This is a genomic window from Methanofollis sp. UBA420 (assembly GCF_002498315.1).
Taxonomy (GTDB): domain Archaea; phylum Halobacteriota; class Methanomicrobia; order Methanomicrobiales; family Methanofollaceae; genus Methanofollis.
Window position 1 is genome coordinate 59030 of the sequence record NZ_DAGX01000002.1, and the last position, 57671, is coordinate 116700.

The window sequence follows — 57671 nt, forward strand, 5'->3', positions numbered from 1 at the left end:
GACCGGCAAGGCCGTCAAGAAATATGGCTATGACCGCCTGGAGATGATGCTCGATTCCTACGCCTCGATGGGCTATCTCTCCCATGAAGAGGTCTCCCAGGTCAAAGAGATCGCGCGGCTCATGCCCGCCTCTCTCGGCGAGGTCGACGAGATGAAGGCCGAAGAATTCGTCTCAGAGCTCTATGTCTTAAACCGTATCCTCGACCCGAACGACACCGCACTGGACAGGGATATGATCGAGGTGCTGATGGACCACAACCGCACAAAAATCGAAGGTTCAAAGACGGAAGAGACCGGGAAAGACTCCGGCGACGACTGGGTGAAATCGCTGGAAAGGATCTGAAAAGGATATGATGGATGTCGAGCGAAACCATTACGACTGCTATATTGCTCATCGGTGCTGTAATAGCAGCCGGAGTGCTCGTCAATGCAATCTTTCCCATAATTTATACCATCTCTGACACGGCAGGATCGACATCTCATGCCGTGGATCGACAGGTCCGCACAGACGTCAAGGTCATCAACACTTTTGCCTCGGTCGAAAACCAGAACGCAAAGATCTGGCTGAAAAATGTCGGCTCAGTCAGGATCGCGGCAAATGATCTGGACTCTGCAGATATTTTTCTCGGGAAGATCGGCGATTTCGACCGGATCTCCTATCCCGGTGACTGGACTTTCACCATCCTCGACGGCGGCCCCGACTACTGGCAACCCGGTGCGACGGTCCGGATCGACGCCACCACCAATCTTCTCCCTGATACCTCCGGAGATGTCGTCTACTTCCAGATCGTGCTGCCCGGCGGGACGGTGAGGTCCACAGAGTTCACGGCAGGTGCATGAAGCATGGGGGCGGGGTCACTGGTCACGGCGGCAATCTCCATCGTCCTTCTTGTGGTCGTCGCGTACGCGATCATCGGCGGCGTCCTCGTCACCGCGGACGTGGTCGCCACCGCCCACAAGGACCAGGTCCAGGTACAGGAGTCCCGTCTCCATACGTCAGTCGCGATCGTCGGCCACTCTGCCGATGCCGGGACCATCTATGTGCTCGTGGAAAACACGGGCAGCGAACCTGTCCTGACGTTTGACAGGATGGCAGTCTTCACCGCCGTGGACAACGCGACCCCGGTCTACTATCTCTACAACCCCTCAGGTGGCCCCGGAACCTGGTCATGGGTCTCGATCCAGCCCGACACCATCCATCCCCATGAACTCGACCCGGGCGAGACGATGAATATCTCCATCCTGTACGAGGGCAACCAGCCGGACTGGGCCCAGGTAACGACGCCGAACGGCATCTCGGACTCCGCATATCTCAGGTGAGAACATGGCAGAAGAATCAAAAGAATCCCTTGGCGACCTCCTTGGCGGCAGTGACAAGAAGATCCTCTCCACCGGGAACAAAGAACTCGACAAGAAGATCGCAGACGGACTCCCTCTCGAGTCCTTAACCCTCATCGAGGGGGAGAACGATACAGGCAAGAGTGTCCTGACTCAGCAGATTGTCTGGGGCGCCATGAAACAGGGGCTCAATGTCGACCTCTTCACCACCGAGAACACCACCAAGAGTTTCATCAGCCAGATGGAGTCGATGAGCCTCGACATCTCGGACTACTTTGCCTGGGGCTACATGCGGATCTACCCCCTCCATACCGTCGGTTTCGAGTGGAACAAGGAGGATATGCAGGGTGTTCTTCAGACGATCATCACCCATATCCAGAGGAGCACATCCCAGGTTGCGGTCATCGACTCCCTGACGCTCTTCACCGAGTACGCCTCGACCGACATGATCCTTACCTTCTTCACGAACTGCAAGAACCTCGTCGACCACGGCAAGACGATCCTGATCACCCTGCACACCTATGCCTTCGAGGCCGACACCCTGGTGCGCATCAGGTCAATCTGCGACGCCCACCTCTTCATGAAGAAGGCGCTCGTCGGCGACAAGTACGTGATGATGCTCGAAGTGGTGAAGGTGCGTGGGGCGCAGAAGACAACAGGGAACATCATCAGCTTCGAAGTCCACCCCGGCTACGGCATGAAGATCATCCCGATGACCTACGCAAAGGTCTGATATGAGCAGTCTGCCCTTCTCGATCCAGCTGCCCTTCAAGACGGAAGCCAACGAAGACCTGAGCGGATGCTATCATGACCTGGAATCGTCGGCCCTCTACCGGATGCTCCCGACAAATGCACGGGAATATGTCAAACAGTGCCCACACCTCCTCGAGTACCTCAACATCTTCCCGGTGAACACCTACGGCATCCCTCTCTTCTTCTCCGAACTGACGCGGGACGTCAGGAAGATCGAGACCCTCAACCTCATCTACCCGGTGGGGGAGGACACCTTCATCCATATCCTCACCGATCCCGAGGACGTCAGGAACTACTACATCCCGATCGAGCCTTCGTTCCTTCACAGCGTCAACACATTGATGCCGGTCGTCGAGAAGCGTCTCATCGACCTCCTGGACGCGCTGGAAAAGGACCCCGTGACCGAAGAGGAACGCGTCGCGGTCCTCAAAAATCTTATCAACGAGATCCTGTATGCCCGTGTTCCCGGCGAGGAGATCGGTCCCGCTGCCGCAGACACGGTCGCTGAAAAGTCCATCAAGGACCGGCTCGTCGAGTTCCTCAACACCGACTTTTCGGCAAAGAAAAAAGCCGATGAGGACGACGTCCTTGCCGGCTTGATGCAGACCGCCGATGGGCGGATCGTCGTCTCCCCCCCTGAATACCGTGCCCTGGAATACATGATGATCCGCGACAAGATCGAGATGGGCATCCTCAAACCCTTCCTTTCAGACCCCAATATCGAGGATATCACCTGTGACGGTGTCGGCCCGATCTTCATCGAGCACAAGATGCTCAAAGGCCTGAAATCGGTTATCGGGTTCACGGAATCCCGCGAACTCGACGCCTTCGTCATCAAGATGGCCGAACGGATCAAGAGGCCGATCACGTACAGAAACCCGGTGGTGGACGCCACTCTCCCGGACGGTTCCCGTATCAACATCGTCTACGGCACCGAGGTGAGCAAACACGGGAGCAACTTCACCATCCGTAAGGTGAACGAGATCCCTCTCTCCATCCTCCAGCTCATCGACTCCAACACCTGCGACTACACGGCCGCCGCCTATCTCTGGATCTGCCTGGAGTACGGCATGTCCATGTTCGTGAGCGGGGAGACGGCAAGCGGCAAGACGACAAGCCTCAACGCCCTCACCACCTTCCTCCCTCCGGAGAACAAGATCGTCACCATCGAGGATACTCCTGAACTGACCGTCCCGCACAGGAACTGGACCCGCGAGGTCGCCAAGGCAAAGGGCAAGGGCGAGGGCGATGGGGCCGATGTGACGATGTTCGACCTCCTGAAGGCCGCCCTCCGTCAGCGCCCCAACCAGATCCTGGTCGGTGAGATCCGTGGTGTCGAGGGGAGCGTCGCATTCTCCGCCATGCAGACCGGCCACCCTGTCATGAGCACCTTCCACGCTGCGTCTGTCGAGAAACTGATCCAGCGTCTCTGCGGCGACCCGATCCTCATCCCGAAGACACACGTGGACAACCTGAACATCGTCATCATCCAGAGTGCGGTCCGTCGTCCTGGCGGAGGGACGGTGCGGCGGATGCTCAGCATCAATGAACTCGTCGGCTACGACCCCCAGACTCAGGGCTTCTCCTTTGTCGAGATGTTCCACTGGGACCCTGTCACCGACGAGCACGTCTTCTGCGGGAAAGGGAGCAGTTACCTCCTTGAAAACAAGATTGCAACGCTGCTCGGCATCCCGGAGAGCAAGAGGAGCGAGATCTATTTCGAAGTCGAGAAGAGGGCCAATATCCTGCGCAGGCTGAATGCTGCCGGCTGTACGAAGTTCTGGGACCTCTTCCACATGATCTCGAAGATCAAGAAGCAGGGTCTCCTGAATATCGAGGTCTGAGATATGTTCGAGTCGCTCAAGGACAGGATTCAGGAAGTGAACGGGGGCGAGATCCCCTTTTCCGAGTCTGTCGAGTCGATACAACAGAAGTTCGCCGAGATCTCCGAGAACAAGATGATGGAAGGGGACCTCGTCTTCATGACCACCTATATGGCCTCGGCGATGACGGCCAATGTCTCCCGGCCGGAACTCTTTGAGTATACGGCGAAGAGGTACGAGTACATCTCGACAAAATATGTCCAGCGGGTGGTCTTTTTCGTAAACAGCTGGCATTACAGTTACTCGGAAGGCCTGAGGATAATTGCCGAACGGGTCAGCAACAACATGCTCAGGAGCATGTTCAACAGGTACGCCAACGCCATCGAGTCGGGCGTGCCTGACGGCGAGTTCCTGGACATGGAACTGAACACGGCGAGGAGCGTCTACCGGAACACCTTCGAGCAGGGTTTCGAGATGCTGAAGAAGTGGGGCGACGCGTATATCGCCCTCCTCTTCTCCTCGATGCTTGTGGCGATCATCATCATGATCTCGGTGGCGATCTACGCGCCAAGCGGCATTGACTCGGCCCTCAACACCTCCTATGCCCTGGTGCTCCTCACCTCCGGGTTCGGCGTCGCCCTGATGTACAAGGCTGTGCCTGTCGACGAGAAGACGCTCGACCGGTCGATGAACCGCTGGTGCTCGAAGGAGCAGGCGATGATCGACACGCTGCAAAAGCCGCTCCTTATCATTATGGCAGTAAGCGTGCTCGTCCTCGTCCTTGCCGGTGTGCAGGCCGGACTGATTTTCCTTCTTGTCGGTGTCATCCTCGCACCCCTCGGGATCATCGGCTACATCGACAACCACAATGTCATCCTGCGGGACGAGGACTTTCCTGCCTTTATCAGGGGCATCGGATCGATCATGGAGGGCAAGGGGACGACGGTCGTCGAGGCGATCCGCGAGATCGACAGGAAGTCCCTTGTCAATCTGGAACCTCTCATCAACTCGGTCTACACGAAGTTGAACCTCGGTCTCGACGAGGCTGTCACCTGGGAGAAGTTCATCGGTGAGTGCGGCACAAACCTCATCGCGAAGTACATGAACATCTACCGTGACTCGGTGGCCATGGGCGGCGCACCCGGTGTCGTCGGCAAGATCGTCGGATCGTCGATGCTCTCCCAGGTGCTGCTGCGCAGGAAGCGCGACATGGTGGCGACCGGTTTTATCGTCCTCCTGGTGCCGATGCATATGGCCATGGTTGCGATCTTCCTCGCCCTCTACGAGATCCTTGAGACGATGTCGGAGGCGATCGCCAGTGTCATGGAGAGTCTCGGGGACAGTGGTGCGGCCCTCAGTTCTCCCGACTCGGTTGCAGGGTCGATGACGGGGTCCCTGAACCTCTTCATCAACTTCCCTGCCGACAAGATGGTGCCCTATGTGACGACCATCCTCCTATTGATCACTCTCTCGAATATCCTGGCCGGCAAGATCGTGGTGGGCGGCGACCGGTATATGTACTACTTCCTCTCTGCCCTTCTCTTCACCCTGACAGGAATTCTGTTCCTTGTTGTGCCGCCGATGATCAGATTGTTCTTCCAGATCCCTACCTTCGGAACGGTGTGAAAATGAAGACCTTAAAATTTCCCGAGATAAACCCGAAGATCAGGCGTTTCCTGATCTTTTCCGCGACTGTGGGCGCCGGTTCGGTCCTCATCCTCTACGACCCCCCGATCGAACTGCTGATCGGGGCAACGGTCGCTGTAGGGTGCCTGATGCTCCTCCTCCTTGGCGCCGTCCACCTCTCCGACCTCCGCCCGGCCATGATCCGGGAGAATGTCCGGGCCTGGAGAGAAAAAAGGAAAGAGGTGGCCGAGGTTCAGGCCCCGCCCGTGCAAAAAAAAGAGTCGTCAGGCAGGATCGGTGCGGTCCTTGTTTCCCTGCCGGCTGCTGTCCATGACGGCATCGGTCGGCTGAAGGCCACCCTGCTCCACAGGGATAAGACGTTTCAGGAGATCGACGAGAAGCTTGACTCCACGGTGAAAGGGCAGGACGCGGTTCCTGATCCGGCCGGAGCCCTGCCCGTCGCACCGATCGCCGGGGCAGGGGTTGCCTCCTCGCCGGTCGCCGGCGGCGCCGCCGCACCCGCGGACCCCCTCCTCGACGTCAGCATGGAGGATCTTGAGAGTCTCAACCTCGACGATCCGGAGAATGGATCGGGTGTCTCTCCGTCACTGGATATCTCCCTTGACAGTGACCTCCCCATGGCTCCGACAGACGATGCGATTGTTTCCGGGATCCTTGAGGCGAATTCGGCTGAGCTGGAAGAATTTTCAGACCTCGGCGACATCGACGAACTTGACAGCGAACTTGCAGGGCTCGACGAGATCAGCCTCGACGAACTGGACCTTCCTGACGAGGCAGACCTTGTGGCAGAGGTGGACGGTCTCTCTCCCGAACCTGCGGCAGACGCGCTTGCGGCGGCGATCGCACCGGCCGCGCCCCCCCAGCCCCCGGCGCCTCCCGAACAGGTCGTCGAAGAAGAGCCGGAAGAAGAGAACATGCTGGCATTTGCCATGGGGGGAGGAGATTCCGACGCGCTCATGGACCTCCTCAAGACCGATTCCAAGAAGCAGAGGAAGGAGGACTATAACAGCCTGCTGCGTGACATGAAAGATGTGAAGGTCTCTGCCGACGACCTTGTTACCGGACTCCAGGATACCCTGGATATTTTGAAAAATCCAAAGAAAAAGAAGGTGAAGCATAATGACTGACGTTCCTGTTAAAATCGAGATTGATGGTAAATGGGCGGGTGCAAAGCTGACTCTCGGGCCTGACGAGATCCAGGTCGCCGGGCCGAAATCTTTTGCTATTTCCAACAAGTCGATCTTTGACCTTGACGCGAAGGGCAGTGTCCTCAGCATCACCACAAAAGGGCAGGAAAACCAGCCGGTAAAGATCGCGTCCGTCGAAAAAGTGTTGAATGTCCTGAAAAGACATATCCTTGCGACATGTAATGCCTACCGCCTTGCTGCCTATTTCATGTCCCCGGCTGTCAGGGGCGGGGTGTTTGTCAAGGATGCACGCTGGGAAAAAGGCGGTATTGATGTATTGAAGTCGGGCATCTGGTTTTTTTCGAATACAGAGCAGATATGCGTCCCTCTTGCCGACGTTGCATCCATCGAACTGACCAAGCGCGAGGTGCAGGGGAAGGACACAGATGTCGTGAAGATCGATCATATCGAGGGGACCGAGGTGGTCACCAGTTTTGTCCTCTGCCCGCTCACCACCCTGCAGATCCTCTATAATTTCCTGAAGGACGCCACAAAGAGCATGGATATGGAGGGGGACCTGGACCCGAAGTCCGCGCAGGTCGCTATGCTCGTCTATAGCGGGATGGATACGGCGTCGATTGAGAATATGCTCGGTGTATCACTGAAAGAAATCGACCAGATCTATGATGCCCTGATCCGTCTCGGCCTTGCAGAGGTTGTGATGGTCAGGAGAGAGGTTAAACTTACCACAAAAGGTGTCAGGTACATCACAGACGCCACAAAAGTTTAAATAATTAATTATTATACCCTTTTCTAAAAACGAAAGTTTTATATTTTTGATACCCCAAATACAATCTGAGAAGACCATGGGAAGAATCCTTATCGTCGATGACACGCTCTTCATGCGAACTCTCCTGAAGAATATCCTCTTCTCCGGAGGGCACACCATTGTTGGCGAAGCAGAAAACGGTGAAGAAGCCATTGCCAGATATCAGGAACTGAAGCCTGATCTCGTTACGATGGACGTGGTCATGCCGAAGATGAACGGCATCGACGCGTTGAAGAACATCCGCGCGGCCGATCCGAATGCGAAAATCGTGATGTGTACCGCGGTGGGTCAGGAGCAGATGGTAAAACTGGCAGTCAAGACCGGTGCGAAAGGCTATATCGTCAAGCCCTTCCAGGCGCCGAAAGTGCTTGAGGAGGTGAAAAACGTCCTTGGGGCTTGATCATGATTCGGGTGCTTATTGTCGATGATTCAATCTTTATCAGGACGATACTGAAGGATACTCTCAGTGCTTCCCCGGGAATAGAGATCGTCGGCTCCGCTTCAGATGGCGAGGAGGCTCTCAGGATGATCGACGAGCTCAGGCCAGATGCCATGACACTCGATATCGAGATGCCGAAGGTCAGCGGGATCGAGTTATTGAAGAGGCTGAAAGGTGCCGAGTACCGTCCCAAGATCCTGATGCTCAGTTCTCTCACCTCGAAGGACGCTGAACACACTCGCCTGGCCCTGAGCCTTGGCGCCGACGACTTCATGCTGAAACCGCAGGACATCTTCCGGGTACGTGGCCTGAAAGAAGAACTTGTGGCAAAGATCAGACATCTGATAGAGATCAGGCCGGCGCAAAAAGTCAGCTCCGTATCAGACGAGCTTGCCACCCATGTGGTCCTCTTTGGTTCGTCGGCCGGCGGACTCCAGCAACTGGACCGTGTCCTCTCAGACCTCTCCCCTGAAATGACGGCAGCTGTCGTCATCACGCAGCATATGCCCGAAGGGTTTACAGCCGCCCTTGCCGAGCGTTTCAACCGGATCTGTCCTCTTCCCGTACATGAATCCGAGAACGGGCATCTCATAAAAAAAGGCGAGGTCATCGTCTGTAAGGCGGGGTTCCACTCCGTGATCTCCGCATTACTCACCAGAGAGGGGAAAACCGGAGGGAAGATCGTCCACTCCACAGCGCCGCCGGTCCATGCCGTCCGCCCGGCGATTGACAAGACCTTCTCATCGGCGGCAAGGACCTATGGACGCAATACGCTCGCGGTTGTCCTGAGCGGGATGGGGAACGACTGTGGCGAAGGTGCGGTTGATGTCAAGGCTGCCGGGGGGACGGTATTCGTATGCAAAGAGGAAGACTGTCTCGTCTATGGGATGGCCCGCTCTGCATTGAAGAGAAACAGCGTCGATAAAGTCCTCCCTCTCTCGGATATACCTCGTGAGGTACTGAAGACGGTTCGAACAATGGAGATGGGAAATGTCTGATATGGAAGAGTACAGGGGACTGTTTGTAACAGAATCCCGGGAGAACCTTGACACAATTGCCCAGGCCCTCCTGACCCTTGAGGAGTGTGAAGACCGGGAAACGATCGATGAAATCTTCAGGTCGGCCCACACGATCAAGGGCGCCTCGGCCTCGATGGGCTATATGAAGCTCGAAAAGCTCTGTCATTCGATGGAGGACCTCTTCGACCTCATCAGGAACGGGAAGCTGAAGGCGTCTGCTCCTCTCATCGACCTTTTCCTCGCCTGTACCGACCAGATCGATGACATCCTCGAATCCATCGACGGTGGGGGCGATGACACCGGGAACTCCATTGACGACCTGGTCTCGTCTCTTGAGGCCTGGACAAATGGGGGAGATGGCGGCGCGCCGGCTAGCGACGAACCAGAAAACAACGGTGCCGACGAGGCCCACACTGAAGACGCACCCTCTCCCTCCGGGTCCGGCGATATGTATGTCGTCGGGGTCGACCTGGTCCCCGAATGTTCGATGAAGGATGTCAGGGCGATGATCGTCCTCTCCAACATCGAAGAGATCGGCCGGATCGTCTCCATGAAACCTGCCCGGGAGGAGGTCGAGAATGGAAACATCGAGGCCCACTTCGAGGTCGTCGTCCAGAGCGAGGCCGGTGCCGAGGCGCTCAGGGCAGCAGTCTCCGGGACCGACATCGCCGGCGTCACCGTTGAACTGGATGCTCCCCGCCCGGTGCAAAAACCTCAGAAAAAATCGGAAGAGGCGTCCCAGAAATCCGATCACCATGAACGGGGCCGGGAGATCAAGAACCTCAGGGTCGATCTTCACCTCCTTGACCAGATGATGAACCTGGTCGAGGACCTTGTCATCAACCGCGGGCGTCTCAAGCAGATTGCCCAGAAGAACCAGATCAAGGAGTTTGACGAGGCCCTGAATATGGTGGGCCGTTCTGTGGCCGACCTGCAGAACCTGATGATGCACATCAGGATGATCCCGTTGAACCACATCTTCAACCGCCTGCCGCGGGTTGTCAGGGACGTGGCGCAGCACGACCACAAGGAGGTCGAGTTCGTCATCGAGGGCGGCGACACCGAACTTGACCGGAGTGTCATGGACGGCCTCAACGACCCCCTCCTCCACCTGATCAGGAATGCCGTCGACCATGGTGTCGAACCCCCCGAGGAGAGGAAAGCGGCCGGAAAACCTGAAAAGGGTCTGGTGCGCCTCTCGGCCCGGCGTGACCGAGACAACGTCGTCATCAGGATCGAGGACGACGGTGCCGGGGTCAACTCTGAGAAGGTCCGCCAGAAGGCTGTTTCCCGGGGGCTGTACACCGCCGAAGAGGCGGCAACCCTGACAGACGACCAGATCATCGACGTCCTGTTCAACCCGGGATTCTCGACCGCCGATACGATCACCGATATCAGCGGGAGAGGCGTCGGTCTTGACGTGGTCAGGGCGGCGATCGAGTCCCTGAAGGGGTCTATCAAGGTCGAGTCTGTCCACGGGAAGGGCACCTGTTTCGAACTTGTCCTGCCGCCCACCATGGCCATCGTCGAGGTGATGATGGTCAGGATCAATGGAAAGAGGTGCGCAATCCCGATCTCGAATGTTGTCGAGGTGGCAATGCTCAAGAGCGAGGGGATTCACAGGGTCGGCAACAGCCGGGTGATCCTCCTCAGAGACGAGGTTCTCCCTCTCTACACGCTGGACGACATGTTCGGCAGTTTCCAATCGGGCGAAGTCCTTGTCGTCCTTCAGTATCGTTCAAAGAAATGCGGGATCCTGGCCAATGTCGTAGAAGGGCAGCAGGAAGTCGTCGTAAAGCCGCTCAGCGCCCTTGTCGGAAGTTGTCCCGGGGTCGGGGGTGTCACCATCCCCGGTGACGGCGAAGTGGTGCCGGTCCTTGATGTGAACACCATAGTATGAGGCACATAGTATGCAATTAACAGCGTTACAGACGGATGCACTGGGAGAACTCGGAAACATTGGCGCTGCCCATGCCGCGACCACCCTTTCCCAGATGCTCATGAGCCAGATCGAGATGGATGTACCGGCGGTCTCCATCATCGACATCTCAAAGTTCTACTCGGTTATCGATGACGAATGTGCTGCGCTTGTTGTCTTCCAGATTACCGGCGAAGCCCATGGACAGGGGTATGTCGTTCTCTATATGCCGCAGAAGTCGGCGGTATGCCTGACCAATACGATGCTTGGCATGAACGACATGGATCGGGAGATCAATGACATGGACCAGAGCGCTCTGATCGAGGTGGGGAACATCATGGTTTCGGCGTTCCTGGATGCGACCGCCGAACTGCTCGGCATCGTTATGTTGCCGTCTCCGCCGTCTCTCTGCGTGGATATGGCTCATGCAGGCATTCAGTCGATCCTTGCGGATGTTGCACAGGATACGGACGAAGTGGTCATCTTCAGGACGAACCTTCATAACGGCCAGAACGAGATCGAAGGGACGCTCCTCCTCTTCCCTGACCTGACATTGCTCAAAAACCTTGTCACCCTCCTTGAATCTCTGACTTCGCCAGCTCAGTCTTCCTGAGAGGATTTTGATGGTCGAATTTCAGCCTATCGGTGTGAATGCGCGGGTTATCGGGATTGGGGAGTACTGTGTGGGCAGCGGGCCGATGACCACCATCGGTCTTGGTTCGTGCATCGCCCTGATCCTCCATAATGAGCGTCTTTCTATCGGTGGCATGGCGCATGTCATGCTGCCTGAAAGCAAAGGCCACAGGGACAGGCCGGGAAAGTTTGCGGATACGGCTGTCGCCGTCCTTCTCGAAGGAATGGAAGCACAGGGGTCGAGGAACGGGTCGCTCACGGCAAAACTGGTGGGTGGAGCCAATATGTTCGGGTTCAATGACAATAACCTGAATATTGGGGACAGGAATATCAAGGCTGTCCATATGTCCCTGCAGGAACACCGCATCCCGGTCATCTCCGAGGATGTCGGCGGGAAGGTGGGGCGGTCGGTGCTGTACTTCCCGCAGAACCACGGAACGATCACGGTCAGAAAGGCGAGCGGGACATGCACCGAGATGTAATTCCCCTCCTGTTTTTTCTTCTTCTTCTCGTGGCACCTGTGTCTGCCGATCTGGTGATCTTCCCGCCCTCTTCGTCGACCTATTCGACATATCTTGTGAATGATTATACCAATGGTCCTGAAGGGGAGGTGATTTTCGCCACGTCCTCGGGCCTGACGTCCTATAATGGCAACTGGACCACCTATCACTATCCCCCTGCGTACAGGAAAGACTCGCTCATCTCCGATTTTATTCTCTCAGTCACCTACGGGCCGGACGGGATGCTCTGGATAGGGACTCCTGCCGGTCTGCAGCGGATGAATGGCCAGGCTTTTGAAGTGGTTGTCGGTCAGGAGCAACTCAAGAACCCTATCGTGATCGGTCTCCAGCGCTGGGACGACGCCCTCTGGATAGAGACGCACAATGCCGGTTTGCACAGGCTGGAAAACGGGTCATGGACCTGGTTCAAACCGTTCCATGGTGGTCCGGGGAGTTATGCCCTGGACGACCTCGTCCTTGACCCTGCCGGCGGGGTGCTGTACTGCGTTTCCCGTGTGGACGGTGTCTTTGCGGTCGGGGAAAACGTGAGTGCCGGGTTTTATCCTGTCATGCCCGAAGGCCGCAAGGTGACCGGGTTTACAGATGTGGTCACAGATCCCTTCGGTGGGGTCTACCTCTTCAACCGGAGTTGTGTCGCCCACCTGGGCGGCGACGGTCTGGAGACGGCGATCAGTGCGCCGGGCGACCTTGGCGTCAGTGAGATCAACGACGTCTGCCCCGCCCCAGACGGTTCTCTCTGGGTGGCGACCGACCATGGATTATTCCAGTGGAAGGACGGCGTCGTCCTCGACCACATCTACCGGGCTCACGGAATCTGGTCGAATGTCATAAAGACCGTTTTTGTGGACTCCACCGGCAGGTGCTGGTTCTCGACGCCGACGGCGATAGGTTACTATTATCCTGACGATGCCGCCACGGACCGCATCAGATTTTTCTTTGATGGGCCGAGAAAACTTCTGTTCTCGGGGGATACCTCTCCGGTCCCCTGAATTTGTAGGGCCGGATCGGGGAAGGTAGAATAGAAATCCTGATGCGAAGGGTTGCTATCCCCATCCCTGGTGGCAAGTCAAGAACAAAATATCGCCACCCGAATGTACCTGGACGATAGAGAGCCCTGGCTGTGGAAAATTTTCTGTACTCCCTCGTGAAAAGAGCGCCGGCGACGACACCCCCTTCTTTACGATCTCTCCTCTGCCTTCCCGACCCCATCGCAATCACGGGAGACGACCGGAGGGAGTTGAGAAAATCTATGATTTTCGAGGGAGCCCCCGGCGTGAGGATGGGATAAGGCAGACTGATCAGAAGAGCCGCCCCGTTAGAAGGATGATGAATTCTCATCTGTTCTCTCGCGCCGGGGGAAACCCCCGGATCCCCCCCATGATGAAGATGACCGGGGGGTGGCGATGGATCAGTGTTCCTGCCTGCTCTCCTCTTGCGAGGAGCGTGATCACGGGTGCCTAAAGATCCGACACTTGAGGGATGACGTACCCCTGACTTACCGTGCCTTCAGGGTCTGTCTGCAATAGGCGTCTATGGAATCTATCAGTGCTTTTTTTGCTTTTTTAACCTGCTTCTCGTCTTTTGAAAAGAGTTCGTGCGCCAGATAGTTTATGAGGGTCAGGTAATAGTCCATCGAGGGATATTTTTTCTTCATGTCCCTGATCTGGATATACGACTCGGCCTCGCGTTCTGAGAGGAGGGAATAGACAATGTCAAGGAGGCCGACAATATAGGGTGGCATACGCTTCTCTATCGCCTGTTTCCTGAATGTCTGGTACCCGGACCGCGTGGTGGTCCGCAGGGAGAGGAGCATCCCGAAGTAGAGGGGTTCGACGCTCGCCGGGAACTGCTGGATCATCTGCTTCACGACGCCGGCGGCCCTCCCCCCGTCGCCCTCTTCGATGGCAGAGTAAAAAGCCTCATGGAGGAACTCTCTGTCATCAAAAAAACGTGTCTGCGCGATTCTCAGAAACTGCTCTTTCATTTCGTGGTTCCGGTCTCGTTTTGCTTTTTGAAGACCGATCTTGATGAAGGCCCGCTCGCCCGGGAACCAGTCGATGGCACAGGAGATCATCAACCAGAACGTGCGCACAAGCCACGGGCTGTTTTTGAAAGGTATGTTTGAATCTGCATCTGTGTGGATGCGGGTGATCTCGATCATCTGTTCCCGCGCCCGCAGTTCCATCTCCCCGGGTGCACGGGGAATATTTTTGAATCCTGCGACTTCTTTGAGGGACAGGGCATAATAACAGAACGCAAGGGAGGTGTGGACCAGAATGTCCTGGGAGCGGTACTTTCTCAGGTACGGGATAGCATGCTCAAAGTCCCCTGACTTCATCAGTTTCAGGCCTGCGATGATTTCCAGGCCTGCGCGGGGATTTTTCCCTTTTTTCAGTCTGGTGGCACTCTCGATCACCCGTTCGGTTCGTCCCAGGTCCGATGCGCGGCCCGGGGTGTCAAGGATCTTGAAACAGATCGAGTCGATGAAGGCGTTGTAACTCTCGTCGTCAAGATCGGGGAAAGAAGATTCCAGTGCAGAAACAGCATACCCATAAAATACAGGGAGTTTATCGTCGATCTTGGAGATATTCTTCTCGATATATCCGAAAAAATCCAGTCTGAGCATCTCGATCTTCTCGTACTGGATTGCATCAGAGAGTATCTCGCCGCGCATACTAGATGATAATGATATGTCGTATTAAATTTTAAGAAATGAATTTTTTTGTCCCTGAAAGGGACCTGTCGTCTGTTCAGAGATACCGGGTCTTTGTTTCAAGAGTGATCCTGAAGGGATCTGAATTCTGTGTTTTGATGATCAGGTAAAATGGCTTCCCTGAGACCTCGATATTTTTGATAACCGTGCCCTGCCCTTTGACCTCTGCCCCGTCGACGATCTCATTGTCCTTTGCATCGACAAGTAACACGCTGATGCCGGCGGCCTCGGGCCTGCTACCTCCCGCAAGGGTGCAGTTGATCCTCCAGAGCGGATAGGGCACGGTGAAAGTGTCGGTGGCGCCGCCCCGCGACTCCTCCAGATATGCGAAGGTGCTGATATTGGACTCCTGCCAGGAAGGATCGGATGCTCCGAGATGGCCCGGACTGTTCTCGGGAATAAGATGGATCTGGTATTGTAATGCAGGATTTTTGACATACGCCAGTCTCTGGACCTCGACAAGGGGTGCAGGGGTCTGCGGCACCTGCAGGGTCGGGGTGGGCGTCATGACTGGCAGAACCGGGGTATTCTCCTCTGGTGCCGCAGGGAGGGAAAACCAGCCCGGATGAGTGATACAGGCAAGGAGGATGACAATCCCCACGCCTGCCGCGACACTCAGAAGATCTCCTGATGCCATACATCATAGATCGGCATTTGAGAGAGAAAAATATTCCCCTATTTCTCGCAAATGATTTTGATTATATACTTTATTCCCGTATTGTCTTCATGACCCGAATTGGCAAAATCGAAATCTATATACAAAATAACTGTTCTTTATTCTTTATGGAAATCCCCGATCTCAGGACATGGATCTTTTTGTACCTGATCTCTTCTGTAGCTCTCCTGTGGGCTGCATTCCTCTCTGCACAGGGGGTCCTGCTGGGGATGAGTGTCATCCTTGTCATCGTCGTCATTGGCACGAATTTTTTCGTCGTTTTTGCGGAGATCCGGAGGGCTGCAACACGCAAAGAGATGATGCAAAGACTCTCAAAGGTTGAAGTCTCATCTCATGATGAGAAAGATGGCTGAAGATCAGGGCTCTCCCGACTCTCCTTTTCAGAAGGATTTTTACCGTCAGTGTAAAGCATTACATGAGATCCTTTCAACGATATCCGGACGTGCAGAACTCCTGAAACTGATTCAGGCCGAGGAAGAACTCCCGCTCTCTGTCCGCGATCTTGCCATGAAGGCCCTGGTCATCAGGAGAGGGAAGGACGAAGCCCATTTTTACGATATGCTCCTGAATTTTCTGAATATCGCCATGCTTGTCCAGGAGTCGCACAGGGTCGATATCGAGTGCGAGTACCTGCTTCAGCACACCATAGAGACCACAGAGTGCCGTCTGGTCATTGACGGTAAAAGTGTCGACATCCCTCTTTCCATCGGATCTCTCCTCTCCGACCATATCCTCAGCAGCGGTGGGGGCGACCCGGTTGCATCCCTGACCGCGTATTATCTTGAAGCGGAGAAGCACTATGATATCGCCTTTGTCGTCGAACTCGATCGCTGCTCGCTCAGGATCGTAAAAGAGGTCTACCCGGGCAAGTCCTACACTGTTTTCTTCAGGCTGCCGGCCCGCGTCCTGATCGACCAGCACATTCTCCCAAAAAATAGTGGTGTTCAGGCCTTGACATAGATCTTCTGGAGGGAGTCGAACGGCGTGAAGAGGTGTTCGACGTCCCGACCGAGATACTCTGTCTTGCCCATCACATAATATCCGCCCTGCCCGAGGGAGCTGTGGAAGAGGAGGGCAAGGTCGGTCTTCTGTTGTTCGTTGAAGTAGATGGTCACGTTCCTGCAGGAGACCAGGTCCAGAAACCGCGCGGCCGGGGCGCCCGACATCAGGTCATGGTTTGAAAACCTGACAAGGGCCTTCACCTCTGGCTTCACCTCGTATTTCCCGTCTTCCCTGTGGGTGAAGTGCCGCTTTATCTGCGACTCTGTCATGTTTTTCAGGGACCGTCCCTCGTATATACCCTGTTTTGCTTTTTCCAGCACGATTTTGTCGATATCCGTGGCGATGATCGTGCAGTCGATCTCATGGGTGAGGGTGAGGTCCCGCACAAGCATCGCATAGGTGTAGGCCTCCTCCCCTGTCGAGCACCCGGCGCACCAGATCCTGATCCGGGTTTTTTTCTTCAGGAGTTCGGGGAGCAATTTCTGCCCGACGGCCGTGAAGACCTCCGTGTCACGGAAGAACTCGGTGACGTTGATGGTGAGGGCGTTTCTCAGGTCCTCCTTTTCTCCTTCGTGGGAGATCAGGTAGCGGTGGTACTCGTCGAAGGTCTCGTTCCCCGAGATGCGCATCCGCGAGAGCACTCTCCGCTTGATGTAGTCTTCCTTGTACTGCGATGTCCGTATGCCGACGATACGTTCGATGGTCCTGTTGAGTGAGGCAAAGTCGTCCATATTAGTTGATCGTAAAGTGGTCCATTTTCTTCTTCAGGTCCGAGGAGAGGCCGGTGAGTGCCTGGGCGGCGCTCCCGACCTCCTGCGTGGAGGCGCTGACCTCCTCTGCAAGGGCGGCCATGTCTTCCACCCGGCTAAGGTTTTCTTTGGTGTTTTCCGAGGCCCTGACGATCATCTCCATGACGGTGTTTGTCGCCTGTGCCTGGGCGTCGGTGGCCCTGGTGATCTCGGTGACCGTCCGCGCGGCGGCATCGATCTCGGCACCGATCTTTGCCAGGGCCGCGATCGCCGCGTTGACGCTCTCGATGCCGTCCTGGATCTCCTTATGTGAAGAGCGCATGGACGCCGCGGTCTTCTCGCTGTCTTTCTGGATCGAGGCGATCAGGTCTTCGATATGCTCGCTTGCATGCTTCGAGTCCCCGGCAAGGTTCCGGATCTCGCCCGCGACCACAGAGAATCCTCTCCCATGTTCGCCTGCTCTGGCGGCCTCGATGGCGGCGTTGAGGGCGAGGAGGTTGGTCTGGTTGGAGATCTCGTTGATCAACTTGATGATCTTTGTAATCTCGTGCATCTTGGTGTTGAGGTCGTTGATCTCGCTGACGCTCTGCTCAGAGATGGTACTGGCAACCTCCATCTTCTTGCACGCGACTTTTCCGATCTCCGCACCTTCGCGGCCTGCCTCTGAGGAAGCAACGGCCTGGTTCATCACTTCCTGCGTTGTCCCGGCAATCTCCTCGATGGAGGCCGAAAGGTCGGTGACCTGCTGCCTGATCTCTTCGATCTCCTGGAGGAGCGACCGTGTCGATTCCGAGGACTGCTGGGTGGCGAGGGCGACCTGTTCGGTGGCCTTCCCGATGTCGGCGGCCCCACGGCTCGTGTCCCTGGAGGTCGAAGCCACGACGGCGACGGCGCTGTTGACGTCGCCGAGGATCTCCCTGAACTTAGCGAGAGAACTGTTGTAGTCCTCTTTCACTCTGGCGAGGAGGTCGCCGTCGCCGATCGCGGCTTCCTGCGAGATGTCGCCCTGCGCGACCTGGGCCATGACCTCGCCGAGGTCCCTGGCGCTCTTCTCGAACTGTTCAGCCCTCTCTTCGGCTTCGGTCATCAGCGCCTTGATCGTCTCCTCCTCTTTCCGGCGCTCGGTGATGTCGTTGTAGACGACGATCAGGTCGGTCAGGTTGCCGGTGCCGCCATAGATCGGGATCCCGTACTGTTCGAGGATGTGCACGCCGGATGGGAGCTCGACGGTAACTTCGCCATAACACCTCTTCTTCTTTTGAATTGCCCCTTTCAGGCCCTCCCCTTTCTGGTCGAGGACCCGGAACGAGCGGGCGCTCATGCCGATCAGGGTGTCCTTCCTGATCCCTGCCATCGAGGCATATGCCTCGTTTGCAGCGACAACGTCAAATTTCGGGTTGAGGAGAAGGATGGGCATGGGGTTCTCGTCAACGATGGTCTGGGAACGGATCTGGAGGTCCTTGATCTTCGCCATCTCCTCCTTCAGGTTTGCCTCGGCGTTTTTCGTCTCGGTCATGTCGTAGAAGACGAAGAGGGCCTTCTCAGTCCGTCCTGTTCTCCCGGCGATGGGAATGCCGTACTCCTCAACGATCTTCTTCGCCTCGCCGACCGTGACTTCGAGCAGGGAGCGGGTCTTTTTTCCACGGTAGAAGACGGTGTCGTTATCCTCGCCGGAGAGGTGCTTGATCGCGATTTTTCTCCCTGTCCCCCTGAGGAGGTGGTCGCGGGTGTCGCCCATCAGGGTGCAGTAGGCGTCATTGAGGTCGAGGGCCTTGAGGTCGCGGTCGACGAGGACCATCGGCATCGGGTTCTCGCCGAAGATGACCTTCATGCCGGCCTCAAGGGCGTTTTTGCCGTCGAGGATCTCGGCACGTTCTTTTCTGACGGTCTCTATCTCTGTCTCGTGCTCGTTCCTGACCTTCTCAATCTCTCCCTCGACCTCGTGGAGGCGTGCGACCGCTGTTTCATGCTCCTCTCTCACCTTTTTGATCTCTGCCTCATGCTCCTTCCGGGCCTCCTCGATCTCCTCGTCGCGTTCCTTCTGGACCTTTCCGGTCTCTTCCTCGACCGTGTGGAGACGTGCGACCGCCGCTTCGTGCTCCTTCCGGGCTTTCTCGATCTCGGCGTCGCTCTCCTTCCGGACCTTTGCGATCTCGGCCTGGCGCTCCTTCTGGATCTTCTCGTTCTCGATCTCGCTATCGTGTATGTGTGCGATCGCCGCTTCGACGGCCGTCCCGAGTTCGGAGAGGGACTCGGGGATCTCTTTCCCCTTGAGGGAGACGGAGGTGTCTCCGGCCAGTGCACTGTTCAGCGCATCGAGGATGGGCTGGAGACTCTCGCCGATCTGCTGCCCTGTCTCCTCGGTCTGGTCGCTGTCTGTACCGATTATTGCCGACGGAGCGGCAAACAATGCCATTCTTCCTGGTTTACCTGAGATCATCTTCATCACCTTCGAGACTGCCCCTCAGTTCCAGCCTTCGACAAAGGCCGCAATATTCCGGTACACGCGCCCCGCGGGGCAGGCAGGAGCGTAGTGGGAGATGGGGACACCTTCTTTCTGGGCCATCGGGATTTCGGGAGAGTACGGCACTTTCTCCACCCGCAGGAAGGTCTTTGCGACCTCGGCCTCGATCCCGTCAGGTTCGCCGGAAGGGAACAGGCGGTGAAAGAACGAAGAAAAAAATCCTTTCCGTGCGGCAGACTCTCTGCTTCCCGGGCCGATGATCGCGATCTCCGGACGGACCGTCCCGCCTGCACAGGTCTGGATGTCCTGGAAGATCGTCTTCATGGTGCTGACACCCCCGAGAGAGAAGACTCCCGGGTCCAGCGTGACGATCGCATGGTCGGCCGCGACAAGGCCGTTGATGACGAGCTGGCCCATGCTCGGCGGGGTGTCGATGAGGACCATATCGTACAGACCTGCGATCTCGTCGAGTGCGCCTTTCAGGACAGACGCCCGGTCGTCGATGGTATAGAGGTAGGGTTCCGCGCCGACGAGGTCGAGGGACGAGGGGAGGAGGTCGATGCCCGATGCGGTCTGGACGACGGCCTCCCCGGTCGAGACGTCGGGATAGCCGTCGAACCGCCTCATGAAGAGGTCGTAGACTGTTTTTTCGGTCGAGCCCGGGACGATGCCGAGGCCCGAGGTTGCATTCGCCTGCGGGTCGCAGTCGACGACAAGCACCCTGCGGCCCGATGCCTGGAGATACCCGGCAATATTGAGGCATGACGTCGTCTTGCCGGTGCCTCCCTTATGATGGGCAAATGCGATGCGCGAGATCCTTTCACCTCTTATGAGAATTCTCAATCCTCATATATATGTCTGTATATTGTATGAGCCATGATCCTAGATATTTTTTTAATTAATTGTGGACACCTGTATGGAAATATCTGTTTCTCTCCTCATATCGGGAATTTTCATACCCTGAACACCGACACCTTCCCGCAGCCTGGAAGGGAGAATACTCTCGTCTCCCCATCTCTCCGGCAGAACGCGACCAGTTTCAGCATGTAGTCCAGCCCTTCGGCGGTCGCCGGGTCCTGGAAGAGGTCGAAGGACGGTTCGAGGAGAGGGCGCGGGAGGAAGACGACGCACTTCGCCTCTGCCCGCGTGACCGATACGTTGAGGCGGTTCCTGCTGTAGATGAACGCGGCCTCGGCGAGGGCGGTCTCGGGGTCGCTCACCCCGTACGATACGACCACCGCCTCGCACTGCTGCCCCTGCATCTTGTCCACGGTGTCCACGAAGGGTTCCGACGTCCAGGCCCGCCTCTCCGCAAGGGCTTTTTTGATCGCCGCGATCTGGGCGTGGTGCGGGCTGACGACGAAGACGCCCCTGCTCCAGAAGGCGGCGTCGCCGGCCTTCGTGTCGGGGTAGGTCTCCCCGGATCCTGCCGGGAGGAGGGACGACCGCAGGGCGGCGGTCAGGTCTGCCACCAGTGCCGCCTCGGCAGTGTTCTCCACGGTGGCCCGCACCTCTTCGAGCACGACGACGACAAGGGGGTGGGCCGGGTCGAGCACCCAGGTGACAAAGGGGTCGTCGTCGGAGGGCGCACGCCTGATCTGCCTGGCCGCGACCTCGGCCGTCGCCGGCGTGTAGCCGGGGCCGTAGAGGGTCTCCGCGGGGAAGCGGGAGAGGGTGCTGTTCATGCGCCAGTTTTCGAGGAGCTGGGAGGTGTACGGTTTTTTCCGATCGATGTCCCGCCGCCTCAACCACGCAAAGACCGAGTCCTGGTACTCCGACGTCTCGCGGTCGTCTCCCGCTGCCTTCACGATGGGCGGCAACTGGCAGTCGTCGCCCGCGAGCACGAGTCTCCCCCCGTCCCTGATGAGGGGGAGGAGGAGGGCGAGTTCGCCGAATGTCATCTGCGAGGCCTCGTCGATGATCAGGAGGTCGAACGCGGGGAGGAGGTCGCGGTGTTTCTGGAAACTCTTCGCGGTGCCGCCGAGGACGAAACCGTCGGGGACGCGGGTCATGGCGGTGAGGACGTCGCGGGTGAGCGCGAGGAGGCCGCGCCCCTTCGGGCTCGTCGTCTTTTCGAGTTTGTTCACCGAGAGTCGCAGGGTGATGTCCCCGGCGACGGCGTTCTGGACCGCGAAGAGGAGGTTCTCGATCGCCGCGTGGGTGAGGGCGCTCACCGCGATGCGGAGGGGGCGGGTGCGTGCCCGTGCGGCGGTCACGATCGTCTCGGCCAGGAAATGGGTCTTCCCGGTGCCCGGCGGCCCCCAGACCAGGGTCAGCCGGTTCTCCATGATATGCGCGAAGGCCGCCCTCTGGCTCGGGGTGAGGCCGGCGAGGGCCGCGGGGTCGGGGGTGCAGAGGGGCGGCATGGGGACGGCGAAGCGGTCGGGGTCCCTGATGAGGGCGAGGAGGTCGTTGCCGTCCGAGGCGTCGTAGTCTTCGAGTTCGGAGAGGACGGCCGACGATATGAAGTCTGTCGCCCGCGGGAAGAGAAGGGCGCGGTCGCCTGCCGAGAATGTCCCCTGGTCGCGTGCCGACCTGATGGCGAGGGTGAGGCCGGTCACCCTGCCCCTCTTCTCCTCTGTCTCGACGATCCCGGCAAAGCGGATCTCGCCGCCCGGCGGTGAGGTGGTGGCGAGGTAGGGCATGTCGTCGAAGGCCCGCGCCGCCTCGATCCCTTCCGCGGTGTCCGGGACGAGGAGGTAGTTTGGCATGCCGCCTGTGTCGGGAAGAGTGGCGGCGTCGAGGGAGGAGAGGACGTTCCACCCGCTCCCGCCGCGGCACTCTATCCTGATGCAGAGGCCGAGGCCCCCCGCCTCTTTCAGGGGGAGAGAGCGGACGCGCCGCGCCTCGGCGGCGTCGAGGGCCGTCTCCTCCCTGATGACGGCGGCGAGGTCGGCGAGTTCCCGGTGCCTGAAGGGGGTAGGGGCCGGGAAAGCGAAGTGCTCGGCCCAGCGGTGGGGGGTGGTGCGGTCCCGCACCGCGTCGAGGAGGTCGCCTTCGGCCCGCAGGCGGCGGCGGACCTCGCCCTCGATCCAGGAGAGGGCCTCGGCCTTCCCCTCGTACCACGCCATGTAGACGACGTCGCTCTTCATGAGGTTCCCTGTCTCAGGCCAGAAGAGGGGGGAGGGCCTGAAGGAGGCCGGGTGGTCGGGGCCGAGGAGGGCGGCAAGGGCGTCGGGGAGGCGGCAGGCGACCGGGACAGGGAGGGCCAGGCACTCGGCGAGGACGCGGGAGAGGACGACGGCCGGGTACCTGACGCGGGCCGCCTCGCCCTCGCCGCCATAGTAGGCGAGGAGGCGGGCGGCGTCGGGGTCGTCGTCTGCACACTCCTTCAGGACTTCCAGGAAGAGGCGGCGTTCGGCGTCGTCCAGGACATAGGTCTGGAGGGACTTCTGGTCGCGGAAGGGTTTTCCCGCGTTGAACCGCTCGACCTCCTCCAGTTCTGCGGCGAGGGCGCGGACGAACTCCTGCACGATCGCCGTGCAGTCGTCTTCGGTGCGGGCGACGGCGGTCCACTCCCGGTACGGCGTCCCGTACACCGCCGTCCCCTTGAAGCGCCTGAACCCGGCGGCATAGGCCCTCTTCCCGGCAGGTTCGCGGGCGAGGGTGAGAAGGAGGCCGACGCCCTCGGGCCGCGGCAGGGAGGAGGATGTGCCGCCGAGGGGGACGACCTTCCCGTCCCTGAGGGCGCCGATCCCTGCCCGGAGGCGCTCGCCTCTTCCCCGCAGGGACCCGCAGGTCCGGACCACGTCGTCGGCGTCGGGTCCGGCGAGGAAGCGGTCGAGGTCGTCGAGGGTCTCGACCCCCGCCCTCTCGCGGAGGAAGCGGCGCCCCGCGGGCGTCAGGCCGGGGAGGAGGGAGACTGACTTTTTCTCCTCCGCCTCCCTCCGGCAGGAGGCGAAGAAGGGGCAGCTCTCGCACGCCGGCCTCAGGTGCCAGGGGAGGTCGGCGTGGGGGGTTGTGAGGATGGGCCCGAGGTCGCGGGAGAGGAAGGTGGCGAGGACGCCGCCGTCCATCTCGATATCGATCATCTCGGGCGCCTCCGCGTCCTGGAGCCAGATGCCTGCCGCCGTCCCGTCGGCCGCCCTCTCGATGGCGTGCTCCGCGAGGACGCTCTCCAGGATGAGGCTGTACAGGGCGACCTGAATGCGGTGGGAGGTCTTCACCTGGTCGGTCGCCTTCAGGTCGATGACCCTGAGGAGGGGGCGGTCCTCCCCCTCCACGCACCAGAGGAGGTCGGGGCGGCACTCGTTGAAGGTGCAGACCGACGGGTCGAGGCCGTACCTCTCGGAGAACCCCGCCGGCACGACCAGGGTGGACTGGTAGACCCCTGTCCCCGGCCTCACCGCGGCGAGGACCCTCCTGCTCTCCTCCGCGGAGAAGCGGCGCTCGTGGATGACCGTCCCCCCGTCGGCGACGAGCACCCGGCCCGGCATCCTCCTCCCGACGACCTCGTCCTCCCAGGCAAAGCCCTTCGTGGTGAGGACGCGGGAGGTGACGCTCGTGTCCTCGACGGCGTCGGGGATGCCCTCGGCCCGCCTCCGTGCCGGCGGCGTCGCGCTGTACCGCAGGAACCGCGGGCAGTCGTGGAAGAAATACCGGGCGATGAGGGAGGGACTCAGGTTGAAGGGGGCCATTGCCTGTACTCTGTGCCTGCCAGATACATAGGTTTGAGTGGCAGGGTCCGAAGGTGAGGCGGTATCTCTATCTGGAGGGACGGCATGGTCGGGGATGCTATGGTCGACTATCTTACGGCAGTCCAGTGGTCCCCGTACCTCGCGGGGGCCGGCGTGGGCGTGATGGCCGTGCTCTCGTTTCTCCTGGCGAACAGGCCTCTCGGGTGTTCGACGGCCTTTGCCAAGACGAGCGGCATGGTGGAGAAAGCGGTGCGGGGCGAGGCGGTGAAGGAGCACCCGTACTACAGGAAGTTCGTCCCGGCCGTCGACGGCACCTGGATGGTCGTCCCCGGCGTCGTCATCGGGGCGTTCGTCGCGGCGACGCTCTCCGGGAGCTTCACCCTCTCCTGGGTGCCGCCCCTCTGGGCGGCGACCTTCGGCGAGTGTGTCCTCTTCCGCCTGGTCTTCGCCCTCATCGGCGGGTTCCTCCTGGGTTTCGGCTCACGCTGGGCCGGGGGATGCACGAGCGGCCACGGGATCAGCGGTTCGATCCAGCTCTCGGTGAACAGCATGCTCGCGGCGGCCTTCTTCTTCATCGGCGGTATCGCGGTGGCGATGGTCATCTACGGGGTCGGGTGAGGGGGATGCTCAAAGACCTGCACGCGAACACGAAGGCCCAGCTTCTGATCGGCCTTCTCATCGGTATCGGTTTCGGCTTTTTCCTCCAGAAGGGAGGTGTCACCAGTTATGACGTCATCATGGGCCAGCTCCTCCTCCGGGACTTCACGGTGGTGAAGCTGATGCTCTCCGCGGTGATCGTCGGGATGATCGGCTTCTACCTCCTCAAGGGGAGGGAGATGGTGCGTATCCACTGCAAGAACGTGACTCTCGGGACGGTGGGGATCGGCGGCCTCATCTTCGGCGCCGGTTTTGCCGTCCTCGGCTGGTGTCCGGGGACGGTCGCGGGTGCGGTCGGGGCGGGCGCTCTCGACGCCCTCTTCGGCGGCATGGTCGGGATGGTCGTCGGCGCCGGGGTCTTCGCCCGCCTGTACCCCCGCCTTGTCGGCGGGATACTGGGCCGCGGCGAGTACGAGATCCTGACGGTCCCGGAGTACCTCCATGTGAACCCCTGGGTGGTGGTCGTCCCCTTCGTGCTGGTGATGATCGGGATCCTCTGGGGGCTGGAGGTGCTCGGGCTGTGATGACCTGCCCGGAGATCAGGCCGGTAAAAACCGATTATATTTTTTCAAATAGCTTTATAATTACAAAATCAATATCGAACTCATTTTATATCGCATTTGCCATTACTGGTACCTATCCGGGCCGCTCTCCCCTACACCGGCCCTGACCGGAGCATACACGTGAAAAGAGGCACGACCACCCGATCCGAAGACCAGACGCCGCGGCCGGCGGCGGCTCTGGGACTGTTCCTTTTCTGTATGGCTCTCATCTGGTTTGTCCCGGGTTTTTTCGAGCCCGGCCTGTTTATCTGCGGTTCCGATTACCCTGACCCCTATCTCAAGCGGAGCTGGTTCATTCCCGACGGGTCGGGCACGCCGGGGTACCCGCTTTCCACCGTCTACACCCGTGCGGGCGACTTTCACCTGGACTCAGGCGATGTCGACGACGGCCCCTTCCTCTCTTTCTCCTCCCGGTCCGCGACCGCCCTCCATGCCGTGTACACGCGGGGGCAGATCGGCGAGGAGTACGTCATCGGCCAGTGGTGGTACACCGACGAAGAGGCCTTCAGGGACGAGAAGAAGGTGTTCCTCGAGTCGCTGGCCGCCCGCGGCGAGGTATCTCCTGTGGCGCTCGACCTCGGCGACCATCTCCCGGCCGCCGCGGCAGAGCAGGCATGTCCGGCATTGCTCTTCACGAACGAGACGGCGATGGGGTACGTCCTCACCTACGTGAGGCCGTTCGCCAATGGAAACGATCTCTTCATCGTCTATTACGGGACCCACGGAGACGTCGTCGGCCCCGATCCGGAGGATCCGTTGAAGGCGCTGATCGCGGAACGCTTCTCGCCGTCCGCGGTCAGGCCGCCGGGGGAGGACCCGGAACCGGCGGTCAGGATGCCGGACATAGGTGTCCCCCCTATCGTCAGGTGCGCTGGCGTCCTCCTCCTCACCCCTCTCCTCTTCGGGTGCGCCGCCGCCCTCCTCTTCCAGGGCGTGAGGACTGAGGTGCAGGCCAGACCACAGCGTCTGTTGATCCTTTTCGCCCTCCTCGCCCTCCTCTATCTCGTCCCCGCCTCCCTGATGGGGGCGTCGACACGCATGGACCTGCCGAATTTTATCTCCGGATGGTCGTACTTCGACGCCCCTCCCCTCCTCGACGCCCTGCTGAGCCTTCTGACGTTCCTTCCGGGACTCAGCCTCCTCTGCCTTGCGGCGGTCGCGCCGTTCCTCCTCCTCACGCGCTACCTCCCCCTGAGACGGCCCGTCCCCGCCGTCCTTCTCTCGGGCACCCTCCTCTTCCCGTACCTCGTGGTGCTCGTCCTCTGGACGGACCCGCTCGATCTCTCTCTTCCCCCATCGCTTGCCCTCCCCGTCTCGACCCTCCGGGGCGTCTGCATCGCCGCTGCAGGAGCGGTGGCACTCTTCGCGGCATGGGCGGCGGTGGAGAGGGCCGGAACCTGAACCTTCACCCGGTGATATCATGAAAAAAGAACAGACACTCCAGGACCTCAAACGTCTCATCCCCGCCTCGCTCCTTGCCGGGCTTCTCGGCGGCATCCTGCTCGTATTCCGGATTTCGTATGCCGACAGGTGGTGCTGGCATGGCATCATCTGTCTCAACCACGGCATTTTCGACACCGTCAGCACCCTCCATGCACTCGTGCTCAGCATCCTGATCTTCATCCTTACCGGGATGCTCGCGGTCGCGCTGCAGCGGGGCGAGGTCGAGAGCCTGGTGCAGGCTGCCTTTGCGGGCGGGGTTTCGGGATGTATGGTCTGTCCCGTCCTTATCGCCAATACTCTGGTCTCCGATTTCCTCAGGTACGGGGGCACCGATCTGGTTGAGAACCTCAGCTTCCGGGTCTCCTCCATTCTTCATATGGTTCCCATCACCCTGCTCTGGATCCCGATATTGGCGGCCATTGCCGCCGTCGGCGCTCTCATCCTCTTCTCCTGCCGGGAGAAGACGGCCACTCCCGGAGAGAATGTTCTGGCATCGCGGCTGGTCCTCGGCGCGACAGCCTTCATCATCCTCGCCCTTCTGGTCATTCCGCCGCTCGTCGCCCACCTGATGCTCGGTGGAGGGATGATCGGGGTGCACCCCTCGGCGGCGATAGGTATGACCGCCATCTCGGTCGAACGCACCGCCCCCGACGCCATCGTCCTCACCGCCCGGGACATACCCTCCACTTCCGCTCTTGCGGACCCACCCTTCTCGGTCTATCTGAACGGCGTCGAGGTCTCGAACGCCTCCGCCGCTGCCGCAAGCGGTCTTGACGTCTCGGTCGACCCTGCCGGCGGACTGCAGGCCGCCGAGGGGTCGCGGGCCACCTGGAAGGGGACGGCGGTCATGAACAACGGCACGCCGGTGAGCGTCGCCGTCGCGGCCCACGGGGCCGACGGTTCGGAACAGTTCGTCCTGGACATTCTGGTCTGACCACAAACAGTTTGAACGAGGGGATTAAACCTCATCTATGGACATTTCACTTATCTGTCGCCTCTTCGAGACCCTTCCCCGGCAGGGGCCGGGCAATGACGAGAGCACGGCCCGCGCCTTCGCTCTGATCCCGGACCTCCCCGAGAACCCGGAGGTCCTGGATATCGGCTGCGGGTCGGGGATGCAGACCCTCGCCCTTGCCAGGATCTGTCCGGGCGCGAGGATCACGGCCGTCGATGTCCACCCCCCCGTCCTCGCCGCCCTGGAGACGAGGGCGAGGGAGGCCGGCGTCGCCGACCGGATCAGGACGGTCCAGGCCTCGATGGACGACCTGCCCCTCGAGAAAAATTTTTTCGACCTCATCTGGGCCGAGGGCTCGATCTTCATCATCGGCTTTGAGAAGGGCCTCTCGTACTGGAAGCAGTTCCTGAAAGAGGGCGGATATATGGCCGTCTCCGAGTCGGCCTGGTTCACCGCCGACCCCTCGCCCGAGGCAGAGGCCTTCTGGGCGGAGGTCTACCCCGCGATCAGGACCGAAGAAGAGTACAGGGCGGTCATCGCCGCGTACGGCCTCGACCTCGTCGCCTCCTTCAGGCTCCCGGAAGCGGCCTGGCTGGAGGAGTACTACCGCCCCCTGGAGACGAGGCTCGATGAGTTCGCGGCCGAGTACGCCGACAACCCCGATGCGATGGACCTCGTCGAGATGACGCGGAGGGAGATCGCGGTGTACAGGGAGCACAGTGCGGATTATGGGTATGTCTTCTTCGTGATGCGGGGGTGAGGGACGACACCCCGATATTTTTACTGTAAATTACTGTAAAGGCGAAAAATGCAACAGTAACTCCCTCACCCCACCTCGCCGGCCGCCGCCCTCTCCACCAGGCGCCCGTCCTCGACTGCATACACCCTGTCGGCGAGAGCGAGGAGGGCGGTGCGGTGCGTGATCATGACCACCGTCCTCCCCTCCGCCAGGTCGGCAAGGGACGCCTGCAGCCTCTCCTCAGTCCGGGCGTCGAGGGCCGAGGTCGGTTCGTCCAGGATCAGGATTTTGCTGTCCCGCAGGAACGCCCGCGCCACCGCGATTCTCTGCCTCTGCCCAGTCGAGAGCTGCATCCCCCTCTCGCCGACGACCGTCCCATACCCTTGCGGGAATCCGAGCACCTCCTCGTGGACCTGCGCCTTCCGTGCGGCCGCGACGACTTCCTCTCTCCCTGCCTCCGGCCTCCCGTACCTGATATTCTCTTCGACAGAGGTGTGGAAGAGGAAGAGGTCCTGCGAGACGACGGAGACCTGCTCCCGCACCCAGCGGGGGTCGAGGTCGGCAAGGTCGCGGCCGTCCAGGGTGACCGTGCCCGCTGTGGGGGAATAAAATCTCAGGACCAGGTTTATGAGGGTCGTCTTCCCGGCCCCTGTCCGTCCGACGAGGGCGACGACTTCCCCTGGCCCGACGGTGAAACTGACGTCCCGCAACACCTCCGTGCCGTCGGGGTACGAGAAGGAGACGTCCTGGAACGCGATCCTCCCCTCGACCCTCTCCGGCACGACCCCCCCGCTCTCCTCCTCTGTCCCGAAGATCTCGCGGAGACGTTCTGCCGAGGTGAAGACGGGCTGGAGGACGACAGGGAGAGAGAAGAAGGTCCGTGCGGCGGCCGAGAAGGTGACGATATACGCGATATACGCCACAAAGCCGCCGACCGTCATCGCCCCCGCGATGACCTCCTGCCCCCCGACCCAGACGACGGCGAGGAGGAGGAGGAACTGGGTGCCGAGGAGGGCTTGGCCCGAGAGGGAGGCGAGCATCGCGTTCCTGACCCGCACCCCGACCACCCCCCGCAGGGTCGCCACCACCCGCCCGACCTCCCTCTCCTCGGCGGCATGGGCCTTCACCGTCTCGATGCCCGCGAGCACCTCCTGCAGGTCCCGCGAGACATGGGCCTCCCTCTCCCTCTCCTGGTAGGTGACGGCGCGTATCCGGCTGAGGAAGACGAGGTTTGTGAGGAGGAAGAGGGGCGTGAAGAGGACGAGGAGGAGAGTGAGGGTGGGGCTGAGGGCGTAGAGGATGACGAGAGAGAAGGCGACGTAGAAGACGTTCGAGATGATCTGGGGGAGGAACTGGGAGAAGAGGTACTGCATGACCCCGACGTCGCCGGAGATGCGGGACATCAGGTACCCGGTCTGGCCGGATTTGAAGTAGGGGAGGGGGAAGCGGAGGACGTGGTCGAAGAGGTCGGCCTGGAGGCCGAAGGTGTACTCCTCCCTGAACCGGACGAGGAGATAGGTCTGGACGAGGCCGAGCGTCCCGACGGCGGCGCCGAGGACGAGCATGGCGAGGAGGAGGGTCGGGAGGGAAAGGGCGACCGGGAAATCCGGCGGCGGTGCGCCGGCGCCGGGCACCAGGTAGTCGAGGAAGACCTTGCCGGAGAGGGGGATGACCGCCCGCAGGCCGACGAGGACGAGGGTGACGAGGAGGCTTGCGGCCCCGAGTCTCCCGATGGGCCTTGCGTACCTGAGGAAGAAGCGGAGGTCGCGGTACCGGAACTCCGTCTTCTGCGGGGCGGCAAGGACCTCCCGCACAAAGGCGATGCCGCGGCCAGGGATATCTCTCATCTCTCATCTCTCCTCCTCTCCAGGGGGCGTGGATGTGCCCGTATGGGCCGTCCGCATATATAATTGTCAGGGGCGGGGGCAGACTGCCCGCGGCGACGGCGGCGAGGTCTTCCCTGAATGCCTCCCACCCCTCCGCCGTCGCGAGGGGGTGGGCGAGGCCGATCGACCTGACGAGGAGGGGGACTTTCCGGCGTTAGAATTGAAGATATGACTTAATGGTTCTCATTTTCGTTGCGCAATCCCCCCAAAATCCCGCCTCTCCCCCTGACCCCAGGCCGGAGGCCGGGGAGGGGGCAGGGTGTTCCCTCCTCAGCGGGATTGGTCGGCGCAGGATGGGAATATAAACAACGGATATCACCTCTTTTCAGGATCGGAGAGACGGGTTCAGCTTGATCTGATGCCCGCCCTGCGGCCCCTGGGGATATGGGATACAGCCGAAAAGAAGGCTGGATTGAACTTTGTTTGGGACAGAGGGGGATGCCCTATCGGGGATGATCACCCCAGCCCCTCCGGGGAATAGGCCCCCATGCAGGACGGAAAAATATCGGTCATATGGTCAAATAACGCTTTTCACCCCATCCTGTCCTCTCATGTCTTCAGATTTCCAGAATAATATCGAAAGAAGGATTAATAACGAAGCAATAATGGGAGGTGTCTATCTCAAGTCACTATCAGCCTGAATTGAAAATGTCTGGAGTCTGGATATGAAACATCTCTCGGCATATGAACTGGAGTACCTTGAACACCCGGAACATTTTACCTTCCCCTATTTCAGGGCGACAAAACTCGACCCCCAAACGGCGCCGGTCGCCCTCAGTCTTGCCGACGAGGAACTCCTCAACCACTATGACAACGACTACCATCATCGCACTTTTCATCGCACCCTCTTTGTCCCCCAGCTCGACACGGCCGGGTCCGCGTATCAGAGCCTTGAGGACTATATCGCAAAAATATCTGCAGATGTTCTCTCTGAGAGGTTCGGGGATGGTTCAGGTCCAGACTATTCCCTGGCAGAATTTTCAGCCTTCCGGAAACACCTGGTGACCGCCCTCCATACCTACCCGGAGATCCAGAAGGTCCAGGTCCTCAAGAAGATCGCCCTCAAAGCCGGTCTCCCTCTCGCAGGGATCGACGAGAGCGCCCGTATCTTCGCGGTGGGGAGTTCGCTCTTTGCCATGGAGTTCTATCTCACCCTGAAGAGGGCGGAGAGGTGGGAGGAGTTTCAGCGTGCCTGGCCCCGCTCAGACGAGGCCCTCCTTGAGATGACCGAAACGCCCGAGATCCTCCTCACCCTCTGGAAGCACCAGGTCGCGGCCCGCGACTGCTGGATCGCCGCCGGCGGTGTGGGGGTCCTGGAGATGGCCACCGCGACCGGTAAGACCCTTGTCGGCCTTGCCTCCGCCTACCACCTCTTCAGAAGATTCGGGTCTCTGAAGGTGCTCGTGCTCTGCCACTCGCGGGCGATCCTGAACCAGTGGCGGCGGGAGGCGATCGAGAAACTGGGTTTTGTCGGCGACCCCGACGACGACTACACCCATCCGGTCTCCTATAAGGGGAAGTTCGAGATCGCCTTCAACACCCTCCAGAAGGTCATGAAAGAACCGGGACAGTACAGGTCTGACCTCCTCATCGTCGACGAGGTCCACCACGGCGCCGGCCTGAAGTTCAGGAACGCCCTCGCCGTCCCCTGCCGGTGGAGGATGGGCCTTTCCGCCACGGTGGAGGGCGGGGAGAGGACCGATGTCCTGGACCGCTCTCTCGGGAAGACTGTCTACACCTACACCCTCGCCGATGCCCGGCGGGACGGCATCGTCCCGGAGTTCACCCTGGTGGTCCACAAGACCTTCCTCGACATCGCCGAGGAGGCCGAGTTCGCGTCGATCACCGAGAATATCAGGAAAATCCTGAACTTCATCAATGCCACGCAGACCGAAGAGATCCATGCCCTCTCCCGCTACCGCTTCAAGAGGTTCGAGAGCCTCGGGGACTTTGTCCGTCTGATGACCGATCTCCGGTACCGCAGTGTCGAGGTCCCCGACGAGTGGCTCCAGCTGGTCGGCTTGATAAACAAACGCCGGTGGGTCATCCACCGGTCGTCGCCGAAACTGGAGCGTGCCGTGGCCCTTGCCCGGGACCTTGCCGGGACGCACAAGTGCGTCCTCTTTGCGATGGATATTGCGACCTGCGAGAAGGTCTATGAACGCCTGTCGGGTTCTGTGCCGGCCTCTCTCGTCCACTCGAAGTTGAAGGACGACGAGGTCAAACACGCACTCCAGGCATTCAGGTCAGGCCAGAACGGTGTTCTGATCGCCCCGAAGATGCTCGACGAGGGTGTCGATATCCCTGACGCCGAGGTCGGGATCAATGTGGCCTCCTCCAAGACGAAGCTCCAGCTTATCCAGCGCCTGGGCAGGATCCTGCGGAACAGGCCGAACAAAAGGCCGGTCTTCCACCACTTCGTCGCGGTCCCCCGCACCTACATCGTCTCCGAGGACTCGTTCTCGTACCAGAACGACCTCGCCTGGGTCACCGACGTGGCCCTGAAGATGGGCATCCCGATCACGGAGGTCACCGACGAGGCGGACGGCTTCGCCGCGTTCGAGCGGGAGTCTGAGGCCGCCGTCTCCCGGTACTATGCCGATCACGACCGCCTGGTGACCGACGACTTCGGCGTGATCAAGGTCCGCACGATCGTCGACGCCATCCTCCCTGAGGCGCGGGCACGTCTGGTCCGCCTCCTCGGCGGGATGGCCGGCCCCCTCACCGACGAGGAGTGGGCCCGTCTGCTCAGGTCGGCGTACGGCGACGAGCAGATGCTGGAGATCCCGAGTCAGCGCTGGCTTCTGATCATCGCCGGGAGGGACCCGGCGAGGATACGGGACCTCATCCTCCGTTATCAAAACCCAATTGACAGGGTTGACGTTGAAAGGGCTAATGATTCGAAGGGAGGTAGTAATCAGCTCCCGGAAAGAAGTATCTCTAGTGATAGACAGGACAATGTCGCACTTTTGATCGCTGCCCTTAAGGATCCACGGAAGCGAGGCGAACGTGACCGAACAGGGATATTCCTTGTCCTTGAAGGGGTACGAGCAGTCGAACCATTGATCAGTTTGCTGCATGATCCAGATACAGATGTCCTTGAACGTGTGATAGGTATACTCGGACAGATTGGGGACAGAAGGGCGGTGAAACCCGTGATACAGTGTCTTCAGAACCCCGCCCCAAGAGTGAGGGTACGGGCTGTGCAGGTGCTTGGTGGTCTTGGAGATATACGGGCTCGGCCTGAGGTGGTAAGACTATATCTCGACAATAACCCGCAGGTACGGAGAGCTGCGGAGACAGCAGTCCGGAAGTTGAGTGATCAGGTGAAATAAGGGATCATAAGGAGCGATTGGTGCAGTCAGTCCTCTGCCTGATTGGGGGTGTTTCCTTTGTATTAATGCTCATGTTTCATCCGGGGGACGTTAAGGACGGGTATGATGCCCGAAGATAGCGTCCCTACCTTTTACTTTCTGTCATTCCTGTCTCCACCGCCACTCTCTGTCCCTCGATGGCCACCTTCCCCGTCACGCAGAATGCGCCCGGTTCGCACCTGCCGCGGAGCGGGCAGAGGCCATGTGTCTCAGAGACATCCGATGTACTCGTCGCTGTCTCCATCATCAGCCTGAGAATGTCTCCCTCCCGGGGATTGACGTTCTGATGATCAGGATCCGGCGAGGGCGCCTCCCCCTCACATGTACCGAAACGCCCCTCTCACGTACGGCCTGAGAGACGCCTCTGTCCTCTCGAAGGCCGTGATATCCATCGTCCCGTGCTGCAGCAGAAAATAGTAGTAGTGCACGAACCAGACTGCCGCGTCCAGGAACAGGACCTTCCTCTGCGGGGCGACGACGACCCGCGCCCCTGTCTGCCTCTTGAACGGGTCGATGAAACGCCGCCGGCCCAGTTCGCATGCCGAGAGTGCGACCGCCTTCCCCGCAAAGCACCCCTCCGGATCGACTCAATTGCGTATAACGACAAAAATGTTTTTGAGCGGTTGGGGGGCGGCGGAGATCCCGAAGGGGTTAGAATTTTGGCTTTTGTTGCATTAAATCAGTATTTACCCCGAAACCAAACACTATCCCAGAATTATAGTTCTATCGTTCTCTCTATCAATTCGACGGGAACTCATCAATCGTTCTGTTTTCATTCGGAATAGCGATCGATACTTTATGCATCATATCTCCGATTCCTTCTGCCTTTAAAAAGACAAATCTTTCATCTACAATATGACTGAGAACATCACGATACTGCGCCCCTGCAATAACAAGTATTGTATTACAGTCTTTCAGGATGGGTTTGAGCTTCTCTTCTACTGAGGGACGAATTTTGTCAGCATCAACCTTCGTTCTCAATACTTTCTCGTATGTCGCTATTTTATCTTCCGGGGACAGTAAACCATATTTTGCAGAGATAATTCTGTAATCATATCCCATTCTTTCACAGTACTCTCTCACTTTCGTGAAAAGTGTCCCCGTATACAAATCTTAGCAGCAATCTTTCTATTCTCTTCAATTTCGCACTTACTTTTTGTACATCCGGTTATTACAAGAACAGATTGGTTCTTCGAGAAACTTTCGAGCGTTTCAATGTCCTTCCCCAGGGGTGATTACCCTGATGTCTAGAGAAGTGAAGCAGAACGGTTGGTGCTCCTGCAGCCAATTCTCGGCGACTATGCGGGCGTCCGGTTCGCAGACGAACTCCCGTGCACCAAGTTTCCGCAGCGATGTTTCGGCCTGTTTCTTGTCTTTCTCCAGCCGTTTTTCAAACATTTTCTCCTGCCGTTCCTGCATTGGTGCCGAGTGATACACCACCCACTTCTGAGGGATGCCGGTATATTCGGATGCGTGCTCCACATACCGGTAGCGCTCGTCCGCGCACGACTGCAGGGCGAGATCCGCGGCAACAAGTTCCTTGACCTCGTTCAGGGTCGCCGGAACCCACCCGATCCAGAAGGTGTGGGTGCCGAGGGCGGTGAGATTCTCGACGGCACGCCTTCGCCAAGAAGACGTTCTATGGCGATATCCGAGAAGAAGGCTGGGTAGAGATAGAGACACCGTTCTACGAACCCGAGACCATTGAGCACCATGGCCTTGACGACATCTCCATGGGTGAGATGATGCTGCCGCGTTTTGGGGATGGCACGGTCGATAACCGGGGCGATGCCGAGGGTGTCAAAGGCACCGGCAACGAGCCCGAGATGGCCGATCGAGATGTTGGAACCCTCGATGAAGTCACCAGAGGAGGGCACATCTGAGGTTTTTCCAGAAAGTACTAGGATCTTGCGGTTTGATAATTTGGGGAAGTGGGTAGAGTCCTGCAAAAGGTGGGATGGAAGACCGGCAGGGGCGACCGTCATCTTCACTTTTGCGGTCGGGTGACCCGAGTTATTCACACGGCAGTTACATGAAAACAATTATATAACGTCTAATGAAACTGTACTAAAATAATTACATTTACAGCTTATCTCCTATCCACCATCTTTAATCTAGAATGCGGACGACCATTACATGTATACTGCAGCATTGAATAACTACGCGGAGTTTTTACGATCTGTCAGTATGAGGTCCGAAATTAAATATACGGAAGCATCGATTGCTATGTTTGGTAGTGCTAACAAGGATATAAGAAGTGTGTCGCTGGTATCCCCACATCGAATCGAGATGACGGATGAAGCTTGATGCCGACGGCGATCCCCCGCTGTTCGAGGAGGTATTCCCACATCGAATTGAGCTGACGGATGAAACCCTGCCTGCATCAGTTTTGCACGTTACCATGCTTGATCAGACAGTCATCGACAAACTGGTGCAAATTCTTTCAAAGCACTTTGCAAATGGGCTTAGGATTAACTCTCCGATTGAGTTGGCGCGTTTTAGGTCTTTTGCTGCAGAAGATTGGGGCGAAGAAATCTTGCTGCCTGACGAGGAACTGAAAAGTTATATCGCGGGTTGCGGGACTACCTTCGATGGCAAAGTCTACGCTGTGTCGGATCAGGCAAAAGAACGAATCAGGGAACTGGTGGAGGAATACTTCGCCGACGGCGCACAAGCCATATTCTTTGCCGAGTTTTATGCCAAGAACGAGAACTGGCTGTTCGGGGCAAGCGTGGTCTCCAAAGATATGCTTATTGGTATACTCCGTATGCTGTTCCCAACGTTGTCTTTCACGCAGACCTATTTTGGCTATACAGATGCTTCCGTCTTTGCCGTTCTTGAGAGTGAGATCCTCCGTGTGTGGGGCGACGATGTACTGCTGAACTATAAGCAACTCGCCGAACGGTTACAGTACGTACCTCTTGACCGGATAAAATACGCACTTGGTCAGAACGGCAACTTCATCTGGAGTAGCGTAGAGATCTTCTCGCACGTCAGCCGAATCGACATCACCGACGAGGAACAGGAAGCAATCCGAGAAGCAGCTGTGCGAAAGTGCAACGCTTACGGCTATGTTTCAATTACGGACTTGCCTTTCGGGGAAATTGAGGAGCGCAACTACGAACTTTCCATTACGGCGGTTCATAACGCTGTTTACCGCATCTGTCTGTCGGACAAGTTCGACAAGAAAGGCAAAATCGTCACGCGCAAAGGCGATGTCTTTGACGCGCTGACCATCATGAAAGAATACTGCCGAACCGTCGACAAATGTTCACTCGACGACTTGCTGAACATCGAGAAGGAACTGACAGGCGAGGTTCGCCGTAGGATATCTATTGAGGCGGGCAACACCATTCTGGTTCGTATCGATAAAGACACCTATGTTGCAGACAGTTACGTTCACTTTAACGTCGATATAATCGATGAAGCGATCGCGTTGTTTTTTAAGGGAGACTATCTTCCGCTTAAATCATTCACGACCTTTGGGGCATTCCCTGACTGCGGGCAGGAGTGGAACTTGTTCCTGCTTGAAAGTTACTGCCGACGCTTCAGTCGGATGTTTCGCTTCGATACCCCGACGGCCAACTCGCGGAATGCCGGAGCGGTCATCCGCAACAGTTGCAGTCTGAACTACACGGAGATTATGACCGACGCTGTGGCGAATGCTGACATTCCATTAAAGAACACCGTCGTCGGTAAGTTCCTGTACGAGAACGGGTACACGGGCAGAAGCACAACCGCCAAAGTTGGCGAAATCATAGATAAGACGAAAGCCATACGAGAAAGAAGGAATTGAAGATGTATTCGTATACTTACGACAAGAAGACGGGCGGAATACTTCTTAATTCCTCACCGACCGGGTTCTCAAAGGAACCCCGTCCGGTTTACGCACCCGAATTGGACGTGCTGGGATTTGATAAGTATTGGAAGTACGAAAAGCAGACCGACCGTCCGTATATGTGGGCGGAGGCGAACAACTACTACTATCACGGGATGCTCGTCGCAAAGCTGAAAGGCGGCAACATCTACACCGCCCCTGAGATTATCATTCCGAACGGCGAGGACGGCAATCCGGTAACGCCGGAGCCAGAAGGCATATCGCTTCGTCCCATTGACATAGAGGCAATGGTGGAGGCAAACCGTGAAATGCTTGAAATCATCGAGCAGACCACGGTAAAAAAAATCTTGGCCATCTACACCAAGTACAAGAACAAACTCGACTGCTTCCACGTGGCGTTTTCGGGTGGCAAGGACAGTTGTGTCCTACTCGACCTCGTAAAGAAAGCCCTGCCCAAAGGCAGCTTCGTTGTGGTGTTTGGCGACACTGGCATGGAGTTTCCAGACACCTACGAGATCATCAGGAAAACAAAACAGCAGTGTGTTAAGGACGAAATACCATTTTACATCGCCAAGTCGCATCTCAACCCGAAGGAGTCGTGGGAGCTGTTCGGTCCCCCATCGCGCACACTACGTTGGTGTTGTTCGGTGCATAAAAGCACCCCACAAACGTTGAAGCTGAGAGAAGTGACCGGTAAAAACGATTTTATTGGTCTTGATTTTGTTGGGGTTCGGGCGCAGGAGAGCTTTGTTCGAAGCACATACAAGTACGAAAACTATGGTGCAAAGCAAAAGGGTCAGTTTAGCCATAATTCAATACTTGAGTGGACATCCGCGGAGATATGGCTATATATACATGCGAACGATGTGTTGATTAACGAGACTTATAAAAAGGGTAACGGTCGTGCCGGATGTTTGTTTTGCCCTATGTCAGGTGGCACAAGCGACTACTTGCGGCGAGCAAGTTATCAGGCAGAGATCGACAGTTATATCAATTTGATTAAAAACACCTATGACGAGGACAAGCGAAAGAAACGCAACACCGAATCGTATATCCTAAACGGCGGTTGGAACGCGAGAAAGAATGGTCGTGAGTTATCGAACAATACATTCCGATGTATTGAAAAGACTACAAACGGGATTCTAACAATAACCATTACAGCCCCTGATTCCGATTGGCTGGAGTGGATAAAAACACTTGGAGACTTACACGGTGAAAGCGGTGATTACTACGTCCAATTTGACGGTGAACGCATCTGTTTTTCCGTTAAGGCAACAAAGGACAGATACGTTGTAACGATACCTGAAGTTGTACTGAAAGAAAGACCTGCATTCGGGAAGATATTTCGGCAAGTATTCCGAAAAGCCTCGTATTGCAAAGGTTGTCGAGTTTGTGAAACGAACTGCCGAAACGGATGTATAAGCTTTGTTGACGGCAAAGTCAGAATAAACAACTGTACCCGGTGTCACGAATGCCATGCAATCGATAGCGGCTGTCTATTGTTTCATTCGTTACGCCATCCACAAGGAGGAGGAAAACCAATGAAAAGTCTAAACTCATTCGCCGATCACGCTCCGAAGCTGGAGTGGTTGCGATCATTCTTTGAACTGAAGGATGCGTTCTTTTCGGAACATACTCTGGGACCGATGATGTTCGATATGTTTAGGCGTTTCCTTAGGGATGCTTCCTTAAATGAGAGGAACCACTTTACGCCGTTTGCAGAGTTAATTTCACAAATTGGCTGGGAAACAGACACTGCACAAGGTTTAATTCTTATCAACCTTGTCGCCGAAAACCCACAGATGGAGTGGTATGTCAATAACTTTGATGTCGGCAGAGCCTATGCACGTCAGACCGTCGAAGACATGCTGACAGCCGTTGATGTCAAGCCGAAAGATGCTAAGTCAATCGCCAAATCCTACAAGCGTCTGGTCGAAACACCGCTCGGCACGAGCCTACACTGGGGATTTGTCACCGAGGACGGCGACCTCGTCCGCACAAAATGCTCCGTGAGCGACACGCGCGTGGTGCTGTACGGCTTGTTCAAGTTTGCGGAGAAGTGCAACGACTACAAAGAGTTCACGCTCGCTACACTCCTGAACGACAACATCGATCGTGACGGCATAAGCCCTACACGCATCTTCGGGCTTGACCGCGACGATATGACGCCCATACTCTTAGGGCTGTCAGCAAAATACCCAGAGTTCATCACCGCGTCGTTCACGCATGATCTGGAGAAGATAACGCTTGCGGAAGACAAATCGTCCCAAGATGTTCTCGACTTGTTTAAGGGGGATACAGCAAATGCCTAACAACAAATATCGCGAATATTTTGACATTGACGATAGGTATTTCCCTTGCATCGACGACGCGGCAATCAATGCCGGCGCTCCTTGGGATAACACCTATCCGCACAGCACGTTCATTTATATGCTCACCGAGATGGAGCGTGCCTTGGCGCGGCAAAACAACTGCAGAACGCTCTGGATTGAGGGTGCATACGGAACAGGAAAGTCGCAGTGCGCCTATGCCATGCGTGAAATTCTTGAAGTGCCGGAAGCGGAACTCCGTGACTATTGGGGCAGGTACGAACCGCTGAAAAAGAATACCGACCTGCTTGAAAAGCTGATTGGCCATAAGAAAAAAGGAATTGTGGTGGCTTATCGTTATGCTTCTGGCGGCATTATGTCGGCGCGTGACCTTTTCTTCGCCATACAAGAAAGCGTGAAATCTGCTCTTGTGCAACAGAACGTGCCTTATCTTGGCGAGAATACTCTCAAAGAGAGTATTATTGCTTGGCTTCAAGATACTGACCACAAGTTGATGTTCAACAGTCTGCTGCAAAATCATGACAAGGAATGGAGAGCGTTATTCTCCCAGTCAACCGCCGATGAAGTGCTGAATGCGCTTCGCCAGAACGGCGAAGTTAAGTCTTTGGTAGATAATATCTTCCGCCTTGCAGATAAAGAGGGTATAACCGCGCTGACCATTGATTCAGACAGGCTTATTGCCTGGCTGACGGATATTATTGACCGCAATAATGTAAGAATTGTCTTTATTTGGGACGAATTCTCCGATTACTTCAAGAACAACCGCGAAAGCCTTTCGGAGTTTCAAAGGGTTGCTGCTCTGGTACAGAATAAACCCTTTTACTTCATCGTAGTAACACACGAGCCTCAGCAAATATATGTTGCGGACAACGACAGGGGGAATCAATCTAAGGTAAGCGACCGTTTTATATCAATACCTATTGTCCTGCCCGATAACATTGCGTTTGACCTCATCGGCCACGCGTTCAATGTAAAATCTGCCGCCAAGTCGCAGTGGGACATTCTTGCTGACGACCTGAACGACCGAGTAAAAAACTCTCGTTCCAAGGTTATGGGGGTTGCAAAGATTGACAACCCACAGGTGATAAAGGACATTATGCCGCTCCACCCAATGGCGGCATTGCTCCTCAAAAACATAGCTTCTGCTTTCAAGTCTAACCAGAGAAGTATGTTTGACTTCATCAAGTCCTCAAACACGGATGATGTGAAGGCGTTCCAATGGTTCATTGAAAATACAGGTCCTTTTGACGACCATCCGCTTCTCACGGTGGATATGCTGTGGAACTTCTTCTACGAGAAGGGCAGGGACAACCTCACATCAGACATTCGCCTAATATTGGACACCTTTCCGCAGCAGCAGGATTTGCGTGAGGATGAGAAAGCGGTTCTGAAAGCCATCCTCATTATGCAGGCGATTGACCAGCGTCTGGGCGGCACGATTGATCTGTTCAAAGCGACCGAGCAGAACCTCAGCTATGTCTTTGAGGGCATACCTGACCTGGAGGGAACTAAATCCGCCAATCTTGCGAAAGGGCTTAGGGAAAAAGGCATCCTCGTTTCCAATCCGATAAGCGGTGGGCGTTATGTGTATGCGGCCGCCGTGCTTGCGGGCGACCAAGCGAAAATCGATAACTACAGGAGAGATGTACGGCAGAACAGCACAACCTCGAAACTTGTGACCGAGGGTGGGCTTTCTACCGTTTTATCGCTTTCTCCCGCTCTTCGTCTGCGATTTGAGTCGGAGCCGGGTACAGGTAAAATCACCCCTGTGACTGCCGCAGATTTTACACGTACAATCAATATCCTCCGCGATAAAGCCACAGGGTGGAATTTCCACGCCGTTATCGCCTTTGCCAAGGATGAGGCAGAGGCGGCTACCTTCCGAAAGACTCTTAGAGCAGCGGTCGCCGATAAGCAATACGAAAGCATTGTGTTCATCGATGCGCTTTCTACGCCACTTGGCTCCGAAGCGTTTGAGCAACTCGTGGACTTTTCTGCGATGGCGATGTACTACCGGGGGAGCAACAACACCTCGTCGAGAGAAAGTTCTGATAAGGCAAAGCGCGTTTTAGACCAGGACTGGAAAAACCGTATCTACAACGGTCAGTTTATCGTATATACCTATGCCAATCAAGAAGGCGCGAAACTCGGAAACGGTCAAGGTGTGGCAAGCGTTCTTCAGACGATTGTTACAATAAAATTCCCGTATGCGTTCGACTTTGCAAGGGGACTCACTGAGAGCCAGTTGAAGATAACTCAGGCTATGAAACAGTCGGCAAAAGCAGGTATTACACAGGTCACGGGTGGTGTTGTTGGCGGCGTTGAAAAACATGTGTTGCCGACTGTATGGAAGATCGATACTTATTGGGAAAACCCGACAACTTCATCCTTGCCGATCTCGAAAATTAAGGTTGAGGTCGACAAGCGCATTAAAAGCGCGTTTGACCACGACGGGCAAATTGCAATTGACGAAATCTATGGCTTCCTTGAGAAAGCCTACGGTTTTGCTCCGTGCAATCTCTCAGCGTTCATTGCAGGCTTTCTATTGAAGGAGTATGGCAGCGAGCCGTATCGTTACAGCGATTCATCCGGCGGCCATGAGCAGATGACGCAGGACAAACTTGCAGAGATGCTGGGTAACTACATCGGTAAATCCCCGAAACCAACCTATATCGTAAAAATGACTGCCGACGAAATGGCGTTTTACGAACTCACCGAAAAAGCGTGGGGTATCCAGCCTAATTCGTGTTCATCTGCGGGCCAGGCAGCGATTGCGGTAACCGGCAAAATGCGTGAACTGAATTTGCCTGTATGGTGTCTTGAAGAAGTGGATCCAGTCGGCATCTTCGATGTGGTTCAGAAATACAGTGAACTCGTTCAAAAGGAAGGTACTGAGACTCACAAAAAAGCAGTCGAAATCGGAAAGATAGCGTCTGCAAAACCATCCCTCGCCGACAGTTTGTCCGCCTTAGTCACTAGCGAGAATTGCCAGAAAGGTATGCGTGAATACCTCCGTTCCTTTGAAGGCGGTAGGGTTATGAAACTCGCCACGGCAATTGGTGCTGAGAACAATGTGCTTGCTGATATTCGCCGTTTGTTCGAAGTGAAGCACTCGTGCCTGTGGGATAAACAGACCGGCGAGGACGAAATCCGTAAACTGCTGACCGAGTACAGCGTAGTCAAGGAGAGCAACGCCATCCTGAGTGTTTCGGCCCATTCCTTGACGGAAGCGTTCAAAGAGTGGCGTGAACGGTTGAAGTTCATCGGCATCTCATGCGATGCTTTATGGGCAAAGTACCCTACGTTGGCAAAAGTCCTCGACATGCTCTTGAAAATCTGCAAGCAAGAGGACATATTGCCCGAACAGTTAAAGGCATTCCATTCAGAACTTGTGGCGCACGGTGCGGAAATCAAGGATTTGTTGAACAACGACAGGCGCGCCTTTGCTGAGATTTATAAGCCGTACCTTGAAGACCTTAGTGATGACGATATCGCCGATGTTAAGAGCAAATTGCAAACAGGCTTTTTTGAATTGCCGAAAACCGAGTGCAACGTCAAAGTGAAAGCGGCTGCCGAAGAATTTCGAAAGAATCAGCTGAAGTCGCAACTCTTCTGCTTGTGGAAAGACAAGACGGGAACGAAGAATCCACGCGAATGGTCGAGCCGCTACAGGACGCCCGTCCTATGCTGTGTCTCTGAGGCTGAGTTTGAGATGGCTAAAAAGGCATTTGAAACCCTTAACCGCAATGGGGGAACGGATGCCGAAATCAAAGCTTCTCTCGATTTCTTGGAATCCACTACTCTGTTTGATGTCCTTGCTGATGATGATAAGCGGAATACAGCATTCAACCGGGATATCGTTGGCGAATACAGTGCATTGCTTCCAGACCTTGGTAAGGTAAGGGATACCCTAGACCGCCTTTGCGTTGATACCTATGACTGGCGTGATAATCCGAACGTTAAGAAAAAGGTGAAGCAACTTGCCGAAGCCGAGTACAACGCAGGCGGCAGCGACAGGGTCCTCCTGAAAATCGATGAGATGGACGATGCCCAGTTAAAGCAATATCTCAAACGGCTTGTCAAGGACAACATTACGGTCGGCATTGAAATACTGGCGAATAGAGACAGGAGATAGAATGCAAATCGATCCGGTAAAGAGATACTTGACATCTTCCGTCAAAACGCCATATTTCCTGTTTATCAGCGACGGTCAGTACAAGACCGCAATTGACGAATTGTCGGTGTTGGGTCTTGATTTTGTGCAGATGAACGGCTTCTGCGGCGGCGATGACAAATTGCCGGACATCGACGGTCTACTCACTTATATCGAAGCGGCTGATGTAAACGCAAAAAGCAAAAAGTTTGTTGTGACGGGGATTGGTGAATACCTCGCACTCCGCGGCCATGATGAAGCCTTCCGCACCCTGTCGCGGTTGAAAGACCTTAATGTCGGCGGTGCAAAAGTCGTGTTGCTCCTGCGAGGGCTTGCTTCACAGATTGCCGGATTACAGGGCGACCCCCGCTTTGATAACCGTCGGTTCAGTGTCGTTAATAATGCGGAGTGTGACATATCAATTACCCTTGCCGCCCCATCTCTCGGATTGTCGACTTTATCAGGTTTCAAAGCATTACTTGCGGAACTTGAAAACGGTCAGTGCGGAAGTTTTGTCGTGAATACGGCAGTCAATCTCGATAAGGCAATATTCACCGTACACCAAATTAGCAATGCGTATGATGGCATTAAATTCTCCACAAGGGGCTTTGCTTTAGCGCGTTCCTGCGGAAGCGACGCTCGTTGGGCGGAGTTGCTGGCAGAACTCAACCAGAGCAACAGTTCGCTTGACAAGGTGCTTGAGAAGAATGGTCTTGGCAATAATCTGGAGTCTGATTTCTACGCTCGCATTGGAGGGAGCGACTACTGCAACTGGCTCTATTTTATCTGTTTGAAGAGCAAGGTTGACACATTGCAAAACGGATACCTTCGGTTCGTCCTGGATCAGACGAGTCGCTTTGAGGACTTCGTTTCAAACATTCTGAACGCAATTATTGAAATCCCGCACACCGACAAACGGTTTTCATCGTTTTGTCGGGAGCGTAAAGTTCTAGTTGAAAAGTTCCCTGAGTCGGATATTGCAGACTTCGTGGTGAACAATCGGCAAGTAGTGTCTGAAAGCATTTATAAGCTGACTGACACCACAAGGGTGGAGCGCGAAGAAATTATCGCTTGGCTTTCACAAAACGGTTTAATCCCGGAACTTGATAGTATTTATCCCGCTTTGGCGGCTTATCTAAAAAAATACATTTTTAAATGCCCTGAACTTGCGAACTTGCTGACTGAGTATTTCGAGGCGTACAAACGGCAAAAGCTGTCTAACAAGCTTGAAACTGACTTTTTGGAGAAAGTCGATCAACTTGCCCTCACACGACAATTCAACCGACTGCCTACTCGGAACGAAATTATGGACAGTGTAGATAAGAATGACACTTTTCTGTACTGGCTCGATGCACTCGGCGTTGAATACTTAAGCTTAATCGAAGCTTTAGTTCAAAAACGTGGTCTATCGGTTCGGGTTCATATCGCCCGTGCGGAACTGCCAACGATAACATCTATCAACCACGACTTTTTCGATGCGTGGCAAGGCCGCAAGGAAAAGAACAATGAACTTGATGATACTAAACACAGCGATGTGGGCGGTTATAACTTCACCAATAATGAACTGCCTATCCACCTTGCTAAAGAGTTGGATATAATAGCGGCGATGATTGATAAGGCGGCTACGGAACTTGCGCTTAGGCATTGTAAACGCTTCCTGATTGTAAGCGACCACGGCGCATCGCGGCTTGCTGTTCTGCGGCGTAAAGAGGAAAAGTACGATACCGATACCACAGGTGAACATTCGGGGCGCTGCTGTGAGATTTTCCAGCCTTATGACCTTCCGTTTGCCGCAGAGGAGAACGGATATCTCGTACTTGCCGATTACGGTCGCTTCAAGGGAAGTCGCGCGGCGAATGTGGAAGTTCATAGCGGGGCGTCATTAGAAGAGGTTGTCGTTCCTATTATCGAATTGTCGTTGAAAGATGGAAGCGTAACGGTCAAACTGGTCGATGAAGCCGTGACCGTAGATTTTCGTACCGGCACGGAGATTAATCTGTTCTTTAATTCGCCGGTACAGGGTGTTTCCGTTGTTTTAAATGGGAAGCCCTATTTAGCTTCGCAGATAGATGCAAATCACTACTCCGTAAAGCTGCCCGACACAAAACGGGCGGGCGAATACCCTGCGGACGTTTACGCAGGTGATAACCTGATTGGCAAAATTATGATTAAGGGGCAAGGCAAGAGCGGCAAAGTCAATGACGCTTTTGATGACTTGTTTTAGGAGGTGCGATTGATGGTTGAAAAACTGAGAAATTGCTTTGACGAGATGGTCGTATATAAAGACCTCAAAAAAAGCAACTTCTTCTCCGCTCTGAGCCTGCCCTCTTTTATGCGTGACTGGCTCTTAAAGAAATTCGAGGACGAGAACGGTCACTTCGACTCCGACGAGTTGGTTAGCTTTGTGCGGACTTACTTGCCGCGCAAAGATGATTGGACTGCTATAAAGAATCAGGTGGTAATTGAACACGAGCGGGTAAAGTTCCTTGCCAAGGTGTCGGTTGATATCGACATCAAGACTGGGGGGGTGTCGTTTGCTTTGCCCGATTTCGGGCTGACAAGTAAAGACACCATCATCGAGGACTCCGTTTGGCAAACCTGTAAGGATGACTTGGTGCGCAGCCGTGAGACTTGGGGAATGGCCGAAATCGGCTATCGTCCACCCGATGACTACGACGTAGAGTTTTCAAAAAACAAGGCAAAGGGCGCAAACAGGGGCAAAATCAAGCTGACAGCTTTTAAGGCCTTCTGCCCCTACACGATTGATATCGATTACTACAAGGACGCACGACGTGAGTTTACCACCGCGGAGTGGATTGATGTCCTGCTTGGCGCAGTAGACTACAATGCAAGCGGTTATCTCGGCGATGAGGAAAAGAAACTCACGATGCTTACCCGCTTGTTGCCATTCGTTGAAAAGAGGCTGAACCTTATCGAGCTTGCCCCGAAAGGAACTGGTAAGTCATATCTGTTCGGTCGCGTTAGCCGCTTCGGATGGCTTTCGAGTGGTGGCGTTATGAGCCGCGCGAAAATGTTCTACGACCAGAATAAGCGCGCTGAGGGCTTGGTGTTCGGCAACGACTTCATAACACTTGATGAAGTGCAAACAATTTCATTCACAAATGTGGACGAAATGCGCGCCGCTTTGAAAGGTTACCTTGAATCGGGAATTTTCACCGTCGGCAACTATGAGGGGACTGCTGAGGCGGGCATAATCCTCTGCGGCAACATCAAAAAAGAAACGATGGATGAGGATGGCTTCGGCAATATGTTTGAGGAACTGCCGTCCGTCTTCCACGAATCAGCTTTGATAGAGCGTTTCCATGGCTTTATTAAGGGCTGGAATATTCCACGAATGAACGACGACCTCAAGATTGCTGGGTGGGCGTTGAATTCTGAATACTTCTGCTCTATTATGCACGAACTGCGGGATGATATGAGTTATCGCGCCATCGTAGATGAACTCATCGAAGTTCCTGAAGCGGCAGATACCCGCGATACTGAGGCGGTCAAGCGCATTGCCACGGCATATTTAAAATTGCTGTTCCCGCATGTCCGTAGCGCAAACGACATAACTGCCCGCGAGTTCAAGCGTTATTGTCTCGACAGAGCGCGAAAGATGCGGGATACGATTAAATACCAATTGGGAATGCTTGATGTTGAGTATCGCGGGAAAGACATTCCTGCGTTCAGCGTTAGACCTGACCCTGAAGAAATGGGGTAATTGTGTGGAAAAGAAAAGCTGTTATGTATGCGGAAAAGAAGCCCTGAGCAAAAACGAAATCGGGCTAACCAAAAAATTGCTCGATAAGAACTCCAAGCGATTCTATTGCCTTGATTGCCTTGCTGAGTATTTAGAAGTAGACACTGAGTTCTTGCTCGCCAAGGTTGAGGAATTTAAGGAGCAAGGCTGCAAACAATTCTGAGGTGATACCGTGATTTACGCTGATAATGCCGCGACAACTCGGATTTCTGACCGAGCATTTGAGCAGATGCTTCCGTTTTTACGCGAGCAATACGGAAACGCATCCAGCCAGTATTCACTGGGAGTAAAAGCCAAACGCGCCGTAGAGCATGCTCGGAAACAAGTTGCGGTGGCCATCGGCGCAGAGCCGCCAGAAATCACATTTACCTCCGGTGGGTCGGAAGCAAACAGTTGGGTACTGCGCTGTGTTGCAGAAACTTACCACAACGAGTCGATTCACATCATAACCTCAACCATTGAACACCACTCTGTCCTGAACGCTTGCCGTGCGCTTGAACAGAGTGGCGTCGAGGTCACCTTTCTGCCTGTCGACAATACGGGACGAGTTTCGGTCGAGGATGTTATGGCGGCAATCAAGCCTAACACAAAACTGGTATCAATTATGCTTGCCAATAACGAAATCGGAACGATTCAACCGATTGCTCAGATTGGTGCCTTTCTTAAAGGGCAAGACGTCCTGTTCCATACCGATGCAGTGCAAGCCCTTGGTCACATTCCTATCGATGTTAATGACCTACGAGTCGACTTCTTAACCGCCTCTGCCCATAAGTTCAATGGGGCTAAAGGAACGGGAATCCTGTACAAGCGTTCAGGCTTAAACTTGCCCCCGTTGGTATTCGGTGGCAAACAAGAGCGCGGGCTTCGCGCCGGAACAGAAAATGTTGCCGGAATAGTATCGGCGGGTTTCGCCATCGAGGAAAGCATTAGCGAAATGGCCGAGGAGGCAAAGCGATTAAGATCAATGGTTGAAGTTACAGTAGAAGGTATAAAAGAAAAAATACCCTCTGTTAGGGTCAATGGAGATACCAAATTCCGTCTACCCGGCGTGGTCAATCTCGGTTTTAATGGCATTTCAGGTGAGTCGCTTATGCATCTACTTGATTTGAAAGGTGTTTGCGTGTCCACGAGTTCAGCTTGTACCTCTGGCAAAGACGAGCCGTCGCATGTGCTTCTTGCGTTAGGGCTATCCGAACAGCAGGCAAAGTCGGCCATCCGCATCTCATATGGCAGATATAACACTGCAGACGAGGCGAAGGTCATTGTAAAGGCTGTTTGTGATGCCTATGCAAAAATAATAGATAACCGTTAATCTATAGATCACTCTGGGAAACCCAATATCCTGGCTTTGTTGAATTCCTCGACCACTACAAGAACCACGATCGCCTGAATCGCCTTCGTGAGGTTATGGAGTATCAGTTTGATCTTGATCTCCTTGATCTGGTACCAAAACATTCGTGCTTTCAGCCCCTCTCCAAACTTTCTTTTTATGACCGAGAACGCTGTTTCAACCTTGTTTTTCTCAGCATAACGTTCAGCGTCAAAGGAGGCATACATCTCCTGCCTATAGTTACCCGAATAGATCTTTCCCTTTCATTTTCTGACCGATATCACTGAATCAGCCCCAATCTCTTCTCTGATCTGGCGATGAAGTTCCTCTGAATCGTAAAGGTGACGCCGCGCTCATCCTCCGACCACTTCGGCGGCGGTAAACCGCGTTCATCACATGCCTTCCTGATCATCACACTGCCACGGCCTATCGTTTCCATCAATCCACGCAGATAAAGCACATGGGCAAGATTTGGATTGCGCAGCACCTATATATGCCCGGAAATGAGGTTATCAGGCGTCACACCCACAGGAAACCTGCCTGCGCTCCAGATCTCCAGACGATCCGGATAGATGTGAACAGCAATCCCCCGGGAAAATCACTGTAATCCCGGTGGACAAACGCATTCACCAGCACCTCCTTGATGGCGGACACCAGATAGAGAGGCCTGTCCTGACCAGATAGACCACAATGGGGGCGGGTGAGATCCCGGAATCATTCTCCGCTCTTCACTAATTCTATCCCCTTACAGACCTCATCGGAGGTTTTCACCGCCTCTCCCTCTCATCCAGCCATGCACGCCCCGCGCCGTGGCCCGGTATCTCTGCTTGCCGCTTGTCGGCTTCTCCGGGAGAGTCATCTCGACAAGCCCGGCATCAAGCAGGGGTCTCAGGACCTGGTCCCTGAACGTGGTGCGGTTCGTCCTGCCGGCAACCGCCAGGAGTTCGACCATGGACTGCTCCGTCATGCACGCACGCACGACCTCGGCACTCTTCTGATCGAGATCCATCTTGGTCCCATCTTGGTCCCATCTTGGTCCCATCTTGGTCCCGTCTTGGTCCCATCTTGGTCCCATCTTGGTCCCATCTTGGTCCCATCTTGGTCCCATCTTGGTCCCGTCTTGGTCCCATCCTGGTCCCATCCTGGTCCCATCCTGCTCTGGCCTCCACAGCACCTGGACAAACTGCCCCCCTTCCTGCCTGAAGGGGTTCCCTCTCCTGAGGTACCCCCGATAAAGACACACATAAATACTACAATCTGTCTCTTCCACGGTGCGCTACTCTCCTTTATCTCCTGTGGGGCCCACCCTCTCCTCGGTGCGGTGCCGCCGGTCCCCCTGATGCGGCGGCGGCCCGCCCGGGAGTGTCGAAAAACATGAAATCGATATCTCAGGGCCTCCCCGTCTGCGAGGTCGGGGAGAGTACGGACAGACAGACACTGCACATATGTGAGGCGGCGGTATGTCCAGGATAGACGGCAGCCTTCACGACTCCCCGTGCGCCAACACCGGACCTGGGACCGCCATACCGCCGTCGACCTGCGAGGAGATACACACCGTCGATCCGGTGCCCCTGTATCTCGTCCCACAGGTGGTGACGGCCTGGGTGAAGAGGCACGGCCGTGCGGTGAGCGAGGTGCACGTGAAGCGGGGCGGGCGGCATATGTATGCCGTCTCGGTGGTGGTGCGGGAATGACCGCCACCCTCCGCCTCGGGTCTGACGACGCGGTCTACCTCCTCGTCGGCCGCAGGCGGTACCTGATCGCCCCCGACGACCTCCGCCTCCTCCTCGTCCAGGGGAGGGCGGTGCCGGTGATGGGTGAGGAGGCCGTGATCGTGGGCCACGCGGCGGTGAACCCTGCCGGCCGTGCGGTGAAGGTCTTCACCGTCTCCGGCCACTTCATCGTGCCGCTCGTCTCGTTCCGCCGCGTCGCCACGGGCGAGGCCAGGTCGGCCCCGCTCTTCCCCCTCGTGCCGGAGGGGCGGCCGTGATCGCCGCCGCCCTTGCCGCCCTGTTTTCCGGCGGCGTGGTGGAGGTGCGGGCCCTCGCGGACTATGCGACGCACTCGGGCTACTTCGACGACTTTGCGAAGTGTGCGGCGGCAGCCGAGGCCCTGGACGCCGACCCCGAGGTCCGCGGGATCTATGTCACCCTCAATGAGGTGGACCCGGCCCTCCTCGCCCGCCGGGCGAACAGGGTGAAGATGCGGCTTTCGCGGAGCGACGCGACCACCTCGGACGCCGACATCCTCCGCCGCCGCTGGTTGCCCATCGACCTCGACCCTGTGCGGCCGAGCGGGGTGTCGTCGACCGAGGAGGAGCATGCCGCGGCCCTCAGGCGGGCGGACGCGATCGCCCTCTGGCTCGACGAACAGGGGTTTTCAAGACCAATCCGCGCCGACTCCGGGAACGGGGCCCACCTCCTCTACGGAATCGACCTCGCGAACGACGACGAGGCGACGGCCCTCGTCAAGGGCGTGCTCGCCACCCTCGACGCCCTTTTCTCCGACGAGACAGTCACCGTCGACACGGCGAACTCCAACGCCGCACGGATCTGGAAACTCTACGGCACCTGCTCGCGGAAGGGGGACACCACTCGCGAGCGTCCCCACCGGCGGGCGAAGGTCCTCTCGGTGCCTGAGGAGAGGGAGATCGTCCCTGCCGAGAAACTCCGACAGATCGCCACCCGCCTCCCGGTCGAGGCCCCGCCGGCGCCGAAGGGCGGGACGATCGACCTCGCCGCGTGGCTCCGCGAGCACGGCCTCGCCGTCCGCACCACCAAACCCTGGCAGGGCGGCACCCTCCACGTCCTAGAGGACTGCCCCTTCTCGACCGCCCACCGCGACGGCGCCTTCGCCGTCCAGTTCCCGAGCGGTGCGGTCTACGCCGGCTGCCACCACGCCTCCTGCGGCGGCGGGGTGCAGAGGTGGCCCGAGTTGCGGGCCATGCACGAACCGAAGAAGAAGAGGGAGGAGGTGCCGCCGCCGAAACCTCCATCACCGGCATACCGCGAGAAGGCCCTCGCCATCCTCACCCACGGCGACCCCCTCGCCTTCCTCCTCGACACCTTCACCCGCGAGCATGTCGGCGACCGCACCGTCGCCGAGTGCCTGGTCATGTCCCTCGCCTCCCAATCCGTCGAGAACACGAACGGGTTGCACGTCTCCGTCTCCGGGAACTCCGGCAAGGGCAAGAGCCATGCCTGCACCACCATGCTCAGGCAGGTCCCCGCGGCCTACCGCCTCGCCGGTACGGTGAGCAACAAGGCCCTCTACTACCACGACGACCTCTGCCCAGGCACCGTCTTCCTCTTTGACGACGTCTCCCTCTCCGACGACCTCCAGGAAGTCCTCAAAAGCGCAACGGCGAACTTCAGGGAGAGGATCGAGCACCACACCGTCACCGCAGACAGAAAACTCCAGGTCTGCCGGATACCGGAGAGGTGCGTCTGGTGGCTCGCAAGGGTCGAGGACCCGGGCGACGACCAGGTGATGAACCGCATGCTCACCGTCTGGATCGACGACTCGGCCGAGCAGGACGAGCGTGTCCTCAGGCACATGAAAGAGAAGGAAGCCAGAGAGGACGACGGCGACGACGAGGACCCGGCCCTCCCGGTCTGCCGGGCCATCTGGGAGATTCTCAAAGAGGAACGTCTCCACGTCTCCATCCCGTACGCGGAGAGGGTGCACTTCTCCGCCACCACGAACCGCCGGAACCCGGGCATGCTCTTCGACCTCATCAAGGCCTGTGCCCTCCTCCACCGCTTCCAGAGGGAGACATACGACGGCGGCATCAGGGCCGACAGGTCTGACTTCGCCGCCGCCGCCCGGATCTACGCCGCCATCAACGGCGAGTCGGGCGGGCAGGAGACAAAACTCACGAAGAACGAATCCGCCGCCCTGGCGACTGTCGAAACAATGGGGTGGGAGCAGTTCACGGTCCGCATGCTTCAGGACGCCCTCGGCCTCTCATACCACCAGACCCGCCGCATCCTCCACGGCTACAACAACGGCGGCACCACCTACTCCGGCCTCCTGGAGAAGTGCCCGGCCATCGGGTTTGTGGACACGACCATCTCCGAGGACGCCGGCGGTTACCTGGTCCGCCGGCGCGAGCACCAGTTCTCCTTCAACAGGGAGGTCTACCGGCGGTGGGCGACGGGCGCTCAGGTCTGGACAGACCCCGACCCCCCGGACGATGATGGCACTTTTGCACCCCGTGTGCACCGAAGTTGCACGGAAAAAGTGCAAAGAGCGGGAACGGAAGACCGGGTTCGGAATGACTATTCTAGAGAGAGAAGAGAGATCTCTCTCTCTCATAGTACTCTATTGCACCAAAAAGGAGACACACACAGCACAGGGGATCTCTCCGGGTCTGCGGGTGACTGTGTGTGTGATCTGTGCCAGAGTGCAAACGATCGGGAAGATGGGGGTGAAAGGGCCGGGATGTTTAATCCCGATTCAAAAATTCCCCCGTTTGGTGGCATTTTCAAAGTGCAGGCCCGTGCAATCGGGTGCACAGGTGCAAACAAGACTGTCCCTCTCCCGGGCGTGCTGAAGCACACCGAGTTCACGCGGACGAAGACCGACCTCGGGCGGTGCAGCGTGTGCGGCGAGGGGAGGGCGGTGTTCCGCTCCGGCGACGGGCGGGCGAGACTCTGCGAGAGGTGCTACGCCCGGTTGGTGCGGGGGTGGAATGAGAAGAAGGGTTTGGGCAGGTGATCCCCCCCAGACGCCGGCGGTCGTGAGGGGGAACGCGGGAAGTTAAAGATCCTTTGAACAGAAAATATTGAAAAAAAATTGATTAAATAGGGCAAAACTTCGAGAGACCGGCTGTCTCACCCCTCCCCTGTCTCATACCGGCACTCTTCCTCCTCGGCCACGCCTGCCTGAGGAGCGACCACTTCCCCGACTCCCTCCCGCACCACGACCTCCCGCGTCCTCCCCCTCCCCGGCCGCACGTACAGGTCCACCAGTCGTAAGGTCTCCAGTTTCCGCAACCTCTCGGAGAATGCCGCATACCCCATCTCCCCGCAGAGGCGGTCATAGACCCGCCCGGCGATTGCCGACCCGCCTTCCCTCTCCTCTCTCAGGACGGCGTGGAGCACCGCCCTCTCCCCGGCCGTGAGCGCCTCCACCGCCATCGCCACATGCAGGTGCCGGGAGACGGCAAAGGCCGAGAGCACGTCCCCGGCCGTCACCCTGGTCCTGGCCTCCCTCTCGGCGTGGAGCACCGCCCTTTTCACGACGTCCAGGCCGACCCGGAGGTCGCCAGAGGCCATCGTCCTCTCGACGACGAGGTCGAGGACGGCGGGCGGGACGACGCCGGGGTACACCCCGGCCTTCACCCTGTCTGCAAGGATGCCCCGCACCTCCGCCGCGGTGTACGGCGGGAAGAGGACCTCCGAGGCCTGGAGGACCGAGAGGGTGGAGGGGCCGAGGACGCGGGAGAGGTCGGCCTCAGGGGTGGAGAGGGTGAGGACGACGCCGGTCCGCACCCCCGGCCAGGCCTCGTGCATCCTGAGGAGGGGGGCGAGGACGCTGTCCAGGGTGCCGTCGGCGATGAGCCGGGTGACGTCGTCCAGGCAGACGACGAGGACCGCTCCCCTCTCCGCGAGGGCATGGGCGACCCCGGCCATCACCCGCACATTCGAGACGCCCGACGGCGGGGGCAGGTGGCCGGAGAGGGCGAGGAAGATCCGGGAGAGGACGGCGTACTCCGTCCTCTCGGTCTGGCAGGAGACGAGGACCGGGACGACCGCCTGCGTCATCTCCTCGATCTCGGCGAAGAGGAGCCTGACCGCGGTGGTCTTCCCTGTGCCGGGGATGCCGCGGAGCACGGTGTTCAGGGGGCTGGCCCCGTAGGAGAGGGCGGGCCGCAGGGCGAAGGCGAGGTCTTCGAGTTGTGTGTCGCGGTAGTTGAAGACCTCGGGGAGGTGGGTGATCTCGAAGAGGGCGGGGTCGCGAAAGAGGGTCTGGTCGCTCATGAGGGGGCGGTGTGTCATGGGTGAGGGGTGGCGGCCGGGGTATATGGATGTGGGGCGTGTGAGCGGGGCGAATGTGAAAGAGACGCCGCCCCCGCTCAGGAGATACGGCCGGCTGCAGGATCATACCCGGAAGAGGACGACGATGAGCACGGCCAGGACGAACCCGGTGATGCAGGTGAACTTCCAGTCATGCTCTTTCAGGGAAAAATAGAGCGTCGAGGCGAGCACACGGGCGAAGCAGGGCAATAGCGCTGTAGAGAATCGAGTGCGGCCGTGAGAAGGGGAGAGGCCGGGGTCCGATCTCCGCCTCGCCATGAAGGTTCGATAGGGAGTTATTTCCACTCCCACATCCTGTCGATGACCGTTCCGTCGTGAGCGATCTCGATCTCAAAAAGCACGGCCACGTCGTTGAGGCGGCTCAGAGCGATCCCGGACGTTTGAAGGTACCGTGCCCCCCGCAGGCTCCAGCCCGGCCCTTTTGCCGGCACGCTGATCCCGGCCCCCTCAAGCATTGCCGTCTCTCCCTTTTCGGTCGTCAGGATGCCGTGGCCCTTCCCCATCACTCCTCCCTGGGGCCGCTCTTTCGACCAGAATGTGGCAATCAATGTCACCTCTGTACCGAGCAGCACTCCTTTCGACTCCATGGTCCTCTCGACCTTCGGACCCCAGCCATAATGGTGGGAGATACGCTGCCCCACCACCTTTCCTTTCAATTCGCCGATCATCTCTCCGAGCATATGGATCGCCCTGCGTCCTGATCACCGCCTCAATGATAAAAGTATCCCGGCCGCGGGAGATGTGCCGCCGATCTCCGGGAGGGCACGGAACCGATGGTGAGCACAGGAAGGGAGGCGATGTCGCCGTTCGCCCGGAACCGGTTCACCCGCCGGAATTCCGTAGTATTTTATATGGCGTGGTTTGAAGAGTGGGCCGGGGGGCGTCATGGCCGGGCAGACGATCACGACCGAAGAGGCAAAGGAAAAATCCGTCGATGAGGTATTCGAGATCCTCTCAGCCGGGCGGGACGGTCTGACGCAATCCGAGGCCGAAGACCGTGTCCTGACCGGGGAATCGCTGCCGGTCGAAAAACAGGTCTCGGACGTCGGCTATGCCGGCTCCATCGCGAAACAGAGTGAAATGACCGCGGTGGTGGTGTCCACCGGACTGAACACGTTCTTCGGCAAAACCGCCCGGCTCGCCGAAGAGGCGGTGACGGTCAGCCATTTCCAGAAAGCCGTGATAAAAATCGGGGACTATCTCATCGTCCTGGCAATCGCCCTGGTCTCCATCACCTTCATCGTCTCGATCGTCCGTCACGAGGACCTGCTGAACACGCTCCAGTTCGCGCTCGTCCTGATCGTGGCGGCGATTCCTGCGGCAATGCCGGCCGTCCTGTCCATCACCATGGCCGTCGGGGCCGTGGCACTCGCCAGAAAAGAGGCCATCGTCAGCAAACTCGTCGCCATCGAGGAGATGGCCGGGGTGGACGTGCTCTGTTCGGACAAGACCGGGACGATAACTGAGAACAGCCTCACCCTCTCCGACGTCGTGCCGTTCGGAGGGGCCGGGAAGAGGACGTGCTGCTGGACGCCCTCCTCGCATCCAGGGAGGAGGACCAGGACCCCATCGACATGGCGATCATCACCTCCGGGCAGGCCGGCGGCCTGCAGGAAAAGACCGCCGCGTTCAGCGTCGTCAATTTCAAGCCCTTCGACCCGGTCGTCAAGCGCACCGAGGCCACCATCGAGGATGCGGACGGAAAACGCTTCAGGGTGGCAAAGGGTGCACCGCAGGTGATCCTGGACCTTGCCGGAGGGAGCAGGGACCTCAAAGAGCAGATCGATCGCCTTTGCGAAAAAAGGGTTCCGCATGCTCGGCGTGGCGAGGAGCAGCGGGAACGGCGCCTGGACTCATTGGTACTTCTGCACCGCCCAGGAGAGCCTGAATTATGCGCTGATATGGTCGAGATCCTCTTCATGCTCCGGGTGAGCGAGAGGTTTTGCTGCACCGATTCTTTCGCCTGCCGCCTCAGGTGCCACGCCGCAAACGGAGAGGTCTTCTCCGTCGCCTTCACCCGTACCTCCGTGCGGGTCTCCGCGTACGAGGACGATGCCCTCCTCGCCGCGGTCGAGACCTGGGCCGACGGCATGCCGGCGTTGAACTGAGAGGGGGACTTTCTCCCTCTCCTCTCCTTGCCCTGTCGATAAAGGCCTTAATCATGATTAGTACTAATCGAAAGTAGTGATACGAAGTGTGTCTGGTGGATTTCAGGTGCATCCATTCTGGAGAACTCATCATGAGACTATTGGCTCAGCAGTTCTACCGGATCAGAATTTCGAGGATCCGATGACAAACAGATAGTATGGAA

Annotated in this window: 47 protein-coding genes and 3 pseudogenes (1 of these 50 cut by a window edge); 34 read left to right on the top strand and 16 right to left on the bottom strand. The window is 57.3% G+C overall.

The window, feature by feature from the left end:
• From BP869_RS00305 to BP869_RS00370, 14 genes are all read left to right on the top strand, one after another.
• Positions 1-343, top strand: the 3' end of a protein-coding gene (locus tag BP869_RS00305) for a hypothetical protein (protein ID WP_342675831.1). The gene continues 437 nt to the left of window position 1, outside the view; 343 of the gene's 780 nt are visible here — the last part of the coding sequence; its start codon lies beyond the left edge, outside the window; it ends in the stop codon at positions 341-343.
• A gap of 14 nt (positions 344-357) precedes the next feature.
• Positions 358-840 (top strand): flagellin, encoded by a 483-nt coding sequence (locus tag BP869_RS00310; RefSeq protein WP_342675833.1) that lies wholly within the window; start codon positions 358-360, stop codon positions 838-840.
• Between the two features lie 3 nt (positions 841-843).
• Positions 844-1320, top strand: coding sequence for a hypothetical protein (locus tag BP869_RS00315; protein WP_342675835.1), 477 nt, complete (start codon positions 844-846; stop codon positions 1318-1320).
• A 4-nt stretch (positions 1321-1324) separates the two neighbouring features.
• Entirely contained in the window at positions 1325-2071 is a 747-nt protein-coding gene (locus BP869_RS00320; protein ID WP_342675837.1) for an ATPase domain-containing protein, read from the top strand.
• 1 nt (position 2072) lies between these two features.
• Positions 2073-3935 carry a type II/IV secretion system ATPase subunit gene (locus BP869_RS00325; RefSeq protein ID WP_342675839.1) on the top strand — a complete coding sequence of 621 codons (1863 nt, stop codon included), beginning with the start codon at positions 2073-2075 and terminating at the stop codon, positions 3933-3935.
• Between the two features lie 3 nt (positions 3936-3938).
• Positions 3939-5540, top strand: a complete 1602-nt coding sequence (gene flaJ / locus BP869_RS00330; protein ID WP_342675841.1) for an archaellar assembly protein FlaJ — start codon at positions 3939-3941, stop codon at positions 5538-5540.
• A gap of 2 nt (positions 5541-5542) precedes the next feature.
• Entirely contained in the window at positions 5543-6688 is a 1146-nt protein-coding gene (locus BP869_RS00335; RefSeq protein ID WP_342675843.1) for a hypothetical protein, read from the top strand.
• Positions 6681-7478 (top strand): CheF family chemotaxis protein, encoded by a 798-nt coding sequence (locus BP869_RS00340; protein WP_342675845.1) that lies wholly within the window; start codon positions 6681-6683, stop codon positions 7476-7478. The genes BP869_RS00335 and BP869_RS00340 overlap by 8 nt, the downstream gene beginning before the upstream one ends.
• A gap of 76 nt (positions 7479-7554) precedes the next feature.
• Complete coding sequence (locus BP869_RS00345; RefSeq protein WP_067051250.1) at positions 7555-7917, top strand: response regulator; 363 nt, start codon at positions 7555-7557, stop codon at positions 7915-7917.
• Positions 7918-7919: 2 nt separating this feature from the next.
• Positions 7920-8954 (top strand): chemotaxis-specific protein-glutamate methyltransferase CheB, encoded by a 1035-nt coding sequence (gene cheB, locus BP869_RS00350; protein ID WP_342675850.1) that lies wholly within the window; start codon positions 7920-7922, stop codon positions 8952-8954.
• Entirely contained in the window at positions 8947-10875 is a 1929-nt protein-coding gene (locus BP869_RS00355) for a chemotaxis protein CheA (RefSeq protein WP_342675852.1), read from the top strand. Before cheB ends, BP869_RS00355 begins: the two co-directional genes overlap by 8 nt.
• A 10-nt stretch (positions 10876-10885) precedes the next feature.
• Positions 10886-11506, top strand: a complete 621-nt coding sequence (locus BP869_RS00360; RefSeq protein WP_067051243.1) for a chemotaxis protein CheC — start codon at positions 10886-10888, stop codon at positions 11504-11506.
• 10 nt (positions 11507-11516) lie between these two features.
• Positions 11517-12008, top strand: coding sequence for a chemotaxis protein CheD (locus BP869_RS00365; protein ID WP_342675854.1), 492 nt, complete (start codon positions 11517-11519; stop codon positions 12006-12008).
• Between the two features lie 128 nt (positions 12009-12136).
• Complete coding sequence (locus tag BP869_RS00370; RefSeq protein WP_342675855.1) at positions 12137-13036, top strand: hypothetical protein; 900 nt, start codon at positions 12137-12139, stop codon at positions 13034-13036.
• 506 nt (positions 13037-13542) lie between these two features.
• Here BP869_RS00370 and BP869_RS00375 read toward each other — a convergent pair.
• On the bottom strand, positions 13543-14721 hold the full coding sequence (locus BP869_RS00375) for a hypothetical protein (protein ID WP_342675857.1): 1179 nt from the start codon (positions 14719-14721) through the stop codon (positions 13543-13545).
• A 76-nt stretch (positions 14722-14797) separates the two neighbouring features.
• The gene (locus BP869_RS00380) at positions 14798-15397 is read right to left on the bottom strand and encodes a hypothetical protein (protein ID WP_342675859.1); all 600 of its coding nucleotides are present in this window, start codon (positions 15395-15397) and stop codon (positions 14798-14800) included.
• Here BP869_RS00380 and BP869_RS00385 point away from each other — a divergent pair.
• Positions 15391-15789, top strand: a complete 399-nt coding sequence (locus BP869_RS00385) for a hypothetical protein (protein ID WP_342675861.1) — start codon at positions 15391-15393, stop codon at positions 15787-15789. The two genes, BP869_RS00380 and BP869_RS00385, sit on opposite strands and share 7 nt — an antisense overlap.
• A complete protein-coding gene (locus tag BP869_RS00390) occupies positions 15782-16396 on the top strand; it encodes a hypothetical protein (protein ID WP_342675863.1) in 615 nt (204 codons plus the stop codon). Before BP869_RS00385 ends, BP869_RS00390 begins: the two co-directional genes overlap by 8 nt.
• Here BP869_RS00390 and BP869_RS00395 read toward each other — a convergent pair.
• The 4 genes from BP869_RS00395 to BP869_RS00410 all read right to left on the bottom strand — a co-directional run bounded on the left by BP869_RS00395 (position 16381) and on the right by BP869_RS00410 (position 24288).
• Positions 16381-17169: a protein-glutamate O-methyltransferase CheR gene (locus BP869_RS00395; protein ID WP_342675866.1), complete on the bottom strand. Its 789-nt coding sequence runs from the start codon at positions 17167-17169 to the stop codon at positions 16381-16383. The two genes, BP869_RS00390 and BP869_RS00395, sit on opposite strands and share 16 nt — an antisense overlap.
• A 1-nt stretch (position 17170) precedes the next feature.
• The gene (locus BP869_RS00400; RefSeq protein WP_342675868.1) at positions 17171-19603 is read right to left on the bottom strand and encodes a methyl-accepting chemotaxis protein; all 2433 of its coding nucleotides are present in this window, start codon (positions 19601-19603) and stop codon (positions 17171-17173) included.
• A 48-nt stretch (positions 19604-19651) separates the two neighbouring features.
• Positions 19652-20494, bottom strand: coding sequence for a ParA family protein (locus BP869_RS00405; protein ID WP_342675870.1), 843 nt, complete (start codon positions 20492-20494; stop codon positions 19652-19654).
• A 110-nt stretch (positions 20495-20604) separates the two neighbouring features.
• Positions 20605-24288, bottom strand: coding sequence for a bifunctional RecB family nuclease/DEAD/DEAH box helicase (locus BP869_RS00410; protein ID WP_342675872.1), 3684 nt, complete (start codon positions 24286-24288; stop codon positions 20605-20607).
• Between the two features lie 84 nt (positions 24289-24372).
• Between BP869_RS00410 and BP869_RS00415 the strand changes: the two genes are divergently transcribed.
• The 5 genes from BP869_RS00415 to BP869_RS00435 all read left to right on the top strand — a co-directional run bounded on the left by BP869_RS00415 (position 24373) and on the right by BP869_RS00435 (position 28666).
• On the top strand, positions 24373-24906 hold the full coding sequence (locus BP869_RS00415) for a YeeE/YedE thiosulfate transporter family protein (protein ID WP_342675874.1): 534 nt from the start codon (positions 24373-24375) through the stop codon (positions 24904-24906).
• A 5-nt stretch (positions 24907-24911) separates the two neighbouring features.
• Complete coding sequence (locus BP869_RS00420; protein ID WP_300166562.1) at positions 24912-25469, top strand: YeeE/YedE thiosulfate transporter family protein; 558 nt, start codon at positions 24912-24914, stop codon at positions 25467-25469.
• Between the two features lie 237 nt (positions 25470-25706).
• Positions 25707-26909: a hypothetical protein gene (locus tag BP869_RS00425; protein ID WP_342675878.1), complete on the top strand. Its 1203-nt coding sequence runs from the start codon at positions 25707-25709 to the stop codon at positions 26907-26909.
• A 19-nt stretch (positions 26910-26928) separates the two neighbouring features.
• Positions 26929-27885 (top strand): hypothetical protein, encoded by a 957-nt coding sequence (locus tag BP869_RS00430; RefSeq protein WP_342675880.1) that lies wholly within the window; start codon positions 26929-26931, stop codon positions 27883-27885.
• 37 nt (positions 27886-27922) lie between these two features.
• Positions 27923-28666 (top strand): class I SAM-dependent methyltransferase, encoded by a 744-nt coding sequence (locus BP869_RS00435; RefSeq protein ID WP_342675882.1) that lies wholly within the window; start codon positions 27923-27925, stop codon positions 28664-28666.
• A 65-nt stretch (positions 28667-28731) separates the two neighbouring features.
• Here BP869_RS00435 and BP869_RS00440 read toward each other — a convergent pair whose 3' ends face one another.
• Positions 28732-30492 carry an ABC transporter ATP-binding protein gene (locus tag BP869_RS00440; protein ID WP_342675884.1) on the bottom strand — a complete coding sequence of 587 codons (1761 nt, stop codon included), beginning with the start codon at positions 30490-30492 and terminating at the stop codon, positions 28732-28734.
• 704 nt (positions 30493-31196) lie between these two features.
• On the opposite strand from BP869_RS00440, the gene BP869_RS00445 reads away from it, so the two are divergent.
• On the top strand, positions 31197-33866 hold the full coding sequence (locus BP869_RS00445; RefSeq protein ID WP_342675886.1) for a HEAT repeat domain-containing protein: 2670 nt from the start codon (positions 31197-31199) through the stop codon (positions 33864-33866).
• A 777-nt stretch (positions 33867-34643) separates the two neighbouring features.
• On the opposite strand, the gene BP869_RS00450 is transcribed toward BP869_RS00445, so the two are convergent.
• From BP869_RS00450 to BP869_RS11825, 3 genes and pseudogenes are all read right to left on the bottom strand, one after another.
• On the bottom strand, positions 34644-34967 hold the full coding sequence (locus BP869_RS00450) for a DUF6884 domain-containing protein (RefSeq protein WP_342675888.1): 324 nt from the start codon (positions 34965-34967) through the stop codon (positions 34644-34646).
• 150 nt (positions 34968-35117) lie between these two features.
• Positions 35118-35303: a hypothetical protein gene (locus BP869_RS00455; RefSeq protein WP_342675890.1), complete on the bottom strand. Its 186-nt coding sequence runs from the start codon at positions 35301-35303 to the stop codon at positions 35118-35120.
• Positions 35304-35521: 218 nt separating this feature from the next.
• Positions 35522-35761, bottom strand: a pseudogene (locus tag BP869_RS11825) (DUF4277 domain-containing protein); the annotation flags it as partial.
• 440 nt (positions 35762-36201) lie between these two features.
• Between BP869_RS11825 and BP869_RS00465 the strand changes: the two are divergent.
• The 7 genes from BP869_RS00465 to BP869_RS00495 are packed head-to-tail and all read left to right on the top strand — an operon-like array spanning position 36202 to position 49301.
• Positions 36202-37701 (top strand): hypothetical protein, encoded by a 1500-nt coding sequence (locus BP869_RS00465; RefSeq protein ID WP_342675894.1) that lies wholly within the window; start codon positions 36202-36204, stop codon positions 37699-37701.
• Positions 37702-37703: 2 nt separating this feature from the next.
• Positions 37704-40055 carry a phosphoadenosine phosphosulfate reductase family protein gene (locus BP869_RS00470; protein WP_342675896.1) on the top strand — a complete coding sequence of 784 codons (2352 nt, stop codon included), beginning with the start codon at positions 37704-37706 and terminating at the stop codon, positions 40053-40055.
• Positions 40048-44208 carry a hypothetical protein gene (locus BP869_RS00475; RefSeq protein WP_342675898.1) on the top strand — a complete coding sequence of 1387 codons (4161 nt, stop codon included), beginning with the start codon at positions 40048-40050 and terminating at the stop codon, positions 44206-44208. Before BP869_RS00470 ends, BP869_RS00475 begins: the two co-directional genes overlap by 8 nt.
• Position 44209: 1 nt before the next feature.
• Positions 44210-46450, top strand: coding sequence for a BREX-4 system phosphatase PglZ (pglZ, locus tag BP869_RS00480; protein ID WP_342675900.1), 2241 nt, complete (start codon positions 44210-44212; stop codon positions 46448-46450).
• Between the two features lie 12 nt (positions 46451-46462).
• Entirely contained in the window at positions 46463-47950 is a 1488-nt protein-coding gene (brxL, locus tag BP869_RS00485; RefSeq protein ID WP_342675902.1) for a BREX system Lon protease-like protein BrxL, read from the top strand.
• A gap of 4 nt (positions 47951-47954) precedes the next feature.
• Positions 47955-48152 carry a hypothetical protein gene (locus tag BP869_RS00490; RefSeq protein ID WP_342675904.1) on the top strand — a complete coding sequence of 66 codons (198 nt, stop codon included), beginning with the start codon at positions 47955-47957 and terminating at the stop codon, positions 48150-48152.
• 9 nt (positions 48153-48161) lie between these two features.
• Complete coding sequence (locus BP869_RS00495) at positions 48162-49301, top strand: cysteine desulfurase family protein (RefSeq protein ID WP_342675906.1); 1140 nt, start codon at positions 48162-48164, stop codon at positions 49299-49301.
• Positions 49302-49309: 8 nt separating this feature from the next.
• Here BP869_RS00495 and BP869_RS00500 read toward each other — a convergent pair.
• From BP869_RS00500 to BP869_RS00510, 3 genes and pseudogenes are all read right to left on the bottom strand, one after another.
• A pseudogene (locus BP869_RS00500) lies at positions 49310-49657 on the bottom strand (IS5/IS1182 family transposase); the annotation flags it as partial.
• Positions 49600-49848: pseudogene (locus tag BP869_RS00505) on the bottom strand (ATP-binding protein). The pseudogenes BP869_RS00500 and BP869_RS00505, both read right to left, overlap by 58 nt.
• Before the next feature lie 225 nt (positions 49849-50073).
• Complete coding sequence (locus BP869_RS00510) at positions 50074-50328, bottom strand: Fic family protein (protein WP_342675908.1); 255 nt, start codon at positions 50326-50328, stop codon at positions 50074-50076.
• A 451-nt stretch (positions 50329-50779) separates the two neighbouring features.
• Between BP869_RS00510 and BP869_RS00515 the strand changes: the two genes are divergently transcribed.
• From BP869_RS00515 to BP869_RS00525, 3 genes are read left to right on the top strand one after another with little or no spacing between them, the layout of a single operon-like run.
• Positions 50780-51013, top strand: coding sequence for a hypothetical protein (locus tag BP869_RS00515; protein ID WP_342675910.1), 234 nt, complete (start codon positions 50780-50782; stop codon positions 51011-51013).
• Complete coding sequence (locus tag BP869_RS00520; protein WP_342675911.1) at positions 51010-51309, top strand: hypothetical protein; 300 nt, start codon at positions 51010-51012, stop codon at positions 51307-51309. Before BP869_RS00515 ends, BP869_RS00520 begins: the two co-directional genes overlap by 4 nt.
• The gene (locus BP869_RS00525; RefSeq protein WP_342675912.1) at positions 51306-54038 is read left to right on the top strand and encodes a hypothetical protein; all 2733 of its coding nucleotides are present in this window, start codon (positions 51306-51308) and stop codon (positions 54036-54038) included. The genes BP869_RS00520 and BP869_RS00525 overlap by 4 nt, the downstream gene beginning before the upstream one ends.
• Before the next feature lie 116 nt (positions 54039-54154).
• Here the strand turns inward: BP869_RS00525 and BP869_RS00530 are convergent, their stop codons facing one another.
• From BP869_RS00530 to BP869_RS00540, 3 genes are all read right to left on the bottom strand, one after another.
• Positions 54155-55321, bottom strand: a complete 1167-nt coding sequence (locus BP869_RS00530; RefSeq protein ID WP_342675914.1) for an ORC1-type DNA replication protein — start codon at positions 55319-55321, stop codon at positions 54155-54157.
• Between the two features lie 102 nt (positions 55322-55423).
• Positions 55424-55618 (bottom strand): hypothetical protein, encoded by a 195-nt coding sequence (locus BP869_RS00535; protein ID WP_342675916.1) that lies wholly within the window; start codon positions 55616-55618, stop codon positions 55424-55426.
• Positions 55619-55635: 17 nt separating this feature from the next.
• The gene (locus BP869_RS00540; protein WP_342675918.1) at positions 55636-56040 is read right to left on the bottom strand and encodes a hypothetical protein; all 405 of its coding nucleotides are present in this window, start codon (positions 56038-56040) and stop codon (positions 55636-55638) included.
• Between the two features lie 205 nt (positions 56041-56245).
• On the opposite strand from BP869_RS00540, the gene BP869_RS00545 reads away from it, so the two are divergent.
• On the top strand, positions 56246-57100 hold the full coding sequence (locus BP869_RS00545; RefSeq protein ID WP_342675920.1) for an HAD-IC family P-type ATPase: 855 nt from the start codon (positions 56246-56248) through the stop codon (positions 57098-57100).
• Positions 57101-57261: 161 nt separating this feature from the next.
• Entirely contained in the window at positions 57262-57468 is a 207-nt protein-coding gene (locus BP869_RS00550; RefSeq protein ID WP_342675921.1) for a hypothetical protein, read from the top strand.
• Positions 57469-57671: the final 203 nt, after the last annotated feature.

Excerpts from the sequence above, each read along its gene's own strand:
- BP869_RS00365 (WP_342675854.1), top strand. The coding sequence starts at position 11,517 with ATGGTCGAATTTCAGCCTATCGGTGTGAATGCGCGGGTTATCGGGATT.
- BP869_RS00450 (WP_342675888.1), bottom strand. The coding sequence starts at position 34,967 with ATGGGATATGATTACAGAATTATCTCTGCAAAATATGGTTTACTGTCC.
- pglZ (WP_342675900.1), top strand. The coding sequence starts at position 44,210 with ATGCAAATCGATCCGGTAAAGAGATACTTGACATCTTCCGTCAAAACG.
- BP869_RS00310 (WP_342675833.1), top strand. The coding sequence starts at position 358 with ATGTCGAGCGAAACCATTACGACTGCTATATTGCTCATCGGTGCTGTA.
- BP869_RS00385 (WP_342675861.1), top strand. The coding sequence starts at position 15,391 with ATGCCATACATCATAGATCGGCATTTGAGAGAGAAAAATATTCCCCTA.
- flaJ (WP_342675841.1), top strand. The coding sequence starts at position 3,939 with ATGTTCGAGTCGCTCAAGGACAGGATTCAGGAAGTGAACGGGGGCGAG.
- BP869_RS00360 (WP_067051243.1), top strand. The coding sequence starts at position 10,886 with ATGCAATTAACAGCGTTACAGACGGATGCACTGGGAGAACTCGGAAAC.
- BP869_RS00465 (WP_342675894.1), top strand. The coding sequence starts at position 36,202 with ATGAAGCTTGATGCCGACGGCGATCCCCCGCTGTTCGAGGAGGTATTC.
- BP869_RS00470 (WP_342675896.1), top strand. The coding sequence starts at position 37,704 with ATGTATTCGTATACTTACGACAAGAAGACGGGCGGAATACTTCTTAAT.
- BP869_RS00345 (WP_067051250.1), top strand. The coding sequence starts at position 7,555 with ATGGGAAGAATCCTTATCGTCGATGACACGCTCTTCATGCGAACTCTC.
- BP869_RS00390 (WP_342675863.1), top strand. The coding sequence starts at position 15,782 with ATGGCTGAAGATCAGGGCTCTCCCGACTCTCCTTTTCAGAAGGATTTT.
- brxL (WP_342675902.1), top strand. The coding sequence starts at position 46,463 with ATGGTTGAAAAACTGAGAAATTGCTTTGACGAGATGGTCGTATATAAA.
- BP869_RS00475 (WP_342675898.1), top strand. The coding sequence starts at position 40,048 with ATGCCTAACAACAAATATCGCGAATATTTTGACATTGACGATAGGTAT.
- BP869_RS00315 (WP_342675835.1), top strand. The coding sequence starts at position 844 with ATGGGGGCGGGGTCACTGGTCACGGCGGCAATCTCCATCGTCCTTCTT.
- BP869_RS00435 (WP_342675882.1), top strand. The coding sequence starts at position 27,923 with ATGGACATTTCACTTATCTGTCGCCTCTTCGAGACCCTTCCCCGGCAG.
- BP869_RS00420 (WP_300166562.1), top strand. The coding sequence starts at position 24,912 with ATGCTCAAAGACCTGCACGCGAACACGAAGGCCCAGCTTCTGATCGGC.
- BP869_RS00320 (WP_342675837.1), top strand. The coding sequence starts at position 1,325 with ATGGCAGAAGAATCAAAAGAATCCCTTGGCGACCTCCTTGGCGGCAGT.
- BP869_RS00530 (WP_342675914.1), bottom strand. The coding sequence starts at position 55,321 with ATGACACACCGCCCCCTCATGAGCGACCAGACCCTCTTTCGCGACCCC.
- BP869_RS00395 (WP_342675866.1), bottom strand. The coding sequence starts at position 17,169 with ATGGACGACTTTGCCTCACTCAACAGGACCATCGAACGTATCGTCGGC.
- BP869_RS00400 (WP_342675868.1), bottom strand. The coding sequence starts at position 19,603 with ATGGCATTGTTTGCCGCTCCGTCGGCAATAATCGGTACAGACAGCGAC.
- BP869_RS00440 (WP_342675884.1), bottom strand. The coding sequence starts at position 30,492 with ATGAGAGATATCCCTGGCCGCGGCATCGCCTTTGTGCGGGAGGTCCTT.
- BP869_RS00520 (WP_342675911.1), top strand. The coding sequence starts at position 51,010 with ATGACCGCCACCCTCCGCCTCGGGTCTGACGACGCGGTCTACCTCCTC.
- BP869_RS00455 (WP_342675890.1), bottom strand. The coding sequence starts at position 35,303 with ATGTTTGAAAAACGGCTGGAGAAAGACAAGAAACAGGCCGAAACATCG.
- BP869_RS00415 (WP_342675874.1), top strand. The coding sequence starts at position 24,373 with ATGGTCGGGGATGCTATGGTCGACTATCTTACGGCAGTCCAGTGGTCC.
- BP869_RS00410 (WP_342675872.1), bottom strand. The coding sequence starts at position 24,288 with ATGGCCCCCTTCAACCTGAGTCCCTCCCTCATCGCCCGGTATTTCTTC.
- BP869_RS00515 (WP_342675910.1), top strand. The coding sequence starts at position 50,780 with ATGTCCAGGATAGACGGCAGCCTTCACGACTCCCCGTGCGCCAACACC.
- BP869_RS00545 (WP_342675920.1), top strand. The coding sequence starts at position 56,246 with ATGGCCGGGCAGACGATCACGACCGAAGAGGCAAAGGAAAAATCCGTC.
- BP869_RS00430 (WP_342675880.1), top strand. The coding sequence starts at position 26,929 with ATGAAAAAAGAACAGACACTCCAGGACCTCAAACGTCTCATCCCCGCC.
- BP869_RS00355 (WP_342675852.1), top strand. The coding sequence starts at position 8,947 with ATGTCTGATATGGAAGAGTACAGGGGACTGTTTGTAACAGAATCCCGG.
- BP869_RS00340 (WP_342675845.1), top strand. The coding sequence starts at position 6,681 with ATGACTGACGTTCCTGTTAAAATCGAGATTGATGGTAAATGGGCGGGT.
- cheB (WP_342675850.1), top strand. The coding sequence starts at position 7,920 with ATGATTCGGGTGCTTATTGTCGATGATTCAATCTTTATCAGGACGATA.
- BP869_RS00535 (WP_342675916.1), bottom strand. The coding sequence starts at position 55,618 with ATGGCGAGGCGGAGATCGGACCCCGGCCTCTCCCCTTCTCACGGCCGC.
- BP869_RS00445 (WP_342675886.1), top strand. The coding sequence starts at position 31,197 with ATGAAACATCTCTCGGCATATGAACTGGAGTACCTTGAACACCCGGAA.
- BP869_RS00425 (WP_342675878.1), top strand. The coding sequence starts at position 25,707 with ATGGCTCTCATCTGGTTTGTCCCGGGTTTTTTCGAGCCCGGCCTGTTT.
- BP869_RS00335 (WP_342675843.1), top strand. The coding sequence starts at position 5,543 with ATGAAGACCTTAAAATTTCCCGAGATAAACCCGAAGATCAGGCGTTTC.
- BP869_RS00550 (WP_342675921.1), top strand. The coding sequence starts at position 57,262 with ATGGTCGAGATCCTCTTCATGCTCCGGGTGAGCGAGAGGTTTTGCTGC.
- BP869_RS00325 (WP_342675839.1), top strand. The coding sequence starts at position 2,073 with ATGAGCAGTCTGCCCTTCTCGATCCAGCTGCCCTTCAAGACGGAAGCC.
- BP869_RS00510 (WP_342675908.1), bottom strand. The coding sequence starts at position 50,328 with ATGGATCTCGATCAGAAGAGTGCCGAGGTCGTGCGTGCGTGCATGACG.
- BP869_RS00375 (WP_342675857.1), bottom strand. The coding sequence starts at position 14,721 with ATGCGCGGCGAGATACTCTCTGATGCAATCCAGTACGAGAAGATCGAG.
- BP869_RS00540 (WP_342675918.1), bottom strand. The coding sequence starts at position 56,040 with ATGCTCGGAGAGATGATCGGCGAATTGAAAGGAAAGGTGGTGGGGCAG.
- BP869_RS00380 (WP_342675859.1), bottom strand. The coding sequence starts at position 15,397 with ATGGCATCAGGAGATCTTCTGAGTGTCGCGGCAGGCGTGGGGATTGTC.